This window comes from Paraburkholderia sp. NPDC080076 (genome assembly GCF_050281145.1).
GTDB lineage: Bacteria > Pseudomonadota > Gammaproteobacteria > Burkholderiales > Burkholderiaceae > Paraburkholderia.
Genome location: NZ_JBNNWQ010000001.1, coordinates 1,426,738 through 1,484,198, shown reverse-complemented (window position 1 = coordinate 1,484,198; position 57,461 = coordinate 1,426,738). Strand labels below are relative to the sequence as shown.

Annotated in this window: 46 protein-coding genes, 2 pseudogenes and 2 riboswitches (2 of these 50 only partly in view); of the genes and pseudogenes, 19 read left to right on the top strand and 29 right to left on the bottom strand. The window is 63.8% G+C overall.

Annotation, left to right across the window (positions count from 1 at the left end; genetic code table 11):
• Positions 1-779, bottom strand: the 5' portion of a protein-coding gene (locus ACQKRQ_RS06640; protein WP_427475835.1) for an alpha/beta fold hydrolase. Its footprint begins 103 nt before the window's first position; only the first 779 of its 882 coding nucleotides appear in the window; it begins with the start codon at positions 777-779; its stop codon lies off the left edge, out of view.
• 351 nt (positions 780-1,130) lie between these two features.
• Positions 1,131-1,676: an ABC transporter ATP-binding protein gene (locus ACQKRQ_RS06635; protein ID WP_427476101.1), complete on the bottom strand. Its 546-nt coding sequence runs from the start codon at positions 1,674-1,676 to the stop codon at positions 1,131-1,133.
• A 130-nt stretch (positions 1,677-1,806) separates the two neighbouring features.
• Here ACQKRQ_RS06635 and ACQKRQ_RS06630 point away from each other — a divergent pair.
• Positions 1,807-2,210: pseudogene (locus ACQKRQ_RS06630) on the top strand (acyl-CoA dehydrogenase); the annotation flags it as partial.
• Positions 2,211-2,478: 268 nt separating this feature from the next.
• Here the strand turns inward: ACQKRQ_RS06630 and ACQKRQ_RS06625 are convergent.
• The 3 genes from ACQKRQ_RS06625 to ACQKRQ_RS06615 all read right to left on the bottom strand — a co-directional run bounded on the left by ACQKRQ_RS06625 (position 2,479) and on the right by ACQKRQ_RS06615 (position 5,021).
• A complete protein-coding gene (locus tag ACQKRQ_RS06625) occupies positions 2,479-3,852 on the bottom strand; it encodes an alkaline phosphatase family protein (RefSeq protein WP_427475833.1) in 1,374 nt (457 codons plus the stop codon).
• 318 nt (positions 3,853-4,170) lie between these two features.
• Positions 4,171-4,623: a hypothetical protein gene (locus ACQKRQ_RS06620; RefSeq protein ID WP_427475831.1), complete on the bottom strand. Its 453-nt coding sequence runs from the start codon at positions 4,621-4,623 to the stop codon at positions 4,171-4,173.
• Positions 4,620-5,021: a hypothetical protein gene (locus tag ACQKRQ_RS06615; RefSeq protein ID WP_408181399.1), complete on the bottom strand. Its 402-nt coding sequence runs from the start codon at positions 5,019-5,021 to the stop codon at positions 4,620-4,622. Before ACQKRQ_RS06615 ends, ACQKRQ_RS06620 begins: the two co-directional genes overlap by 4 nt.
• Before the next feature lie 479 nt (positions 5,022-5,500).
• Here ACQKRQ_RS06615 and ACQKRQ_RS06610 point away from each other — a divergent pair, with 479 nt between their 5' ends.
• Entirely contained in the window at positions 5,501-6,226 is a 726-nt protein-coding gene (locus ACQKRQ_RS06610; RefSeq protein ID WP_132377199.1) for a DeoR/GlpR family DNA-binding transcription regulator, read from the top strand.
• Positions 6,227-6,281: 55 nt separating this feature from the next.
• On the opposite strand, the gene ACQKRQ_RS06605 is transcribed toward ACQKRQ_RS06610, so the two are convergent.
• From ACQKRQ_RS06605 to deoC, 7 genes are all read right to left on the bottom strand, one after another.
• Positions 6,282-7,340, bottom strand: coding sequence for an ABC transporter permease (locus ACQKRQ_RS06605; RefSeq protein ID WP_132377200.1), 1,059 nt, complete (start codon positions 7,338-7,340; stop codon positions 6,282-6,284).
• 15 nt (positions 7,341-7,355) lie between these two features.
• Positions 7,356-8,915 carry a sugar ABC transporter ATP-binding protein gene (locus ACQKRQ_RS06600; protein ID WP_132377201.1) on the bottom strand — a complete coding sequence of 520 codons (1,560 nt, stop codon included), beginning with the start codon at positions 8,913-8,915 and terminating at the stop codon, positions 7,356-7,358.
• 79 nt (positions 8,916-8,994) lie between these two features.
• Positions 8,995-9,999 carry an autoinducer 2 ABC transporter substrate-binding protein gene (locus ACQKRQ_RS06595; RefSeq protein ID WP_132377202.1) on the bottom strand — a complete coding sequence of 335 codons (1,005 nt, stop codon included), beginning with the start codon at positions 9,997-9,999 and terminating at the stop codon, positions 8,995-8,997.
• Between the two features lie 95 nt (positions 10,000-10,094).
• Entirely contained in the window at positions 10,095-11,141 is a 1,047-nt protein-coding gene (locus ACQKRQ_RS06590) for an ABC transporter permease (protein ID WP_132377203.1), read from the bottom strand.
• A gap of 34 nt (positions 11,142-11,175) precedes the next feature.
• Positions 11,176-12,138, bottom strand: a complete 963-nt coding sequence (gene rbsK, locus ACQKRQ_RS06585; protein ID WP_427475827.1) for a ribokinase — start codon at positions 12,136-12,138, stop codon at positions 11,176-11,178.
• 181 nt (positions 12,139-12,319) lie between these two features.
• Complete coding sequence (locus ACQKRQ_RS06580) at positions 12,320-14,707, bottom strand: aldehyde dehydrogenase family protein (protein ID WP_427475825.1); 2,388 nt, start codon at positions 14,705-14,707, stop codon at positions 12,320-12,322.
• 16 nt (positions 14,708-14,723) lie between these two features.
• A complete protein-coding gene (gene deoC, locus ACQKRQ_RS06575; RefSeq protein ID WP_408181406.1) occupies positions 14,724-15,734 on the bottom strand; it encodes a deoxyribose-phosphate aldolase in 1,011 nt (336 codons plus the stop codon).
• 251 nt (positions 15,735-15,985) lie between these two features.
• Here deoC and ACQKRQ_RS06570 point away from each other — a divergent pair, with 251 nt between their 5' ends.
• From ACQKRQ_RS06570 to ACQKRQ_RS06555, 4 genes are all read left to right on the top strand, one after another.
• Positions 15,986-17,602: a sugar ABC transporter ATP-binding protein gene (locus ACQKRQ_RS06570; RefSeq protein WP_427475823.1), complete on the top strand. Its 1,617-nt coding sequence runs from the start codon at positions 15,986-15,988 to the stop codon at positions 17,600-17,602.
• Complete coding sequence (locus ACQKRQ_RS06565; protein WP_106308951.1) at positions 17,599-18,600, top strand: ABC transporter permease; 1,002 nt, start codon at positions 17,599-17,601, stop codon at positions 18,598-18,600. The genes ACQKRQ_RS06570 and ACQKRQ_RS06565 overlap by 4 nt, the downstream gene beginning before the upstream one ends.
• Positions 18,601-18,667: 67 nt before the next feature.
• On the top strand, positions 18,668-19,813 hold the full coding sequence (locus ACQKRQ_RS06560) for a substrate-binding domain-containing protein (protein ID WP_427475820.1): 1,146 nt from the start codon (positions 18,668-18,670) through the stop codon (positions 19,811-19,813).
• Between the two features lie 130 nt (positions 19,814-19,943).
• Positions 19,944-20,114 carry a hypothetical protein gene (locus ACQKRQ_RS06555; RefSeq protein ID WP_165923918.1) on the top strand — a complete coding sequence of 57 codons (171 nt, stop codon included), beginning with the start codon at positions 19,944-19,946 and terminating at the stop codon, positions 20,112-20,114.
• A 42-nt stretch (positions 20,115-20,156) separates the two neighbouring features.
• Here ACQKRQ_RS06555 and ACQKRQ_RS06550 read toward each other — a convergent pair whose 3' ends face one another.
• A complete protein-coding gene (locus ACQKRQ_RS06550; protein ID WP_132377209.1) occupies positions 20,157-20,444 on the bottom strand; it encodes a DUF4148 domain-containing protein in 288 nt (95 codons plus the stop codon).
• Positions 20,445-20,747: 303 nt separating this feature from the next.
• Between ACQKRQ_RS06550 and ACQKRQ_RS06545 the strand changes: the two genes are divergently transcribed.
• The 3 genes from ACQKRQ_RS06545 to ACQKRQ_RS06535 are packed head-to-tail and all read left to right on the top strand — an operon-like array spanning position 20,748 to position 26,852.
• Entirely contained in the window at positions 20,748-23,996 is a 3,249-nt protein-coding gene (locus ACQKRQ_RS06545; RefSeq protein ID WP_427475818.1) for an efflux RND transporter permease subunit, read from the top strand.
• A 19-nt stretch (positions 23,997-24,015) separates the two neighbouring features.
• Positions 24,016-25,332: an efflux RND transporter periplasmic adaptor subunit gene (locus ACQKRQ_RS06540; RefSeq protein WP_427475816.1), complete on the top strand. Its 1,317-nt coding sequence runs from the start codon at positions 24,016-24,018 to the stop codon at positions 25,330-25,332.
• Positions 25,333-25,364: 32 nt separating this feature from the next.
• Positions 25,365-26,852 (top strand): efflux transporter outer membrane subunit, encoded by a 1,488-nt coding sequence (locus tag ACQKRQ_RS06535; RefSeq protein ID WP_427475814.1) that lies wholly within the window; start codon positions 25,365-25,367, stop codon positions 26,850-26,852.
• A 14-nt stretch (positions 26,853-26,866) separates the two neighbouring features.
• On the opposite strand, the gene ACQKRQ_RS06530 is transcribed toward ACQKRQ_RS06535, so the two are convergent.
• From ACQKRQ_RS06530 to ACQKRQ_RS06485, 10 genes are all read right to left on the bottom strand, one after another.
• Positions 26,867-28,327, bottom strand: coding sequence for a heavy metal sensor histidine kinase (locus tag ACQKRQ_RS06530; RefSeq protein WP_427475812.1), 1,461 nt, complete (start codon positions 28,325-28,327; stop codon positions 26,867-26,869).
• Positions 28,327-29,004, bottom strand: coding sequence for a heavy metal response regulator transcription factor (locus ACQKRQ_RS06525; protein WP_132377213.1), 678 nt, complete (start codon positions 29,002-29,004; stop codon positions 28,327-28,329). The genes ACQKRQ_RS06530 and ACQKRQ_RS06525 overlap by 1 nt, the downstream gene beginning before the upstream one ends.
• Positions 29,005-29,271: 267 nt before the next feature.
• A complete protein-coding gene (locus ACQKRQ_RS06520) occupies positions 29,272-30,186 on the bottom strand; it encodes an ABC transporter ATP-binding protein (RefSeq protein ID WP_342960411.1) in 915 nt (304 codons plus the stop codon).
• A 59-nt stretch (positions 30,187-30,245) separates the two neighbouring features.
• Positions 30,246-31,217: an ABC transporter permease gene (locus ACQKRQ_RS06515; RefSeq protein ID WP_132377215.1), complete on the bottom strand. Its 972-nt coding sequence runs from the start codon at positions 31,215-31,217 to the stop codon at positions 30,246-30,248.
• Positions 31,204-32,703 carry an allophanate hydrolase gene (gene atzF, locus ACQKRQ_RS06510; protein WP_427475809.1) on the bottom strand — a complete coding sequence of 500 codons (1,500 nt, stop codon included), beginning with the start codon at positions 32,701-32,703 and terminating at the stop codon, positions 31,204-31,206. Before atzF (ACQKRQ_RS06510) ends, ACQKRQ_RS06515 begins: the two co-directional genes overlap by 14 nt.
• Positions 32,700-36,293, bottom strand: a complete 3,594-nt coding sequence (uca, locus tag ACQKRQ_RS06505) for an urea carboxylase (RefSeq protein ID WP_427475807.1) — start codon at positions 36,291-36,293, stop codon at positions 32,700-32,702. Before uca ends, atzF (ACQKRQ_RS06510) begins: the two co-directional genes overlap by 4 nt.
• Positions 36,290-36,946: an urea amidolyase associated protein UAAP2 gene (locus ACQKRQ_RS06500; RefSeq protein WP_408285837.1), complete on the bottom strand. Its 657-nt coding sequence runs from the start codon at positions 36,944-36,946 to the stop codon at positions 36,290-36,292. Before ACQKRQ_RS06500 ends, uca begins: the two co-directional genes overlap by 4 nt.
• Positions 36,947-36,957: 11 nt before the next feature.
• Positions 36,958-37,713, bottom strand: coding sequence for an urea amidolyase associated protein UAAP1 (locus tag ACQKRQ_RS06495; protein WP_427475805.1), 756 nt, complete (start codon positions 37,711-37,713; stop codon positions 36,958-36,960).
• Between the two features lie 57 nt (positions 37,714-37,770).
• Positions 37,771-37,902, bottom strand: a riboswitch (guanidine-I (ykkC/yxkD leader).
• Between the two features lie 413 nt (positions 37,903-38,315).
• Positions 38,316-39,377: an isopenicillin N synthase family dioxygenase gene (locus tag ACQKRQ_RS06490; RefSeq protein WP_427475803.1), complete on the bottom strand. Its 1,062-nt coding sequence runs from the start codon at positions 39,375-39,377 to the stop codon at positions 38,316-38,318.
• A gap of 9 nt (positions 39,378-39,386) precedes the next feature.
• Complete coding sequence (locus tag ACQKRQ_RS06485; RefSeq protein WP_427475801.1) at positions 39,387-40,277, bottom strand: sugar phosphate isomerase/epimerase family protein; 891 nt, start codon at positions 40,275-40,277, stop codon at positions 39,387-39,389.
• Positions 40,278-40,433: 156 nt separating this feature from the next.
• Between ACQKRQ_RS06485 and ACQKRQ_RS06480 the strand changes: the two genes are divergently transcribed.
• From ACQKRQ_RS06480 to ACQKRQ_RS06470, 3 genes are all read left to right on the top strand, one after another.
• Entirely contained in the window at positions 40,434-40,802 is a 369-nt protein-coding gene (locus ACQKRQ_RS06480; protein WP_132377224.1) for a MarR family transcriptional regulator, read from the top strand.
• Between the two features lie 108 nt (positions 40,803-40,910).
• A riboswitch (guanidine-I (ykkC/yxkD leader) is annotated at positions 40,911-41,048 on the top strand.
• 166 nt (positions 41,049-41,214) lie between these two features.
• On the top strand, positions 41,215-42,279 hold the full coding sequence (locus ACQKRQ_RS06475; RefSeq protein WP_427475799.1) for an ABC transporter substrate-binding protein: 1,065 nt from the start codon (positions 41,215-41,217) through the stop codon (positions 42,277-42,279).
• Positions 42,280-42,438: 159 nt separating this feature from the next.
• Positions 42,439-43,482: a rod shape-determining protein gene (locus ACQKRQ_RS06470; RefSeq protein ID WP_007177320.1), complete on the top strand. Its 1,044-nt coding sequence runs from the start codon at positions 42,439-42,441 to the stop codon at positions 43,480-43,482.
• Positions 43,483-43,521: 39 nt separating this feature from the next.
• Here the strand turns inward: ACQKRQ_RS06470 and ACQKRQ_RS06465 are convergent, their stop codons facing one another.
• The 3 genes and pseudogenes from ACQKRQ_RS06465 to atzF (ACQKRQ_RS06455) all read right to left on the bottom strand — a co-directional run bounded on the left by ACQKRQ_RS06465 (position 43,522) and on the right by atzF (ACQKRQ_RS06455) (position 46,417).
• Complete coding sequence (locus tag ACQKRQ_RS06465) at positions 43,522-44,253, bottom strand: GntR family transcriptional regulator (RefSeq protein WP_427475797.1); 732 nt, start codon at positions 44,251-44,253, stop codon at positions 43,522-43,524.
• A gap of 64 nt (positions 44,254-44,317) precedes the next feature.
• A pseudogene (locus ACQKRQ_RS06460) lies at positions 44,318-44,548 on the bottom strand (BMP family ABC transporter substrate-binding protein); the annotation flags it as partial.
• A 66-nt stretch (positions 44,549-44,614) separates the two neighbouring features.
• Positions 44,615-46,417: an allophanate hydrolase gene (gene atzF / locus ACQKRQ_RS06455; protein WP_427476099.1), complete on the bottom strand. Its 1,803-nt coding sequence runs from the start codon at positions 46,415-46,417 to the stop codon at positions 44,615-44,617.
• A gap of 552 nt (positions 46,418-46,969) precedes the next feature.
• Between atzF (ACQKRQ_RS06455) and ACQKRQ_RS06450 the strand changes: the two genes are divergently transcribed.
• A complete protein-coding gene (locus ACQKRQ_RS06450) occupies positions 46,970-48,556 on the top strand; it encodes a gamma-glutamyltransferase family protein (RefSeq protein WP_427475795.1) in 1,587 nt (528 codons plus the stop codon).
• A gap of 19 nt (positions 48,557-48,575) precedes the next feature.
• Here ACQKRQ_RS06450 and ACQKRQ_RS06445 read toward each other — a convergent pair whose 3' ends face one another.
• From ACQKRQ_RS06445 to ACQKRQ_RS06435, 3 genes are read right to left on the bottom strand one after another with little or no spacing between them, the layout of a single operon-like run.
• Positions 48,576-49,166, bottom strand: coding sequence for a flavin reductase family protein (locus ACQKRQ_RS06445; protein WP_408180139.1), 591 nt, complete (start codon positions 49,164-49,166; stop codon positions 48,576-48,578).
• 9 nt (positions 49,167-49,175) lie between these two features.
• Entirely contained in the window at positions 49,176-49,910 is a 735-nt protein-coding gene (locus ACQKRQ_RS06440) for a GntR family transcriptional regulator (RefSeq protein WP_427475793.1), read from the bottom strand.
• Positions 49,907-50,872 carry a polysaccharide deacetylase family protein gene (locus ACQKRQ_RS06435; protein ID WP_408432898.1) on the bottom strand — a complete coding sequence of 322 codons (966 nt, stop codon included), beginning with the start codon at positions 50,870-50,872 and terminating at the stop codon, positions 49,907-49,909. Before ACQKRQ_RS06435 ends, ACQKRQ_RS06440 begins: the two co-directional genes overlap by 4 nt.
• A gap of 338 nt (positions 50,873-51,210) precedes the next feature.
• On the opposite strand from ACQKRQ_RS06435, the gene ACQKRQ_RS06430 reads away from it, so the two are divergent.
• From ACQKRQ_RS06430 to ACQKRQ_RS06405, 6 genes are all read left to right on the top strand, one after another.
• The gene (locus tag ACQKRQ_RS06430) at positions 51,211-52,269 is read left to right on the top strand and encodes an ABC transporter ATP-binding protein (RefSeq protein WP_427475791.1); all 1,059 of its coding nucleotides are present in this window, start codon (positions 51,211-51,213) and stop codon (positions 52,267-52,269) included.
• Between the two features lie 89 nt (positions 52,270-52,358).
• Positions 52,359-53,654: an ABC transporter substrate-binding protein gene (locus ACQKRQ_RS06425; RefSeq protein ID WP_427475789.1), complete on the top strand. Its 1,296-nt coding sequence runs from the start codon at positions 52,359-52,361 to the stop codon at positions 53,652-53,654.
• Positions 53,655-53,749: 95 nt separating this feature from the next.
• A complete protein-coding gene (locus ACQKRQ_RS06420) occupies positions 53,750-54,664 on the top strand; it encodes an ABC transporter permease (protein WP_427475787.1) in 915 nt (304 codons plus the stop codon).
• A gap of 2 nt (positions 54,665-54,666) precedes the next feature.
• Complete coding sequence (locus ACQKRQ_RS06415) at positions 54,667-55,572, top strand: ABC transporter permease (protein WP_408285814.1); 906 nt, start codon at positions 54,667-54,669, stop codon at positions 55,570-55,572.
• Positions 55,573-55,714: 142 nt separating this feature from the next.
• Complete coding sequence (locus tag ACQKRQ_RS06410) at positions 55,715-56,992, top strand: acyl-CoA dehydrogenase family protein (RefSeq protein ID WP_427475785.1); 1,278 nt, start codon at positions 55,715-55,717, stop codon at positions 56,990-56,992.
• Positions 56,993-57,097: 105 nt separating this feature from the next.
• Positions 57,098-57,461, top strand: partial view of an SLATT domain-containing protein gene (locus ACQKRQ_RS06405; RefSeq protein ID WP_132377235.1) — the 5' portion only. The gene runs 155 nt beyond the window's last position; the window shows 364 of its 519 coding nt (coding positions 1-364); the start codon lies at positions 57,098-57,100; its stop codon lies off the right edge, out of view.

The window sequence follows — 57,461 nt, the reverse complement described above, 5'->3', positions numbered from 1 at the left end:
TTATCGGCGACAGACCGTATCACCGTGCCGATCATAGGACCGAATGTAGCTTCGCCACCCAAGGCCAGGACCGGCATCTGAAGCTTGCCCTGAGCGAGGAACGTCCTGTTGTCGATCGCATCCTGGCTGAACGCCAGGAACTGGGCAAAGCCCGCTCGCATTGCACCGGGTTGCGCATAGAGCGCCGCATAATGCTGGCGCTTCGCTTCATCAAACCGCCTCGGGTCCCGGGAAAGTTCGTTCCAGAAACGGTCGAGATAGATGCGCTCGCGGCCGGCGACCAGGCGCTCCATGTCTTGACCACCGAAGCCGAAGTGCCACATCGCCGGATCCTGTTTGATCTGATCCCAGGGTCCGACGCCGGGCAGCGGCGCATCGATCGCCACCCATCGGCTCACACGCTCGGGGTGGGTGGCGGCAACTGCGAAGCCGACCATGATGCCGATGTCGTGCGTCACCAGTTCGGCCGTACGCACACCCAGGGCGTCCAGGACGCCCACCACGTCCGCCGCCTGATTTTTCTTGTCATAGCCGCCGTCAGGCTTCGACGAGAGGCCCAGCCCACGTAGGTCGGGCACGACAATCATGTGGTCTTCGATGAGTGCGCTCGCCAGATGACCCCACATGTCGCCCGTTGTACCGAAGCCGTGCAGCATGACCACTGCCGGGCCATGACCGCCGACCCGCACATGGATGGATGCACCGTTGGTTTCGATCGTCCGCGTCTGCATCTCAGCCGGGAAGGGATAAACCCCGTCTACGTGGGCATGCTCGCTCATCTGTGTACTCCAGGATTGCTTCTCGTTGACGGGATTGGCGGCTCGTTGTGCGGTGGCGAATCGCCCGGTTAGTCATGCTAACAACGTAGAAGTGCGCTTTGACGTCGGCGATCAAGTCACGGCTAGTTTTGTCGCTTTAGTGGTATTGCTGTTTGCGGCACGCTGCCGGCGATGCTGATTAAGGTACCGCTGCGCGCTTAACACTTGCACGTACGCTCGAAAGCGGTGCGAGTTGGGTTCAGGCGGTCATCCTATCCGGGCGGCTTGACGGCGACAAGTGAACAGGTTGCTCATTCTTTTTCCACCTGCGCAACAATGTTGATACATCTCTGGCTGGCCCTCTTGTTGACGTCAGCGAGAAAAATACAGGTCGTGGAACTGCGTCAAGTTCACTTCGGCGGCGGGCTTCGATAATGTCACTTCGCCGCCTTGCATCAGATACACATGATCGGCGACATCGAGCGCTATATGCGTGTTCTGCTCGACCAGCAAGATCGTGCGGCCTTCTGACTTCAGCCGTTTCAGAATATCGAACACCTCTCGCACCATAACGGGCGAAAGTCCGAGCGAGGGCTCGTCGATCAGCAGCACCTTGGGGTCCGAAATGAATCCGCGCCCCATCGCCAGCATCTGCGCCTGACCGCCCGAGAGGGTGCCTGCCTGATGAGGGCTGCGTTCGCGCAGCAGCGGAAACAGCTCATAATCGCGTTCGAGGTGGGTTCGAACCGCATGGCGGCATGGCTTCGCGAATGCCCCCATCATGAGATTCTCTTCGATGGTCATGTCGCGGAAAATCATGCGGCCTTCCGGAAGCAGTGCCACGCCCTTTGCGGCCATGTTCCAGCTTGGTTCGCTCGACGTGTCCCTACCAGCTTGCGTGATATGACCACGCGACACCGGAATCGGACCCAGGATCGTGCGCAGCAGCGTGGTTTCCCGCGCCGTTGGGGCCCGACGATCGTTGTCATCGCGTCGACTACGACGGCCAAGGCCTACCCAAGCTGATCGCCACGCCGTGCGTCGCACCGAAGTGCAAAAACAAACTTATGTGCCGAAGCTGATTTTTCCGGCGAGTGAACCGGCACGATGAACCTGACCGAGCGGCAGGCCGGTTCCGATCTCGCGCTGGTGCGCACGCGTGCCGAGCCGCAAAGCGACGGTTCGTTCAAGCTGTTCGGCACGAAGATTTTCATCATGCGGGGCGAGCACGCCGGATGCGCCGGGAGGTGTGAAGGGCATTTCGCTCTTCATCGTGCGGACGTTTCTCGTCAATGAAGACGGTTCGCTCGGCGAGCGCAACGACGTGCATTGCGTGTCGATCGAACACACGCTCGGCATCCAGGTGAGCCCGGCCGCGGTGCTGCAATTCGGCGACCATACATGTTCATCATGATGAATGCGGCGCGTTTTGCTATCGGCAGGCAAGACGTCTGTTCTTTGATTTGACATAATATAAATTATCAATATTTCGAATGTAGCGGCTTCATGTAAATGTCGTGTTCTAGCCAGATAGAAATGTCGTGTTTTTGAACGCTGGCATGCTGGTCGGTCCGTTGCGAGATTTCGGAGTCGGCCATGTGTCCAGCCACACTGGTGACACTGAACATGCGCGAACTCAACCGTTTGAAAGTGATTCAGGCGATTGCGGAGTCGGGTCTCGAGCCCACCAGCCCCATCTCCCAACACATGCCTCCATTCCTCAATGCTTCCCATACGTCGCCAGATACTCCGCCAGCCCCGTCCACTGCGGAGAGCTCAGCAATTGCGGATGATCTCTTGCCACCTGAAGCGCGACATTATGAAAACCCTGCGTCGTATCCGACACGCCCGCTTGCACGACTCCATTGGATGCAGTCGCGGCGGCATGTATCGGCGCACCCGTTAACGCTGGCGCAGGTTGAGCCACAGGCTGACCGTTAAGAGCACTTGCCAGCCGGTCAAGTTGCGCATTGCGAGTCGTGACAGCATCGGAATACTTCTTCTGCGCGTCGAACTTCTCCGCAAGCATCTGAAGCACCGCAGTATGGTCGAGTCTCCCCGAGAAGACGCTCCCCGGAGTGACAAACGGCGACACCAGAAAAGCCGGCACCCGCAGCCCACTAGTCTTGAACGAAAACCCCGCGATATCGACCGCAATGTCCAACGGCGCCACATGATCGAAGAACCCGCCGTGCTCGTCATACGTCACGATCAGCAGCGTCTCTTTCCACCTGGCCGGATTCGAAATCAAGGTCCGGTAAATATCGGCGATGAACGCTTGCCCACCAGCCATCCCCGTTGGGCAGTGATCGTCGTTGGCGGTGTTGTGAGGGCCGTCCGTGTATTCCGGTTCGATGAAAATCACTTTCGGGAGAATGCCGTTGCCCTGCCAGTCATGGGCAAACCTCGAATACCGCCGGAAGTTTCCGCCGGCGTCGTTGAGCGGCAAGGTCAAGGACAGCAGGATCTCCGGGAGCCATTCCTTCATCATGCTGAAGAACGGAAAGAAGCTCCCTGACTGATAGACACACCAAGGTATGCCGCGCTGGCGCAGCCAATCATAGGCAAGTGGCTGATCCGGCAGAAAGCTCAGCCCTTGCACGTTATCGTTGATCAGGCTAGTCCCCGCCATCGCCATCAGGCGATTCGCCTGAGTCCCTGACGGCAACGGAGCAAACCAGTTGTCGCACACGGTGAAGTGTTTCGCGAGAAAGTCGAAAGTGGGTACAGTGCGCGCGTCGTAATAACCCATCACGTCGGCCAGATTCGACGGTGCCGGCTTGCGGGTTGCATAGCTTTGCACGAATCCACCGAGTTCCGGGCATCCTCCCGGCACACACGGAGTGTCGATCTGCGTGGCGATCGGGCCGCGGTCGTGAGGCGGGTCCGATATGGCAGGTCCATTCGGACTCAATGCATGAATGGGATATTGCTTGCCGTTGTATACGTTGATGAAGTTCGCCTGCCACGCCCGATCCGCGGAAAGGCCGTTAACCTGGCTGCCGTTCAAGCTTAAATAACCGAGTGCGTGATCGAAGGAACGGTTTTCCATCATGGCGATCACGACGGTGTCAATCTGGTCCAGAGCAGTCATCAAAGCTCCTTGAGCACCTGGCATTCAGCGTAAACCGACTCAGTATCGGAAAAGGTAGACGAAAACCATTGTTTTCGCGTCTCAGGTAATTCCCTGAGGTCATGACACGAAGTGCCTGATGTAATCGACTTCCCTCCCCTCTGGTGTTCCGCAGAGCGACGGGAACGACGCCCGGCCGATATCTCGCGGCGGACGAGCAAGAGTCGCGCGCTGCGCTTGCGTGGCCTTCAAAAGCGACTTGAGCGAGATGATCGTCGATCAGCTCGCTCAACTTGATGGCACACAGCGCGAACCCACAGCGCGAACCTTCAGGCTCTTTCAAGGCGTGCAGTTCGAGCCTAGTTTCACCTTGCGCTTGTCCAGTTGCAGACGATTGCCGCTCAGTTTGACCTTGCCGGAAAACGAAGCGCTCTTCCACTGGATCTTGCAGGTCGCTGAATCGATCGCGTAAACCACCTGCTCGCTGCCGGAATACGTGGAGACGAGAAGCTGCTTGCCGTTCGTATAAAGCGGCCGCTCGACGATGCTGACGTCAGGATCCACGGAGCACGATGCCCCGCCCGCACGGCTCAGCGTGACCGGACCGAGCCAGGCAGTCGGACTATTCGTGCCGTCGCTCTGACCCAGATCGATCGACAGATCGCCGACGCTGACCTTGCCCGTGCCGGGATTCACTTCGCTGTAGTGACACGATTGCGCGAGGGCAACCGGACCCGCGATCAACAGACCGGCAACGGTCACGACCGCACGCGTGATAAGACTCTGCTTCATGGTTTGATGGCGTAATACTGGACATTCGCGAGATCCGCATGCGTCCAGGAAAAGTTAATGGCGGTGTTTTTCCGTCCGACGCCGCCATATCGGCCCCAATACGCAAGCGGATAAGGTTTCGATTGACCCGGCATGATAATCACGACATGGCCGTGATGCGTCGCCTTCAATCCGGCAACCACCAGATAGCCGAGTCCGGCATAAGCGACGGCCTTATCGGCATCCGAACCGAGTTGAGTCCACGGTGCGCGGCCAATGGCGTCGATAATGCTGTTCGCATCACCCGTCAGCGTAATATCGAGGTCTGCGGCGACTGCCTTCAGGAAGCCGCTGCAATCGGCTTTCCATTGCGTCCAGTGGTTCTCACACAGGGTTTTGATATTTTTTCCGCCAGCCATTATCGTTATCCGTTTCGCATGTGATGTTGTCGGTTTTTCTCCGGCCGCAAAAAGCCGCGACGTAAGCGCTCGGATTATAACGGGGCTTACAGAAATGTAAATAAATGAATGGCGTGGCGTGCTGCGAATTAAAAAATCATGCGTCCATGCTGAATGCAATCGTGTTCCGCCCCATGTCTTTCTCCGCGATAATCGCGCATTCCGCCCTGCCCGCCGCCGATCAAATAGACGCCTCGCTTCATTTAACAAATCGACGCAATAAAATCCAACGCCCTGCTCGCTTCAGCCGCATTCGCATTGAGCATCGCCAGCACTGCTGCGTTTGCCAACTGCGGCATCGGAGGAAACCAGGAAACGCGTGCCGCCGGTCCTCTCAATCGACCGATATCTCGCTCGCCGTGCGCACCGCCTCTTGTTATAATTCTTTCACCAAATCGAACAAAACATAACGCCCTCCCACACTGCGCGACAGGAGCTCCATGCTGAAACCCGACCGCCTCCGCGCCCTTGCCGATGCGCTGGCCAGGCAAAACGTGATGCGCCTGCGCGACGCCGCCGGCCTGCTGGGCGTTTCGGAAATGACTGTCCGGCGCGACATTGCCGGCAGTCCCGAGCGATTCACGTATCTCGGCGGCTATATCGTCAGCGCGACCGACGTGCCGAATAACGCCGGCTATTCACTCGAAGAAGAGAAAGACCACTTCGCGCAGGCCAAAGCCGAGGCGTCGGCGATCGCGGCGGGACTCATCGGCAACAACGAAACGCTGTTCATCGACTGCGGCACGACCCTCACTACGCTGGCCCGGCTGATTCCGGTCGAGCGGCATGTCACGGTGGTGTGCTATTCGCTGAACGTCGCGGAAATTTTGCGGCGCAAACCCAATGTGCGGATGATTCTGCTGGGCGGCGTCTATGTACCTTCGTCAGATTCGTTCGCAGGTGAAGAAAGTCTGGAGATGCTGCGCCGCATGGGCATCAACAAGGCATTCATTTCCGCCGGCGGCGTGGACGCGGCGCGCGGAGTGACGTGCTGGAATTTTCACGAGGTCGCCCTCAAGCAGGCGGCTATGGCGAGCGCAGTCGAGCGGCATCTGGTGGTGGATCAGAGCAAGTTCGGCGTCGTCAAAGCGGTGCGTTTCTCGCAAGTCGACGACTTCGATTCCATCATCACCGAGAAAGGCCAGGAACTCCGCAAGCGCCGGTAAGCGCGTATGCGTGCCTCTGCATCGCGGCGTTAGCAATGCAAAGGCCGCAACTCTTCTAGTTCTTACGCTGCAACGCGAACAGCGTCCCGGCGATCAGAATAAACGCGCCGATAATCACCTTCTGCCAGGTGCTCGGCACGCCCACCAGAATCAGCACGCTATTGATCAGCGTGACCAGCACCACGCCGAGCAACGTGCCGGCTACCGTGCCCGTGCCGCCCGTAATGCGCGCGCCGCCCAGAATCACCGCCGCGATCACATCGAGTTCCGAGCCCACCAGATCGAACGGATTCGCAAGCCGGTTGTTCGACACATGCAGAATGCCCGCGATGCCGGCGAGCATGCCGGTATAGCCGAACACGAACAGATGGATCGCGCGCAGGTTGTAGCCGAGCCGCTCGGCAATCGCGAGGCTGCCGCCCATCGCATAGACGCCGCGTCCCATCATCGTGCGATTCAGGAGCCACCAAGTGACCACCGCGGCCGCCACCAGCGCTATCACAGACACCGGCAACACGGCGCGCAAGCCATCAGCCGTGTGATAGAAAAACAGCGGAATGCGGCCGAAATGATCCATGCTGTGCGGAATGTTCATAAAGAACGTCGTGCCGATGAACGTCAGCAACAGCCCGCGATACAGATACTGCGTGCCGATCGTGACGATCAGCGAAGGCGCTTTTAGCCGATGCACCAGCACCCCGTTGACAACGCCAAGCACGATGCCGCCGAGCGCGCCCGTAATCAGGATCAGCGCAAACGGCGCGTCCGGCCACCACGCGAACACGGCCTTGGTGATGCCGTACATCGTCAGCGCGGCAATGGCGGTGAACGACACGTCGATCCCGCCGGACGCCAGCACCACCAGCGTGCCTAACGCGAACAGCGACATCGTGGTCGCCGAATGCAACAGGTCGAACAGCGTCGCCAACTGGAAGAAACGCGGATTGATCGCACCGACAATCAGGCACGTCACCGCGATCAATGCCAGGGTGAACCATTCGGGATTGCGCGCGAGCTTGGCCCGCAAGCTCGGCGGCTTGACCTCGGGGGCGACTTCGACAACGGTCGGGGTGGTCATGGTCTGGTTCAGGCGCGAATCGAGGCGCGAGTTCATGAGTAGAGACGTCCTTTATGCGGCTTCCGAAAGCAGCGCGTGATACAGATCGGCTTCGCTCAGCGTGTCGGCCTGGTATTCGCTGGCGACACGCCCTTTCTTCATCATCAGGATGCGGTCGCAGTTCTGCAGCAGTTCCGGCAAGTCGTCGCTGATCAGGATGATGCCGATGCCGCGTTGCGACAGGCGCTGCATGATGCGGTAAATGATGTCCTTCGAGCCGACGTCGACACCGACTGTCGGTCCATGCAGGATCAGCACGCGCGGGTCGATGGCGAGCCAGCGGCCGATCAGCACGCGCTGCTGGTTGCCGCCCGACAGCGATTGCACGGGTTTGTCGACACCCGGCGTGGCGATCTGCAGATCCTTCACCGTCTGTTCCGCGAGCGCCTGCGCGCGAGTGCGGTCGATCTGGCCGAAACGGTCACGCAAGCTGGAGATCATCGCGGTGATCACGTTGTCGCGGATCGGTTTGTCGAGAAAGAGCCCTTCGTTCAGGCGGTCTTCCGGCACATAGCCGATGCGATGCTCCTTGGCGTCCGAGGGCGTGCGCAGCGAGACGGCCTTGCCGTCGAGCATCACGTGCCCGGATTGCGCCGGCGCGACGCCCGCGAGCGCGCGTGCAAGTTCATTGCGCCCCGAGTCGAGCAGACCCGTAATGCCGAGAATCTCGCCGCCGTGCAGCGCGAACGACACATCGCTGAATTGGCCGGCGCGCGTATAACCGCGCACATCGAGCACGACGTTGGGCTCGCAGGCGCCTTCACGATAACGCTCATTAGACAGATGACGCCCCGTCATCAACTCGCTGATCTGCGCCTTGGTGAATTGCGCGATCGGTCCTTGCGCCATTTTCTGACCGTCGCGCAGCACGATCACTTCGCCGCCGATCGCATAGCACTCGTCGAGCTTGTGGCTCACGAACAGCACGGTGACGCCCTGCGCGCGTAAATTAGCGAGCACGGCGATCAGATTGTCGACTTCCTTCTGCGTGAGCGACGTGGTGGGCTCGTCCATGATGACGAACTTCGCCTCGCTGGCGATCGCGCGGGCAATCGCCACGAGTTGCCGCGTGGCGAGCGGCAATTGCTCGATCAGCGTTGCCTGAAACTCCGCGTTGCCGGGCAGCCCGACCGCTTCGAGCGCGCGCGCCGCCGTGCGGGCCAGTTCGCGCCGGTCGAAGGTGCGGGCCAGCTTGCCCGCGTGCGTGGCCAACTCGGACGTGAGCGCGACGTTTTCCGCCACGTTCATATTGGGCAGCAACGACAAATCCTGGTAAACGGTTTCGATACCGGCCGCGAGCGATTCGAGCGCGGAGAGCCGCGCATGCCGCACGCCTTCGATCACGAGTTCGCCTTCATCGGGTGGCTGCGCACCGGAAATGATCTTGATGAGCGTGCTCTTGCCGCAACCGTTTTCGCCGAGCAGGTGATAGATCTGGCCGCGCTCGAACGACAGGCTCACGCCGCGTAACGCATGCACGCCGGTGAAGCGCTTGTGCACGCCGACCACCTCCAGGAATGGCTGCGAAACGTCGGACTGTGGTGACTTCGGTGAGGTTGCGTCTTGATTCATTGTGGCGAGTCGCAGGTTGGGGCGTCCCCTTTCGGGGACGCCGTGACACATGAAACAAAAGTCAAAGCCGCCAGAAAGCTCAGAACGGATACTGCTTGTAGTTCGTCTTGTCGACGTTCACCCAGCCCTGGCCGCGCACGATGATGCCCTTGCCCGGTCCCTTCGCGACCGTGACCTTCGTGTAGCCAGGAATGCCGAGGTCGGCGCCGTTCTCGACCGTCTTGCCGTCCACCAGCATCTGCGCGACCTTGTTCATCGCGATGCCCGCGAGCTTCGGATCCCAGAACGCGATGCCGTTGATGGCGCCGCTTTCGAGGAACTTGCCGGCTTCGGTCGGCAGGCCCGTTCCGTAGACGCAGATCTTGCCCTGCATGCCGGCCTCTTCCACCGCGCGGCCGATGCCGATCACGTCGAGCGACGACGAACCCTGGAAGCCTTTCAGGTCCGGATGCTTGCGCAGCACTTCCTTGGCGACTTCATAGGCGCGCTCACCGTCGTTATTGGTTTCGAGCTTGGGCTCGACCAGGTTCATCTTCGGATACTTGGCCTTGGCGTTGCCGATGCCGCCGTCCGCCCATTGCACCTGCGAGCGGCTGCCGAGCGAACCCACCAGCACGGCCCACTTGCCGTCGTCGTGCATGCACGAGGCGAGACGCTCGTTCAGGCCGGCGCCGTAGGCGGTGTTGTCGAACGCCTCGATGTCGACCATCGTGTTCTTGGCATTGTCGGCTTCATGCGTGACCACCTTGATGCCGCGATCCATCGCCTTCTTCAGCGCCGGTTCGAGCGTCGGCGGATCGTAGGGCACCACGGCAATGGCGGTGACCTTCTTGGCGATCAGATCTTCGATGATCTTCAGTTGCTGCGCCGCATCCGCGCGGCCGGGCCCGGTCTGATACGCGTTTATGTTGGGATTGTCCTTGGCGAACTGCTTGACGCCGTCGTCCATCCGGTTGAACCAGTTGATGCCGGTCACCTTGACGACCGTGACGATCGTTTCGTTCGTGGCAGCCTGCGCGGCAGCGATCACACCTACCGTCAGCGCGGCCGCTGCGAGCGCGGCACCCAGTCGAGTCAATTTCATGCAAAGTCTCCTTTATCGTTCGATGTCGCCCACTTGATCGTCGCGGACAGCCAGGGCTCGTTGTCCGCCGCGTACTGAAACCTTGTCGCGCGCCACTAACGCTTAGGCGCTGCACTTGAAGCGCCGGCATTGCTTGCGCCGCCGAAACCAAAGATCGCGCGCACCCGTTCGCCGCCCGCAAACGCCAGCGACAGCAGCAACAGAAACCCCCACGCGCAATCGCCGAAGAACTGCGACACGCCCATCAGGTTGAACAGGCTGGAAAGAAACTGCAGCACCGTCGCGGCGAAGAACACGCAGATGATGCGGCCATGCCCGCCCGCGGGATTCACGCCGCCCATCACCGCGATCAGGATCGCGATCAGCAGATAGGAATTGCCGTAGTCCCATTTCGCGCTGGACGTATGCGTCGCGCTGATCAACCCGGCCAGCGACGCGAGCACGCCACACATCGCATACGTCGTGATCAGCATGCGCGCGCGCGGAATGCCGGCGTAGAACGCCGCCTTGGGATTGGTGCCCATCAGATAGAGACGCAGGCCGAATGGACTACGCTTGAGCAGCCACCCCAGCACGATCACCGCGGCGATAAAAATGCAGAACGCGATCGGCACCTGAAACACCGTGCCGTTGCCGATATTCGACAACGGGTCCACGTAGTCGACATGCACCGAGGCGCCGTTGCTGAGCACCACCGCGAAGCCGGTGAACAGCAGCTGCGTGCCGAGCGTGCAGAGAATCGGCGTGAGTCTGAGGCGCGCGATCACCACGCCGTTCAGCAGTCCGCCAAGCAAACCCATCACCACCACGATCACGCAGAACAGCGACGTGTAGAGCGCGGGCGAATCGTCGCCGTTGACGAAGCGCGGCACGATCAACGCGGCGACCATGCCCGACAGGTTGGCGAGCCCGACGCCGGACAGGTCGATGCCGCCGTTGCCCGACACCATCGAGAGCATGATGCCGAGCGCGAGCAGGCCGAGCTCGGGCAACTGGCCGCCCATCGACTGCAGATTGTCGATATCGACGAATTGGCCGCGCGAGAGCCACGTCGCGACCAGCACGACGAGCACGTTGACGATCAGCAGGAAATTCAGTTGCCGGTCGCCGAACAGTTTTCCAGCGGTGAACGAAGACTTCATGGTGACGACACGCTCCTTCAGGCTTCGCAAACGGTCAGGATGACTGGGACACGCCGGCCGGCTGGCTCAGCACTTGATTCACTTCGTCGAGTGTCGGCATGGAAGGCGCCGTGCCCGGACGCGTCACGGAAATACCCGCGAGCGCGCAACCGAAACGCAATGCCGTAATGGCGTCGTCGCCGCGTGCGAGCGCTGCCGCGAAGCCGCCCGTGAAGCCGTCGCCGGCGCCGGCGGTTTCCACCACGCGGCCGCAGTGGTAGGCGGGAACAAGGATCGATTGCTCCGCCGAATGCAGCAGCGCGCCGCCCTCGCCCAGCGTGACGATGACCGTGCCGACGCCCTTGGCGAGCAGTACGTCGGCGGCGCGGCGGGCGTCGTCGGCATTCGCAATCGGCACGCCGGTGAGCGCGGCCGCTTCGGTTTCGTTCGGGGTGATGTAGTCGCACAGCGGGAAGATGGCGTCGTCGAGCGGCATGGCGGGCGCCGGATTGAACACGGTGATGACACCATGCTTACGCGCCACTTCCAGTCCGCGCCGTGCGGCTTCGAGCGGCTGCTCGAGTTGCGTGACGAACACGCGGGCGGCGGCGATATCGGCTTCGATTGCGTCGACGTCGGCGGCCTCCATCGTGCCGGCCGCGCCGGATGCGACGATGATCGCGTTCATGCCGGTGTTGTCGTCCACGAAAATGTGCGCCGCGCCGGTCGAGACGCCGTCGATCACCGACGCGCGCGCCGTGATGCCTTCAGCGGCCCACGTGGCGCGTGCGATAGAGCCGAACGCGTCGTTGCCGATGCGCGTGCAGAACACCACTTCCGCGCCGACACGCGCGGCCGCGACCGCCTGATTCGAGCCCTTGCCGCCCGGCCCCATCGCGAACGCCGTGCCCGCGATGGTCTCGCCGATCTGCGGCATACGTCCGGCGCGAAACGTCAGATCGGTGACGTAGATGCCGAGAATGACGACGCGACCGTTTGGTTGCGAAGACGTGTTCATGCGCGTTGCCCCTGTTCCTGAACAGCCGGGTTAAAGGGAACGTCCTTCGATGCCTGAAATGCGCGCGGCACTTCGGCATGCAACAGCGGATCCAGATTCTTCAGCACGTTGTCTCCTCCATTTTCTGGTTGGCGTGCGTGTCTTTACTTTAAGACGTTTGGTACGGCTGCCGGCTTGGCGGTCAATCTCCGTACGGTATCCAGATGTTCTTGACCTGCACGGCCTGACGCAGGAACGGCCGGCCTTCGCTCGAACGGCTGTACCAGTCGAACTGGCGGCCGTGATCGACGAACGTGCGTTTCAGATTGCCGACCGATTCACGCTCGACCAGCGTCGAATCCGCCGCGCTGCCGAAGCACCAGACCGCATCGACGTCGTCGTGTTTGACGAGCGCGGGCAGCAATGCGTCCCGTTCGCCCGTGACGATGTTCAGCACGCCGCCGGGCACGTCGGACGTCTCGGCCACCTGATAGAAGTCGGTGACCGTGAGCGGCGACGCCTCGCTCGGCAACACCACCACGCGATTGCCCATCGCCAGCGCGGGCGCCGCCAGCGAAACGAAGCCGAGCAGCGGCGCTTCGTCCGGGCAGGCAATGCCGATCACGCCGAGCGGCTCATGCATGGCCAGCGCGACACCACGCAACGGCGGCGTATGCACCGCGCCGTCGAACTTGTCGGCCCAAGCCGCGTAAGTGAAAAGACGCTGCACCGAGGCGTCCACTTCGGCACGCGCCGAGGCTTCCGTCGCCCCGTTTCGCACCACGAGCTGGCGCACGAATTCGTCCGCGCGCACGGCCAGGTTTTCCGCCAGATAGAACAGCACTTGCGCGCGGTTATGCGTGCTCGCCTGCGACCACTTCTGCGCCGCGCGCGCCGCTTCGACCGCGTTACGGATGTCCTTGCGATTGCCCGCGGCCACTTCGCCGACGGGCGTGCCGTCCGGCGCATGCACCGGCAGCGAATAGCCGCTATCAGGACGCGCCTGCTTGCCGCCGATAAAGAGTTTCGCGGTGCGATCGATCGACGTCACGTTCGACAACGGATCGAGCGTGGCCGCGCTCTCCACGAGACGCGTCTTGCGACGCTCCGCAAGATTGAGCCAGGCTCGCGGTTTCAGATATTCGTAGATGCCCTCACGTCCGCCTTCACGGCCATAACCCGATTCGCGATAGCCGCCGAAGCCGACCGCCGCGTCGAACAGATTCGTCGCGTTGATCCAGACGACGCCGCTTGCGAGCCGCGGCGCGACATCGAGCGCGCGGCCGATGGTTTCGCTCCACACGCTCGCGGCGAGTCCATAACGCGAGTTGTTGGCGAGCGCGATCGCTTCATCGGGCGTGCGAAAGCTCATGGTCACCAGCACCGGACCGAAGATTTCTTCCTGTGCCAGCGTGGAAGCCGGCGCCACGCCGGTGACGAGCGTCGGCGGATAAAAACAGCCGTTAGCAGGCATCGTCGTGTCAGGCGACTGCCACACCGAGCAGCCTTCACGGCGGCCGGTTTCCACCAGCGACTGAATGCGCTCGAGTTGCACCGGATCGACGATCGCGCCGAGGTCGATGCTCTTGTCGAGTGACGTGCCCACGCGCAGCGTCTCCATGCGCCGTTTCAGTTTGGCGATGAAACGCGCTTCGATGCCTTCCTGCACGAGCAGCCGCGAGCCCGCGCAACAGACCTGCCCCTGGTTGAACCAGATCGCGTCGACGACGCCTTCGACCGCGCCGTCCAGGTCCGCATCGTCGAAGACGATGAAGGGCGACTTGCCGCCCAGTTCGAGCGTCAGTGATTTGCCCGAACCGGCTGTGGACGAACGGATCAGCCGGCCCACTTCGGTGGAGCCGGTAAAGGCGATCTTGTCGACCTGCGGATGCTCGACCAACGCCGCGCCCGTGCGTCCGTCGCCCGTGACGACGTTCAGCACGCCGGCGGGCAAGCCCGCGCGATGCGCGAGTTCGGCGAACAGCAACGCGGTGAGCGGCGTGTATTCAGCAGGCTTCAACACGACGCAGTTGCCCGTGGCGATGGCCGGCGCGATCTTCCACGCGAGCATCAGCAGCGGGAAATTCCACGGCACGATCTGACCGACCACGCCGAGCGGCGCGTAGTCGGCGAACTCGCTCTCCTGCAACTGCGCCCACCCCGCGTGATGCAGGAAGTGGCGCGCGACGAGCGGCACGTCGATGTCGCGCGTTTCGCGGATCGGCTTGCCGTTGTCGAGCGCTTCGAGCACGGCGAAGAGCCGGCTATGACGCTGCACCATGCGCGCGAGCGCATACAGATGCCGCGCTCGTCCCGCGCCACCTAGCGCGAGCCAGCCCGGCTGCGCGGCGCGCGCGGCGGCCACCGCTGCGTCGATGTCGGCCGCGTCGCCCTGGGCGATCTCCGCGAGTTGCTCGCCCGTTGCGGGCGCGTGCGAGGCGAAGCGCTCACCGGCCGCAGGCGCATGCCACACACCGCCGATGAAATGCCCGAAGCTGCCCTCATGCTGCGCCAGCCAGGCGCGTGCGGGTTGATCGTCCTCGGGTGCGGGACCGTACTCCATCGATGAAAAATACTCGGCTACGCTCATGGGATCGGTCTTCTGTTCAGGCTACTGGGTGACGGTTGAAAGCGGAGTAACGGCCGCTCACGTAATGTTCGAGCTGGCGTTCAATATCGGCCAGCAGGCTCGATGCGCCAATGCGGAAGAGCTCCGGTTCGAGCCACGCGCGGCCGAGTTCTTCTTTCATCAGGATCTGATACGACAGCACCGACTTCGCAGTCGATACGCCGCCCGCCGGCTTGAAGCCGATCAGCACGCCGGTGCGCTCCTGGTATTCGCGGATCATGCGCACCATCACGAGCGACACGTCCAGCGTCGCGTTGACGCCTTCCTTGCCGGTGGATGTCTTGATGAAGTCGGCGCCGGCCATCATGCAGACCATCGACGCGCGCGCCACGTTCGACAGCGTGCGGATGTCGCCGGTGGCGAGAATGGTCTTCAGATGCGCCGCGCCGCAAGCCGCGCGGAAGTCGCGTACTTCGTCGTAGAGCGCCTGCCAGTTGCCGGTGAGCACATATTCACGCGTGACGACGATGTCGATTTCCTGCGCGCCGTCCGCGACCGACGCTTCGATCTCTTTCAGCTTCAACGGATGCGGGATCAGGCCGGCGGGAAAACCCGTCGATACCGCCGCGACCGGAATGCCGCTGCCGTGCAGCGCGTCGACCGCCGCCGCGACGAACCGGTGATACACGCACACCGCGCCCGTCGTGATGCCTTGCGGTGCGATGCCGAGCGCTTCGAGCAGATCGGCGCGCACTGGTTGGCGCGCTTTTGCGCAGAGCCGGCGCACGCGGCCTTCGGTGTCGTCGCCGTTGAGCGTGGTGAGGTCGATGCAGGTGACGGCTTTGAGCAGCCAGGCAGCCTGCGCGTCTTTCTTCACGCTGCGGCGCGTGCCGAGCGTGGCGGTGCGCCGTTCCACCGCCGACTGATTGACGCGCAGGCCGTCGAGCCAGGACGCGTCGAACGGCATACCCGGATTGCGCTCGGGATGGACGATCGGTGTGCCGCGCAGCGCGACGACCGAGGAAGACTGCAATGGGGCTTCTGGCATAAGACATCCGAAAATATGATGCGACGCACAACAGCCGCCGACAATTTGTTCGCACTTATGCTACAACGATTGATAGAATCATAACAAGCTTTGCGAGCAATCGTTACACGAACAAGCGCTGAAGCCCGGCGAAGGCCCGTGAATGTTATTGACGCACCATATTCATGATGCGAAGATCACAACACGGTTTCGACCGGATAGCGTGATACAAAGAAAAGAATTTCGTCGCGTGGACGAAGGAGACATGCCAGATGAGTGAGCCGGTTGCGGTCGCGGCCGCGTCATCGCCTCAGGTTCCATTGATCCGTGTTGCGGGCGTCACCAAGCGATTTGGCGGCGTGCAAGCGCTGCGCGGCGTCGACCTCGAAGTGTTGCCCGGCGAAGTCCACGCCCTGCTGGGCGAAAACGGCGCGGGCAAATCCACGCTGATCAAGATCCTCAGCGGCGTGCATGCGTACGACGACGGCGTCATCGAAATCGCCGGCCAGACAGTGGCGTTCGACTCGCCGGCGCAATCGCGTGATGCGGGTGTCGCCGTGGTCTACCAGGATTTGAGTCTCGTCGAATCGCTGTCGGTCGGCGCCAATCTCATGTTGGGCCGCGAGCCGCGCACGCGTCTGGGCTTCGTGAAGAACCGCCAGCTCATGGCCACGGTCGGCGAGTTTTTGCGCTCGCATGGCATTCCGCTCGATCCGAAAGTGCCGGTCGGCTCGCTGCCCTTCGCCTACCGGCAAATGACCGAGATCTGCAAGGCCCTGATGGGCGAAGTGCGCGTGCTGATTCTCGACGAACCCACTTCCGCGCTGACCGGCGGCGAAGAGCAGATTCTGTTCGACGCGATCCGCGCGGTCACGGCTCGCGGCGTCGGCGTGATCTATGTGACGCATCGGTTGAACGAGGTGTTCCGGATTTCGCAGCGCGTCACCGTGTTTCGTGACGGCGCGAATGCCGGCACGTTCACGACGGCGCAAACGGATATGAAGCAACTGGTGGCGGCCATCGTCGGTCCCGCTCATGCCGCGTTGCAGGCACGGCAGAAAACAGCGGTGGGCGATGGAGCGGTTGCCGCAACCGCAAGCACTGCGGCGACCTCCGAAGAAGCGTCCAATGCCGGCGCTGCGCCCGTGCTCAAGTTATCGAACGTCAGCAACGACCGCCTGCATCACATCGACCTGGTGCTTCGCCGCGGCGAAGTCCACGGACTCGCGGGATTGATCGGCAGCGGCCGCACCGAGATTCTGCAAACCATCTTCGGCCTGCGCTCCGTCGACGCCGGCGCCATCGAGATCGAAGGCCGAACGCGTGCCCGCATCACGCCCGCCGAGGCTATTCAACTCGGCGTGGCGCTGGTGCCCGAAGACCGTCATCTCGAAGGCCTCGTGCTCGACCATTCGATCGAACGCAATCTGACGCTGCCGCGCTTGCCGCATTTTTCCCGCTGGGGATGGCTGCGCAGCCAGGCCGCCGTTCAGCAGGCGAAGCGCTCCATGAAAGAGCTGGCCGTCAAGGCGCCCAACTCCTCCACCGCGGTCAAGTTTTTATCCGGCGGCAATCAGCAGAAAGTGGTCTTCGCGAAGTGGAACCATCCGCGCCCCAAGCTGCTCATGCTCGACGAGCCGACCGTCGGCGTGGATGTCGGCGCGCGCGAGGAAATCTACGGCGTGGTGAACGACGCCGCGCAGGCGGGCACCGGCGTGCTCATCGTGTCGTCGGACCTCGACGAACTCCTGCGCCTGTGCGACCGGATTTCGATTGTCGCGGACGGCTGCATCGTCAACACCGTCGAGCGTGCCGAACTCGCCAACGCCGAAGCGCTGCATCACCTGATCCAACTTTCCCGTTCTTCCCTCGAGGCGCCCGCAACATGAATGAATCTGTCTCGCCGCTGACGGCCGAACGGCAGGCATCGCCGCCGCAGAAAAGCCGTATGCGGCGCATCGCGCAAGCCCTGCTGCAAGGCGACCGGCCCTATGCGCTGTATGCCGCGTTCGCGATTCTGCTGGTGGTGTTCAGCTTCGCGTCGCCGTGGTTCTTATCCATCGACAACTTCCTGAATATCGGCCGGCAAACCGCGCTGGTCTCGATCATCGCGATCGGCATGACCTTCGTGATCATTGCGCGACAGATCGATCTGTCGGTCGGCTCGACGCTGGCGCTCTCGGGCATGTCCGCGGCGCTCGCCATGGCGTATGTGGGCAATAACTGGGTCATCGGCGCGATTGCCGGCATCGGCACCGGCGCGATCGTCGGCGCGATCAATGGGATCGTGACCACGCGCGTCAACATTCCTTCGTTTCTCGTCACGCTCGGCACCCTGAGCGCCGCGCGCGGACTCGCGCTGATGGTCACGACCACCAAGCCCGTGATCATCGACAACGACTCGTTCATCTCGATCTTCGGCGAGGGCGATATTTTCGGCGTGCCGGTGCCGATCATCTGGACGCTGCTCGCCGTGATCGCCGGCATTCTGCTGCTGCACTACAGCGTGTTCGGCCGGCAGATCTACGCGGCGGGCGGCAATCCGACGGCGGCGCTCTATTCGGGCATCAACACGCGGCGCGTGACCACCCTCGCCTTCATTCTCACCGGCATGCTGGCCGGACTCGCCGCGCTCGTGCTCTCGGCGCGCTCGCACGCGGCGCGGCCCGATGTCGTGCAAGGCATGGAGCTGGATGTGATCGCCTCCGTCACGCTCGGCGGCTGCAGTCTGTTCGGCGGCCGCGGCTTCGTGCTGGGGACGCTGCTCGGCAGTCTGATCATCGGCACGCTCAATAACGGGCTGGTGCTGCTCGGCGTGAGTTCGTCGCTGCAACTGGTGATCAAAGGCGTGATCATCGTCGCGGCGGTTGCCTTCACCAGGAAGTAGGCAAGAATCAGAGTAGTTCGGACGTGAAGACGCGAAGCACAGACATGAAGACCAACGGAGGAGAAACATGAAACAACGTCGTGGCTCAAGAATAGCGTTAGCCAGTGTCGTGGCGGCGGCCGCCGCCACTTGTCTGGCTTCCTCGGGCGCTTACGCGCAATGCGTAACCAGCCTGCCTGCGGGATCGATCGGACCGAAGACGATTGTCGGGCAAGGACCGAACGGCGAAAAAGCCGCCTCGGTGGATGCCGTGAAGCTGACCGACGCCGACATCGCCAAGATCAAAGCCGGCAAGTTCAAGGTCGGCATTTCGATGCAGACCATGAATCTCGACTGGTCGCAACTGCAGGTGGCGGGCATCACCGATACGCTGAAGAAGTACGGCGTGGAAGTGATCGGCACGGCGTCGGCCGAATATCAGGTGGACAAGCAGATCGCCGATATCGAGAACACGATCCAGCGCCACCCGAACGGCATCATCTCGATTCCGGTCGACGGCACGGCGACGGCCGCCACCTACAAGAAAGTGTCCGCGGCCGGCATCAAGCTCGTGTTCATGGACAACGTGCCGACCGGCCTGAAGCATCCGGAGGAATACTCGGCGATGATCTCGGCGGACAGCGAAGGCAACGGCCAGATCGCGGCCAAAGTGCTCGCCTCGTGCGTGCCGCAAGGCGCGACGGTCGGGCTCGTGAATTTCGGCGTGGATTACTTCAGCACGACGGAACGCACCAAGGCCGTCAACGACTGGCTGAAGAAAAACCGTCCGGACATCAAGATCAAGCAGGTCGCTTTCACGGACCCGTCCAAAGTCGGGCAGATCGCGGGCGACTTCCTCACCGGCAATCCTGACGTCAAGGGTCTGTTCGCCGTCTGGGATCAGCCGGCGCTGGACACGCTCACGTCGATGCGCGCGCAAGGCGTGAATATCCCCATGACGACGGTCGATCTGGGACTTCAATCCGCGATCGAAATCGCCAAGGGCGGACCGTTGAAGGCCACCGGCTCGCAGCGTCCGTACGATCAAGGCGTCGCCGAGGCGATGGCGATGATGAAGGCGCTGATCGGCCAGACGCCGCCGGCATGGATCGGCGTGCAATCGTTGCCGGTGATTCAGTCGAACGTGCTCGAGTCTTATAAGACCGTGTTCAAGAAAGATCCGCCGCCGCAACTGGCCGAGGCGTGCAAGAAGGCCGCGCCGGCTTGCGGTTGAGGCGGGCGAGCCGCACTTCGTCATCGCGCTGTTCTCCTTCAGCCTCCGAACGCCGGCGCGACCAGCCGGCGTCGGGCGCGAATCCTGCTACTCGATAGACCTACTACGTCGACTCGAACTAGGAGAAAAGATGACCCTGCTCATATATCTGGTTGGCTGGATCATTCTGATCGGCGGCGTGTCCTGGGGATTGATGGCCATGCACGTCGCTCAACATACGATTGCCATCGTGGCGGTCATTCTGCTCGGCGTCGCGGTCATTACCGGCGCAACGCGGGCGCGCAACCGCGACCGTTCGTAGCGTCAGCAACCGGTCGCCGGCGGGGAACCGGACCGTCCCACCTCAATTCGAAGCCGGTTCCCCCTGCGTTGCCGGCATCTGCGCCGTGCGCGCCGCAGCGGCGTCATCCGTGCCGTGCCGAATCGCATAGATCTCCCGATTTCGCGCCACCTCGGTGGCCGACGGCGGATAGTCGTTTTTGCTTGACGGCACCAAACCTTCAGCCTGTGCCTGCTGCAACTGCGCCATCACATCGGCGCGCGTCAGCCCAGATGGACTCGTTTGCGCAAAGGCATTCGCGCCGAACACCAGGCTAAGTGCGGTGACGGCAACAGCGGTAAGCAATTTCATGATGTCTCTCCGGGTTAGGGGCAAGCAATGCGTGGCCTGAACCACGCTTGCCATTCTTGTCATTTCCCCTGTCGAAGCACTGACCTCCCGATTACCGTTTTGTTATCTACGCGCGCCTGAAGACGCGCGACGCCACGTCCCGGCGCATTCGCATCAGCGCCTACATAACAGAACGGTAATCTAGCCGACGGCAGCCCGTCAGCGCCGCCACGCCACACTCCTGAATCACGAAGCCCGCGTCACGCGCCCCCCGCAGCACTGCATCGACGCGTGCCTCCATCGGCCTTTTTTCAGGAATCCGTCATGTGGATAGTCAGGCTCGCGCTGCGCCGCCCTTATACCTTCGTGGTCCTCGCCGTGCTGATCTTTATCGTCGGCCCGCTGGCGATACTGCGCACGCCAACCGATATCTTTCCGAACATCGATATTCCGGTGGTCAGCATCGTCTGGAGCTTTAACGGTTTCTCCGCCCAGGACATGGCGAACCGCATCACGTCGAACTACGAGCGCGCGCTCACCTCGGACGTCGACGATATCGAGCACATCGAGTCGCAATCGCTGAACGGCGTCTCCGTGGTGAAGATCTTTTTTCATCCGGGCGCGGACATCAATCGTGCGATTGCCGAGGCGGCTTCCAATTCGGCGTCGATCCTGCGCGTGCTGCCGCCGGGCACATTGCCGCCGAACATCATCACGTATAACGCGTCGACGGTGCCGATCCTGCAACTCGGCCTGTCCAGCAACACGCTCTCCGAACAGCAACTCTACGATCTCGGCAATAGCCAGATCCGCACGCAACTGGCGACGGTGCAAGGCGCGTCGGTGCCGTTGCCGTTCGGCGGCAAGGTGCGGCAGATCATGGTGGATATCGATCCGCGCGCGCTGCAGGCCAAGGGACTCGCGCCGCTCGACGTGGTCAACGCGGTCAACGCGCAGAACCTGATCCTGCCGGGCGGCACGGCGAAGATCGGCACGAAGGAATACAACGTGCAGATGAACGGCAGCACCGACACGGTGGCCGCGCTCAACGATCTGCCGATCAAGACGGTCGCCGGCGGCGTGGTGTACGTGCGCGACGTCGCCCACGTGCGCGACGGCTACGCGCCGCAAACCAACATCGTGCGCAGCGACGGCAAACGCGCGGCGCTCCTGACCATCGAAAAATCCGGCAGCACCTCGACCCTCACGATCATCCAGCAGGTCAAGGCAATGCTGCCGCATATCGCCGCCGGCCTGCCGAGCGCGCTGCACATCACCGCGCTGTCCGATCAATCCGTGTTCGTGAAGTCGGCCGTGGTGGGCGTGGCGCGCGAGGCGCTGATCGCCGCCGCCCTCACCGCCTTGATGATCCTGCTCTTTCTCGGCAGTTGGCGCGCCACGCTGATCATCGCGGTATCGATTCCGCTCGCCGTGCTGACCTCGCTGATCGCGCTGTCCGCGCTCGGCCAGACCATCAACATCATGACGCTCGGCGGCCTTGCGCTCGCCGTGGGGATTCTCGTCGACGACGCCACGGTCGCCATCGAAAACATCACGCATCATCTGGAGAACGGCGAGCCGTTGCACGACGCGATCCTGAACGGCTCCGGCGAAATCGCCGTGCCGACTTTCGTCTCGACGCTGTCGATCTGCATCGTATTCGTGCCGATGTTCCTGCTCTCCGGCGTGGCCCGCTATCTGTTCGTGCCGCTCGCCGAAGCGGTGGTTTTCGCGATGATCGCGTCGTACTTTTTCTCGCGCACGCTGGTGCCGACCCTCGCGATGTATCTGATGCGCGCGCGCAGCAACGCGCCGGTCACCGGCAACGGTCCGATTGCGTGCCTGATCCGCTTTCAGACCGGCTTCGAGAAGCGCTTCGAGCGGCTGCGTGAACGCTATCGCGGCGTGCTAGGCGCGGCGATAGCGAGTCCGCGCCGCTTCATCGCGATTTTTCTGCTGCTTTGCATCGGCTCGCTTGCGCTGGTGCCGTTCACCGGGCGCGACTTTTTCCCGGCGGTGGATACCGGCGAAATCCGCCTGCATCTGCGCGCGCCGACCGGCACGCGGATCGAGGACACCGCGAGCATTACCGACCAGGTCGAAGCCCGCGTGCGCGACGTGATCCCGAAGCAGGAACTATCGGCGATGCTGGACAACATCGGCGTGCCGGTGAGCGGCATCAATCTGACTTACGACTCGTCGGACCCGATCGGCTCCGAAGATGCCGACGTGATGATCACGCTCGCGCCGAAACACAAGCCGACCGCGCAATACGTGGCGACGCTGCGCACCACGCTGACGAAAGACTTCCCCGGCGTCACGTTTGCCTTCCTGCCGGCCGACATCGTCAGCCAGATTCTCAACTTCGGCCTGCCCGCGCCGATCGACATCCAGATCGTCGGCAACAAGCTCGATGCCAACCGCGTGGTGGCGAACCGCCTGCTCGCGCAACTGCGCGGTGTGCGCGGCCTCGTCGATGCGCGCATTCAACAGCCCGGCGACGCGCCCGCGATCAACGTCAATGTCGACCGCACCCGGGCGATTCAGGCCGGCCTTCTGCAACGCGACGTGTCGCAGAATCTGCTGATCGCGCTCTCCGGCAGCTCGCAGACTTCGCCGAATTTCTGGCTCGATCCGCGCAACGGCGTGAGCTATCCGCTGATGGCGATGATGCCGCAGTACGACGTCAACTCGCTGCAGGCGCTCGCCAATATTCCGGTCGCGCAGAGCGGCGGCAGCTCCGGCGCGACGACGGCAGCGGCCTCGGCCTCGGCGGCCGGCGCCGGTCCCGCGCCGCAGAACCTGCTCGGCGCGTTGAGCACGCTGACACGCGGCACGCAGCAAGCCGTCGTCTCGCACTACAACGTGCAGCCGGTGCTCGATATCTTCGCGTCGGCGCAAGGGCGCGATCTCGGCGGCGTGGCGGCGGACGTGAACCGGCTCGTCGATCAGATCCGGCCGCAATTGCCGCCGGGCGCGTCCATCGTCGTACGCGGCCAGGTGCAGGCCATGCACGATTCGTTCAGCGGCCTCGCGAGCGGCCTCGTGTTCGCCATCGGCCTCGTCTATCTGCTGATGGTGGTCAATTTCCAGTCGTGGCTCGACCCGTTCATCATCATCAGCGGCTTGCCGGGCTCGCTCGCGGGCATCGCGTGGATGCTGTTCAGCACCGGCACCCGCCTGAGCGTGCCGGCGCTCACCGGCACCATTCTGTGCATCGGCATTGCCACGGCCAACAGCATTCTCGTCATCAACACCGCGCGCGAATTCCACCACGGCGGCCAGCCGCCGCTCGCGGCCGCGCTCGAAGCCGGCTTCAGCCGCTTCCGTCCGGTGCTGATGACGGCGCTCGCCATGCTGATCGGCATGCTGCCGATGGCGCTCGGCCTCGGCGACGGCGGCGAACAGAACGCGCCGCTCGGCCGCGCCGTGATCGGCGGCCTCGCGCTCGGCACGGTGTCGACCTTGCTGTTCGTCCCCGTCGTCTACGGGATGGTGCATGCGTGGCTCGACAAACGCCGCGCGGCTCGCAGCGAAAAACACGAATCCGCCGTCCCGGCCCGCACTCTTTGATTTCGACGAGACCTATCCCATGAACGATTCATCACTTCCGCCGGAGTCGGGTAAGCAGGCAACCACGGGCGTGGCAACCGCCGGCACCGCTCACACCGCTGGCGCTGCGCAAGCCGGCGCGGCCGCTCAGCCTGCAAGCGGCAACGAAAGCATGCACGCCGCCGACCCCACGTCCCACCGCGACCCCACCGTCAAACCGCGCCGCCGTCTCTGGCCGTTCGCGCTGAGCGGTCTTGCAGTGGCCTTGCTGATCGTCGGCATCGTGCCGCGTCTGCATGCAAGCGCCGCGCTCACGCAGCAAACACGGGCGCAAAGCATGCTCAGCGTGTCGGTGGTCGCACCGCGCGCCGCGCCGGCCGTCAACGAACTGCTGCTGCCGGGCGCCGTCACGCCATTTGCCGAAGCCTCGATCTACGCGCGCACGAGCGGCTACCTCGCGCACTGGAACACCGACATCGGCGCGCAGGTGAAAAGCGGCCAGACCCTCGCGACGATCGAAGCCCCGGATCTGGACGCGCAACTGCGCCAGGCCCGCGCCGACGAAGCCACCGCGCAGGCTAATTTCGACTTCGCGAAGACCACCGCGCAGCGCTGGCAGGAGATGTTGAAGACTCAATCGGTCGCGCAACAGGACACGGACATGAAGGTCAGCGACATGCAAGCGCGCCGCGCGATGCTGGCGTCGGCGCAGGCCAATGTCGCGCATCTCGCCGAGCTGGTTTCGTACGAGAAGATCACCGCGCCGTTCGACGGCGTGATCACCGCGCGCAACGTCGACGTCGGCGCGCTGGTGACGGCGGGCGGCACGCCCGGCACCGCGGGCATGTCGGGCGAACTGTTCCATATCCAGCAGAACGGCGTGCTGCGCGTGTTCGTCGACGTGCCGCAGAACGACGCGCCGTACGTCACGCCGGCCACCGGCGCGTATCTGACCGCCCAGCAGTATCCGGGCCGTCGCATCGCGGCGAAGGTGGCGCGCAGCACCGGCTCGATCGATCCGACGAGCCGCACGCTGCGCGTCGAGGTCGACGTCGACAACAAGGACGGCGCGCTGATGCCCGGCGCTTACACGCAGGTGCATCTGCAGTTGCAATCGACCACACCGGCGCTCGATCTGCCCGTCAGCGCCCTGCTGTTCCGGCCGGACGGCGTGACGGTCGCCGTGGTCGACAGCAACGGGCGGGCGCTGCTCAAGACCGTGCACATCGGCCGCGATTTCGGCACGCACGTGGAAATCACGACGGGACTCGCCGCCACCGATCGCGTGATCGACAACCCCGGCGATTCGCTCGCCACCGGCCAGATGGTGCAGATCATGCCGGCCATGCACAGCTGAGTGCCTCGTCACGTCACAGAAAGGATTTGCCGATGTTTTCCCTGTCTCTTTCAAGGCCGCTGCCGCGCCGCGCGCTGGCGGCCACGCTGATCGGCGCGCTGCTCAGCGCGTGCTCGACCTTGCCGCCCTACCAGCGCCCGAGCGCCGACATTCCGGCGCACTACGCGGGCGCCGTGCATACGGGCGCCGTGCATACGGGCGCCGCACCCGGCTGGGCGCAGGCCGCGCCGGCCGACGCCGCACCGCGCGGCCCCTGGTGGACGCTCTTCAACGATCCCGTGCTGAACCAGCTCGAGGCGCGCATCGACGTGTCGAACCAGACCGTGCGCAAGGCCGTCGCGCAGGTTCAGCAGGCGCGCTCGATGGTGGACTATCAGCGTGCCGGATTCTTCCCGACCATCACCGCCGGTGTCGCGCAGGAGCGCTTCCGGACCTCGCAGAACGTCGAAGGGCGATCGCTCGCGGGCAAGACCGTGCCGGACTATTCGGCGGGCGTGGCCGCGAGTTGGGAGCCGGATCTGTTCGGACGGGTACGCGACAGCGTCAACGGCGCGCAGGCCGACGCGCAGGCGAGCGAAGCGGACCTCGAAGGCGTGCGCCTGTCGATGAGCGCCGATCTGGCCATCGACTATTTCTCACTACGCTCGCTCGATACGCAGAAGAAGCTGCTCGACGACAGCGTGAGCGCCTACGCCGCCGCGTTGAAGCTGTTGCAGCAGCAGCTGAAAGACGGCGCGATCGACGCCTCCGCCGTCGCCCAGGCCACGACGCAGCTCGAAGCGACGCGCACACAAGACACCGACATCGACGTGACGCGCGCGCAGATGCAGCACGCGATCGCCACGCTGATCGGCGAGCCGGCATCGACCTTTACGCTGCCGCCGAACGGTTCGGCCGCGACGCCACCCGCGATTCCACCTGGTGTGCCGTCGCAACTGCTGGAACGGCGTCCCGATATCGCCGCCGCCGAACGGCGCGTGGCGTCCGCGAATGCGCAGATCGGCGTGGCGCATGCGGCGTTTTTTCCGGATCTCGTGCTGTCCGCGAGCGCCGGTCTCGAAAGCACGTTTTTCGCGCCGTGGCTGAGCGCGCCGAGTCTGTTCTGGTCGCTCGGTCCGCAACTGGCCGGCACGCTGTTCGACGGCGGCAAGCGCAAGGCCAGCCTGCACGGCGCCACGGCGCAATACGACGGCGCGGTCGCGGACTATCGTCAGTCGGTGCTGGTGGCGTTCCAGCAGGTCGAGGACAACCTGTCCGCCTTGCATGCGCTCACCGACGAAGCCGCCAGCCAGCAGCGCGCCACCACGGCCGCGGACCTGTCGCTGCGGCTCACGACGAACCGCTTCAACGCGGGCGCGGTCAGCTATCTCGACGTGGTGACCGCGCAGACGATTGCGCTGACGAACCAGCGCATTGCGGATCAGATTGCCGAGCGGCAGTTGGAGTCGAGTGTGTTGTTGCTGAAGGCGTTAGGCGGGACGTGGGGTGGCGAAAGCCAGAGCGCGGCGGGGACTGTGTAACCCGTTGTACGCCCTCACCTGGCGCGCGGAAACCTCAGCACGAACCGCGTACTGCGCGCATCGCTCTCCGCATGCACCGAGCCGCCGTGCAGTTCCATGATGGTGCGCACGATGGCAAGTCCAAGCCCCGTCGACCCCGTGGACCCTTGCGACAACCCCGCCGACGGCAGCGAACTGCGCGACGGATCGACCCGATAGAAGCGGTCGAAAATCCGTTCGAGATGCTCGGCGGGAATCGGCTGTCCCTGGTTCTCCACGGTCACGCGCACCGCGTCGGCCGACGCGCTCGCGGCCAGCACGATCTCGCCGCCCTGCGGCGTATAGCGAATGGCGTTGGCGAGCAGATTGCTCACGGCGCGGCGGAACAGTTCGAGATCCGCCGTCACGCTGGCCGCGCCGTTCACGCGCACGCGCACATTCGCCTCTTCGGCAATGCCTTCGAAGTAGTCGGCGATATGCGTCAACTCCTGCCCCGCGTCGAATTCGCGCAGTTGTTTGACGAACTGCGGATGCTCGGCGCGCGCCAGGAACAGCACGCTCTCGATCATTCGCGAGAGCCGGTCGCACTCTTCCAGATTCGAGGCGAGTAGCGACTCGTATTCATCGACGGAGCGCGGCCGGGCGAGCGCGACTTCAGCGGCGCCGCGCATGTTGCTGAGCGGCGTGCGCATGTCGTGCGCGAGGTCGGCGGTGAAACGCGACAGACGCTGAAAACCATGCTCGACGCGCTCGAGCATCGCGTTCAGCGAGGCCACCAGCGTCTCGAGTTCTCTCGGCACGCGCGCCACCGCGATCCGCGTATCGAGGCGATTCACCGTGACGAGGCTCGCGCTCGCCGCGATATCGCGCAACGGCCGCAGCGCCGCACGAATCAGCAGGTAGCCGAGCAGCATGGCCAGCGCCACGCCCGCCACGCCCGCCATGTTGAGCTTGTCGCGGTAACGGTCCAGCAGGAGCCAGCGGTCGCTCATGTTGCGCGCCACCAGCACGCTCGCCGTGTCGCCGTTACGCAGCCGCGCGTCCGTGAGAATGCCGCGGATCGGCGCGCCGCCGCGGCCGGTCCAGTCGCCGATATCCGTCTCGGTGATGCGCGCCGTCGCGGCAACCCGCGCGAGCGGCGGCAATGCCGCAATGGTCGCGGCGCCGCTTGCCGCATCCGGCACGGCGAGCGCGCCGGCGATGTTGTGTTCGATCGCCCGCGTGCCGTCGGGATCGAACACTTCCATCGACATGGCTTCGTTGCCGAGCACGATGCTGGTCAAGCGCTCGCTGTGCTCGCGAATGCCCTGCGCGGAATCCAGTTCTTCGGCGAGCCGCCGCGCGTGGCGCGCGGCGAGCACGATGTCGAGATTGTCCTGCGCCTTGATCTGCTTTTCGAGCGCGACATACAGAAAGCTGCCGACGAGCACGAAAACCGCCAGCGTCGTCGCGCCGAACGCCAGCGCAAGCGCCGCGGCAAGCGAACGGCCGCGCATCAAGCGATGTCCTTCAGTTCGAGCACATAGCCCACGCCGCGCACGGTGTGGATCAGCTTGACGGGAAAGTTGTCGTCGATCTTGGTGCGCAGGCGGCGGATCGCCACTTCGACCACATTGGTGTCGCTGTCGAAATTCATGTCCCACACATACGACGCGATCTGCGTGCGGCTCAGTACTTCACCCTGACGGCGCGCGAGCAGTTGCAGCAGCGAGAATTCGCGCGGCGTGAGATCGATGCGCATGCCGCCACGCTTTACGCGCCGGCGGTTCACATCCATTTCCAGATCGCCCACCTTGATCAGTTCGCTTTCGCGTGGCGGGCCGCGGCGCGCCAACGTGCGCACGCGCGCCAGCAATTCGACGAAGGCAAAGGGTTTGACGAGGTAATCGTCCGCGCCGAGTTCGAGGCCGCGCACGCGGTCGTCGACGTCGTCGCGCGCGGTGAGGAACAGCACGGGCGTGGTGCGCGTGGCGCGCAAGGTCTTGACGATGGTCCAGCCGTCCATGCCGGGCAGCATCACGTCGAGCACGATCACGTCGTACTCTTCTTCCTGGGCGAGGATCAGCCCTTGCGGGCCGTCGTTCGCCACGTCGACCGCATAGCCGGATTCTTCCAGGCCTTTCTTGAGGTAGGCCGCTGTTTTCAGCTCGTCCTCGATCACCAGGATTCGCATCGGTTGCTCCGCGTGGGCGTTGACGGTGAAATCATACCGTCAAGCACTCCGGCGGGTGATTACGATCCGGTAATGTTCACGCGCTCACCCCGGATGCGCGCCGGCCGTTTGCGACGAACCCTGCATGGTCGGCGCCAGAGCCCAGCCTGTTTCCCCGCATGCGGCGCCGCAGCACCGGCATACCGTAGTTTCTTCACCCGGCCGAACAGGCCGCGCACCGCCCGCTGCAACGCGGTGTAACGGCGGTACCGCCGCGAGGGTTGCAACCTATTCGACGTTGTCCGCGACATCGGTCATACGGATCATGTGCGGTTTGACGACGTCGTCCTCGTCGTCATGGGTGTCCGTGGGCGGATGGATCAAGGCCTCGAGCCGCGCCTTGGTCGCCAGAAACTCGGGCGACGTGACCTGCGAATAATCGCGCGGCCGCGACACCGGCACTTCGATCAGCTCCTGCACCTCGCCGGGATTCGCCTTCAGGACCAGGATACGGTCGGCGAGAAAAATCGCCTCGTCCAGATCGTGCGTGATGAACAGCACGGTCACGTCGATGTTGCGCCAGATATCGAGCAGGTGCGTCTGCATCTTCGCGCGCGTTTGCGCGTCGAGCGCGCCGAAGGGTTCGTCCATCAGCAGAATGCGCGGCCGGTTGGCGAGCGCGCGGGCAATCGCCACGCGCTGCTTCATGCCGCCCGACAACTGATGCGGATAGGCATTGGCGAATTTCGTCAGGCCGACCAGATCGAGCCATTGCAGCGCTTCGCGTTCCGCATGCAGGGTGCTGTGGCCGTTCATCTTCAGACCGAACATGACGTTCTTCTTGACCGTCAGCCACGGAAACAGCGTGTAGCCCTGAAACACCATGCCGCGGTCGGCACCCGGCCCCTGCACGGGCTTGTCGTCGAGCAGCACGCTGCCGCTCGTCTGCCGCTCCAGCCCGGCGAGAATGCGGATCAGCGTGGACTTGCCGCAGCCCGACGGTCCGATCACGCAGACGAACTCGCGCCGGTGCGTCTTGAAGCTGATGCCGTCGAGCGCCGTGCACTCGCCTTGAGGCGTCTCGAAGCGCTTGCCGAGATCGCGCACCTCCAGAATCACCTCGCGCGATTTCAGGCGGTCGAAACGCTCGCGTACCGCTTCGGACTGGATCAGGTACGACGGAATCGGTTGCGGATTTAACATGATGGAATCCTTTGAATGCGGTGCTGTGCTTGCGATAGGCCGTGTCACGAAGCCGTCCACTACGCCTTGAGCGTACGGTCCCACGGGAACAGCTTGCGGCCGAGCAAGGCCAGCACGAGATCGGTGCCGAGCCCGATGATGCCGATCATCATGATCGCCGCGTAGACGTTGTCGAAGTGCTCGTAGCGCGCCTGCTGCGTGATGTACCAGGTGATGCCGGAACTGGTGCCGACCAGTTCCGCCACGATCAGGTAGGTCCACGCCCAGCCGAGCAGAATGCGCTGGTCGCGGTACAGGTCGGGCAGAATGCCGGGAATCACCACATGGGTGAGCAGCTTGAGCTTCTTCGTGCCGAGCGTCATGGCGGCTTCGAACAGGCCGTACTCGAGCTTGCGGGTAGTGTTGGCCACGATCAGCACCTGCTGGAACAACGTGCCGATCACGATGATCGCGATCTTCGGGCCGTCGTAAATGCCGAGGATCGCCACCATCAAGGCGCCGAACGCGGGCGCCGGCAAGTAGCGGAAGAACTCGAAGAACGGCTCCTGCAGGCGGGCGATCGCGCTGTACGTGCCGCACACGATGCCGATCGGCACGCCGATCACCGACGACAGCACGAAGCCCCAGAAAATCACCTGAATGCTGTGCCACAGGCTCTGATGCAGCCACACGCCATCGCGCGATGCGGGCGGCGTGGTAAACGCGGTGTAGAACGCGCGCAGCACTTCATGCGGCGCGGGCAGATACACCGGGTTGACCGGCTCGCCTGCCGGCAACGCCGTATGGGCCTCGCGCGCGTGGGCGAGTTCGTCGGCGAACACCTCCTTGTCGACGCGCATGCCCGGCTGGAAATAGTCGACGCTGCCCGGGCTGTCGATCAGCACCTGCGGATGCCAGATGATCGGCACGTAGCTGACCAGACACCAGACGAGAAGCGGCAGCAGGAACGAGCCCGCCCCCAGCAGCCATTTGCCGCGCACGGAGAGTTCGCGGCGCACCGCGAACCATTCGGTTCTGTCAATGACGGCCATGTGATTCTCCGGGGCGGACTGCGGTTGCGTCGTGGGCTGACGTCGGGACCGCGGCCCTTTCGTCGATTTTGTCGATTTTGTCGATTTCGTCGCTCTCGTTGCTTTCGTCGAGCCACGCACGCGCCAGATCGAGCAGCATGGCGTCCTCGTGCGCGCGCGCGACGAAGGTCACGCCGAACGGCAGGCCCGCGTGTTTGCCGACCGTGCAGACGCCGGCCGGCACCGCCAGCGCGGACAGGTCGAGCAGGTTGACGAAGTTCGTGTAGTAGCCGAAGCGCGAATTCACGCGGATCGGGTCCGCTTCCAGTTCCTCGACGGTGGCGGTCGTCGCCGAGGTCGGCGTGACGATGGCGTCGATCCGCTGCCAGACGTCGGCGGCCTGCATGCGCAGGAACGCGAGGCGGTCGAAGGCGGCGAACGCATCGGCCGCGCTCCAGCGCGCCGCGCCGCCGATAATCTCGCGGATCACCGGATGCAGCGCGTCGGGCTGCGTGTCGACGAACTCGCGGATCGCCGCGAGCCGCTCCGCCACCCACGGCCCTTCGTAGAGCAGCCGCGCGGTGGCGAGGAACGGCTCGAAGTCGATTTCGATCAGTTCGGCGCCGGCCGCACGCAAGCACGTCAGCGCGGCGTCGAAAGCGTGCGCGTACGAGGCGTCGCCGAAAAATTCGAGCTGGCTCGCGCGCGGCACGCCGAAGCGCACACCGCGCAGCGACGCTTGCGTGGCAAGCGGTGCGGATGTCTGCGGCGGCTGGAATTCGCGCGCATAGGGGTCCTCCGCCGTCACGCCGCGCGCGGCGTCGAACACGCACTGCGCGTCGCTCGCCGAGCGCGCGAAGATCGACACGCAGTCGAGCGATTTGCACGCCGGCACCACGCCGAGCGTGCTCAACACGCCCTTGGTCGGCTTCAGCCCGATCAGGCCGTGAAATGCGGCGGGCACGCGTCCCGATCCGGCCGTGTCGGTGCCCAGCGAAAACGCCGCCAGCCCGAGCGCGACCGATACCGCCGAGCCGGAACTCGAACCGCCCGACGCGTAACGCCGATCGAGCGCGTTGCGGCACGCGCCGTGCGGCGAGCGCTGGCCGGACAAGCCGGTGGCGAACTGGTCGAGATTGGTCTTGCCGATCGGAATCGCGCCGGCGGCGATCAGGCGCGCGACCACCGCAGCGCTGGCCGTGGGCGTGTACGCATAGGCGGGACACGCGGCGGTGGTCGGAATCCCCGCCAGATCGATGTTGTCCTTGATGGCGAACGGCACGCCGTAGAGCGGCAGCGTGTCCATGTCACGGCCTTCGAGCGCATCGGCGTAATGCATCATCTCAGCGCGGCTCAACGGGCGGATCCACGCGTGATGCGGGTCGTCGCCCGAGGTGCGGGCCGCAATCGCGTCCACCAGTTGCGCGGGCGTGAGACTGCCGGCGCGGTAGCGCGCCCGCAGCCCGGCGATCGACATGGACGGGAGCAGATCGTCGTGTGATTTCATTTGCACATAGCCTCCTCGGCGGCGTCGGCTGCAATGCCGGCGCGCATCACCATCAAGCGTTGACCCGCGACGACCGCCGCGCCCTCCGCGCAGTCGATCGTTTCGATCACGCCGTCGCCGATCGCGGTGACGGAGATTTCCATCTTCATCGACTCGACGATCGCCACCACTTGCCCGTCGCTCACCCGTTCGCCTTGGCCGACCAGCAGCTTCCAGACGCTGCCCGACACGTCGGCGACGATGCCTTGCTGGCCGGCCGCAAGCGCGTTGTTCGCCGGGTTGCCGGCGGCGGCATCGCCATCCGTTTCGCCGACGTACTCGGCATGTCCCGCCGCGTTCCAGCGCTCGCGTTCCGCGTCGAAGGCGGCTTGCTGCGCGCCTTTGAAGGTTGCGATGGACTCGGCTTCGTCCTTCAGGAAGCGGTTGTACGCGCCGAGGTCGAACACGGACTCCTCGATCTTCAGGCTCGCGCGGCCCGCGATGAAATCCGTGCGCAGCTCCGCCAGTTCGGCCTCGCTGACTTCGTAAAAACGGATCTCATCGAAGAAGCGCAGCAGCCATGGCTTGCCCGCCTCGAACTCGCGCGTCGTGCGATAGCGGTTCCACATCTGCACGGTGCGGCCGACGAACTGATAGCCGCCCGGCCCTTCCATGCCGTACACGCACAGATACGCACCGCCGATGCCCACCGCGTTCTCCGGCGTCCAGGTGCGCGCCGGGTTGTATTTGGTGGTGACGAGCCGGTGGCGCGGATCGAGCGGCGTGGCGACCGGCGCGCCGAGATACACGTCGCCCAGACCCATGACCAGGTAGCGCGCGTCGAACACGATGCGCTTCACGTCGTCGATGCTATTGAGCCCGTTGATGCGGCGAATGAACTCGATATTGCTCGGGCACCACGGCGCGTCGGGACGCACCGATTGCATGTAGCGTTCGATCGCGATCCGCGTCGACGGGTCGTCCCAGGAGAGCGGCAGATGCACGATGCGGTTCGGCACGCGCATCGCATCCACCGCGGGCAGCTCGCGCTCGGCCTGCTGCAGATGCGCGAGCAACGCGTCATGCGAAAGCACGCGCGGGTCGAAATGCACCTGCAGCGAACGGATGCCCGGCGTCAGATCGACGATGCCCGGCAAGCGGTGCGCGTCGAGCCAGTTCATCAACGCATGCACGCGAAAGCGCAGGTTCAGGTCGAGCACGAGCGGACCGTATTCGATCAACACGTTCTGATCACCGGAGCGGCGATAGACCACGCCCGTGCCCTCGCCTGCGGCGGGATCGCGATAGAGGATGCAATCGTGGGCCGGCTCGCTCGTCTGCGTCACGCGTTCCGCCGCCAGGACCGGCACCCGTTCGAAGCGCACCGTATCGCCGGGGCGCAGTTGACCGAGCTTCCACAACTCCTCGCGCACCACGGTGACCGGACAGACAAAGCCGCCGAGGCTCGGGCCGTCAGGGCCGAGAATCACGGGCATGTCGCCGGTGAAATCCACCGCGCCGACCGCATACGCGTTGTCGTGAATATTCGACGGATGCAGCCCCGCCTCGCCGCCGTCCGTGCGCGCCCATTGCGGCTTCGGGCCGATCAGGCGCACACCTGTGCGGCTGGAGTTGTAGTGCACGGTCCAGCGCGTGCCGTAGAGCATCGCGATGTCGTCGGGCGTGAAGAAATCGGGCGCGCCGTGCGGGCCGTCGAGCACGCCGAGCGTCCAGTCGTGCGTCAGCACCGGCACCCGCGCCGGATCCAGTTGCGCGCCCGCTTCGCCGCAGCCCGCGCCGTCGGCGAGATGCAGCACGTCGCCCTTGCGCAGCGCGCGCCCCGCGTGGCCGCCGAACTGGCCGAGCGTGAAGGTCGCCTTGCTGCCCAGATAGTCCGGCACTTGCAGACCGCCCTTGAGCGCGAGACACGCGCGCATGCCCGCGCCCGTCACGCCGCCGAGCTTGAGCACCGAACCCGCCGGCGCGCGTGTGACCTGCCAGAGTACGACCGCTTCGCCGTCGAGCGTGGCGGCAAGCGGCGCGCCACCCAGCACGAAGAGCGTCGCGGTGTTAAAGCGCAGCGTGGCGCCCACCATCGCGCATTCGAGCCCCGCGGCGTCGGCGGGATTGCCGAGCAGTTCGTTGGCGAGGCGGAACGACAGATCGTCCATCGGACCCGACGGCGGCACGCCGATGTCCCAGTAGCCGGTGCGCCCCGGTGTCTGCTGCACCGTGGTCTGCACGCCGCCGTCGAGCACGTCGATCGTATGCGGCGCGAACATGAAGCGCGACAGGAACGCGGTGGTCTGCTCACCACGCGCAAACGTCGCCGAGCCGGCTATGGCGCGCAGATAGTCGAGATTCGTCTCGATACCGTAGAGCTGCGTTTGGTCGAGCGCGGCACGCAACGCGGCAAGCGCGGCCTCGCGCGTCTCGCCTTTGACGATCAGCTTCGCGAGCAACGGATCGTAGAACGCGCTGATTTCCGTGCCGGAATCGACCCAGGTGTCGACCCGCGCGTCGGCGGCGAACGCGACATGCGTCAGCACGCCCGCACTCGGTTGAAACTGCTTGTGCGGGTCTTCCGCATACAGGCGCACCTGGATGCTCGCGCCCTGCGGCGCCGGCGCCAGCGTGTCGAGCGGCGCGAGTTCACCTGCGGCTTCGCGAATCATCCACTCGACCAGATCGATACCCGTGACTTCCTCCGTCACGCAGTGCTCGACCTGCAATCGCGTGTTCACTTCGAGGAAATAGAAACGGCGCGTGTCGGCATCGAAAACGAACTCCACGGTGCCCGCGGATTTGTACTTCACCGCCTGGGCGAGCCGCACGGCGCTCGCATGCAGCGCGCTTCGTTCCGCGTCTGTGAGTCCAGGCGCGGGGGTCTCCTCGATCACCTTCTGGTTGCGCCTCTGTACCGAGCAATCGCGTTCGCCGAGCGATATCACGCCGCCACGGCCATCGCCGAAAATCTGCACTTCGACGTGGCGCGCGTTTTCCACGAACTTTTCGAGGTACACGCCCGCGTTGGCAAAGTTCGCCTCGCCGAGCCGCGCGACCGACGCAAACACGCTCTCCAGTTGCACCGCGTCGCGGCACAGCGACATGCCGATCCCGCCGCCGCCCGCGGTGCTTTTCAACATTACCGGATAACCGATCGACTCCGCCTCGCGCAACGCAGTGCCCACGTCGGGCAGGAGCGCGGTGCCGGGCAGCAAGGCGACGTCGTTGGCTCGCGCAAGTTCGCGCGCCGTGTGCTTCAGGCCGAATTCGCGCATCTGCGCGGGCGTTGGGCCGATGAAGCGAATCCCGACGTCGTCGCACGCTTGCGCGAAGGCCGCATTCTCGGACAGAAAACCGTAGCCGGGATGCACGGCGTCGGCGCCGCACGCGCGCGCCGCTTCGAGAATCGCCGCGCTGTTCAGATAGCTCTGTGCCGCGAGCGCCGGACCGATGCACACGGCTTCGTCGGCGAGCATCACATGCATGGCGTGGCGGTCGGCTTCGGAATACACCGCGACCGACGCGATGCCAAGCCGCTTGAGCGTGCGTATCACTCGACAGGCAATCTCGCCGCGATTGGCGATCAGGACTTTGCGGAAGCTCATTGGGCGTCCCATATCGTCAGTCGCACGGGCGTCGGGTTATAGCCGTTGCACGGATTGTTCAACTGCGGGCAGTTCGAAATCAGCACGGTGACATCCATCTCGGCGCGCATCTCGACGTATTTGCCCGGCGCGGAAATGCCGTCCTCGAAAGTCAGTTTGCCGAGCGGCGTCACCGGCACGTTCATGAAGAAGTTGATGTTGCTGACGATGTCGCGCTTGTTGAGCCGCGTCCCCACGCCGCATGTGCAATGCGTGATCGCATGCAGGAAGCTGTCGCGGCAGCTATGCATGTAGCGCTTGTCGAGCGTGTAGCGCACCGTGTTGCTTTCGGCCGCGCAAGCGCCGCCGAGCGTGTCGTGGCGGCCGCACGTGTCGGCCACGATGCTCAGCATCGGCTTGCCGAGGTTCGACACCAGTACGCTGCCGGCGGACAGATAAAGATTGCGTTGCGCGCGGATCGTGTCCTGCGCGCTATAGCGTTCGAGCGGATCGGCGCTGTTATAGAACAGCGTGTCGACCGCCTGATTGCCTTCCAGGTCGAGAATGCGGAACACCTGTCCGCGCTTGACTTCGTGCAGCCACGGTTCGCCGGAAGGCAGTGTGAGGTCGTAGACCGCATGACGGAGTTCGAGCTTACTTTCGATGATAGGCATCGCGGGTCTCCTTAAACGAACAGACGGTCGGTGTTGACGAAGCCGCGCCCGTTCTCGGGGCACGCCGAGCGGCAGGGATCGTCGGCCGGTACGCAGGCGTCGGCCGCATACGCGCGGTACGCGATCAGCTTGACGGGCCTCGGTTCGTATTCGGATGAAGGGTCGAGCGGATGCGGCGCGCTCGAAAACACCGCGAGCGTATCCATTTCGAAGCGCAGGTCGAACGCGGCGCCGGCCGGCGAATGGCCCGCCACGAAGTCGAGCGCGCCGTCCTCGCCGATCGCGAGTTTGCTGAAGAAGTTGATGTTGGCGACGAGGTCGCGTGTGCCGAGCCCATGCTTCGCCAGTTCGAGCAGCAGGCTGTCGCGGCCGTTGCGGATCATCGCATTGCGATGCTGCTGATAGCGGGCCACGCCGTATTTAGCGGCGAACAGTTCCGCGTCGCCGACGCCGCCGAGCGGGTCGTGCCAGCCGAGCGTGTCGGCGGTAATCGAGGCCAGCACCCGGCCCATGTCCGAATAGAGCACGTGGCCGCGCGTCAGATGCGCGGTGTGCTGCGCCTTCAGCGTATCGGCCATGTTGTAGCGTTCGAGCGGTTCGTCGTGCCGGTAGAACACGGCGGCCAGGTTCGCGCCGCCTTTGGTATCGACCACGCGCAACGCCATGCCACGGCGCAGCACGCCGGACCAGTGCGTGCCGGCGGGAATCACCGTTTCCCACGCCACATGCGGGATCGGTGCGAGTTCGACAGGGGATTGCGTCGACATGGAGGCTCCAGGTATCGGTTGGGAATAAGCGTGAGAGGGCGATTGACCGACATCGCGACCTCCCGGGCTTTTATCCCTCCGTGGAGCCTCGCCGGCACCTTGAAAGAAGGTGAACGGCAAGACCGGATTGCTCTCGGACCAGGCATCGTGCGCATGAAGCGTTCGACCGGAACCCTAGCGATCCTGAAGATGATGCAAATTACTTCGCACCTCTCGCTGCGTAGCTAAGCGAGTTGTGTGCCAGGCTCATGTCGAGCATGCGGCAAGCGCGGCGTGGCAAGGGATTCGATGTGATGAGCGATTCAGTTTGCTAGGTGAGGGTCGACGGCACGCGCACCAGCGTCGTTTGTGAATCCGCACCAGTTGAATGCGCCGGGCACCACGATTGGGCTCGATATGAGCGCGTGCGACACTGGCCATGACTCTAGCCGATGGCATGGTGTGTGCGTATGAATGCACCACGTCCACCACCTTCATCACACGACCATGCCGACGCTTGCCGCCATTCGACGCGCGCTGTACACCCTGATGTCGGCACGTTTCATCGAACTGCAAAAGCAGCAGCGCCGCTCGTAGCCGGAGCGGCGCTGTTGTCGTGACACTCAACCTTGGGCATCCAGTTCCGGGCTCGCATAGCGCGCCTGCTGGCCGAAGCTCGCCAAGGCCTTCGAACCGTCGGGCAACACCAACTCCCCTCGTTCGAGACGTTCCTTCAGATAGGTAAAGCTCTGCGCCGTCTGCGCGAACAGATGGTCGCCTGCCGACACGGGCGGGTATTTCGCCACCGCTTCGGGCGTCGCGAACTGGGGCAGCGGTGCGACGATCGTGTGATAGTCGCAGGCAAAAAAGAGCGGGAACGAGTAGCGCTCCTCCCTCACTTTGCGCACGCGATGCGACGTCGCGACATAGGTCCCGCCTGTCCACACTTCCAGCATGTCGCCGATGTTCACGACGAACGCGTTCTCGACCGGCGGCGCATCGATCCACTCGCCCTCGCCGTTCATCACTTCAAGTCCGGGCGCGGTCGGCAGCAGGATTGTGAAGCATTCGTAGTCGGTATGCGCGCCGATGCCGGGGCGGTCTTCCGCGGATGGATCGAGCGGATAGTGGATCAGGCGCAACTGGCTCGGCGGCTTGCGCAGATACTGGTCGAAGTGCTGTTCGGGCAAGCCGAGCGCAAGCGAGAAGCCGCGAAACAGGGCGCGGCCGAGTTCGAATGCCGCTTCGTAATAGCCGCCCACCGCCTCGCGAAAACCCGCTTGTTCGGGCCAGCTATTCGGGCCGAGCATCGGAGTGCCGGCGCGTACGTCGGGGTCGTCGGCGGGCAGTTCGCGGCCGGTGTCGAAGGCTTCCTTCCTGTCGCGCTTGCCGCCCGCGAAAACTTCCTCGCCTTCGGGCACGTAGCCGCGATGCGCCGCCGACTTGCCGATGTAGTAGCGCATCTTCCAGTCATGTTCGGCGGCGAAGAAGCGCTTGGCCTGCTCGATCAGCGCGCGCTGCTGTTCGCGTGATACCTGGTGGCCGGTGACATAGAAGAAGCCGGCCTCGCGTGCCGCGCGATCGAGTTCGCGCGCGGTCGCGAGGCGCCGGTTCTGGTCGTCGCTGAAAAGGCCGCTGACGTCGACGATGGGTAACTGCTGAAAACGGGTGTGGGTTTGGCTCATGAGAGGCGCCTAGGCAAGCTGCGGGTTAGTGTGCGTTTGCCGTCCGCCGCGAACCTCACGGGCGGCGAGAAATGCAGCCAGATGGCGCCGTTCCTCGCGGCCCATCCATGTGTTGATCTCCCACAGATCGGCCACCGGCGCGTTCGTAAACGGCAGCGTGTGCAGATAGCCGTCAGGGCCGAACTCCGGCGTCATCGTCGTGACGGTATAGCCCTGCTCGATCTGCGCGGTCCACAGCGCTTCCCAGATGCGCTGATGCGAGGCGAGGCAATCCGCGTACTCGGGCGCCGCCGGGTGCGGCACCTGCGGACCTTGCGGATAACCGACACGCCCATGCAGATGATGCGCATGCGGCGCCAGTTCGAGGATCGTGTCCCACTCGCTGTCGAGCAGCCGCTCGCACACCGACACCCAATGGCTGAAGTCGCAGGTCAGCTTGAGCGCGGGCACGGCGCGCGCGACGTCGCGAGTGATCCACGGGTTGTAAAACGAGCGCCCGCGATGCGTTTCGAAGCTGCAGATCACGTCGTGCTGCGCGGCGATCTCCACGGCGCGCGAAAAAAAGTCCACCTGTACCGACGCCGGCCACGCGTCACAACCGGCCATCACGTTGAAGAAGCGCGGTTCGAGCGGCTTGCCCCAGACTATCTTCTCCTCGAAGTCGCGCAGATGATCGGCCGGCGTCGCCGAACGCTCCGGCACATAGCTGCCGGCCGTCGTAATCTCCGCGATGAAGCCGAGGCCTTCGTCCGCGATGGCCTGCGCAAACGCGTCGCGCGCCGCGCCGCCGGCCGGCACCGGCGCTTCGATGCCGTCGAAGCCGGCTGCCCGCACGAGCGGAGCGGCATCGCGAGGACCGCCGTCGAATCCCCAGAACGTTTTGAACAATTCGAATTTCATCGCCTCTCCATTTGCATGCAAAATTGCATGCAATAGTACACATGAAAAGCACGAATCAATAAACTATCGGAGCGTGGCCGCACATTATTTCCGCGCGCCCGATTTCCGGCTCAATTAGCACTTAAACTGTGCAGCCCTCCTCCTCGTGGTGAATCGATGAAGAAGAAAATTGCGCGTACCAAGGGGCAAGCCGTCGCGCGCGCCATTCTCGACATGGACTGGCAGTGGTCGGCGCATTTCGGCGATCTTGGCCTGAACGACCTGAACTACAGCGATCTGTTCTGCCGCATGTGGGTGGATCAGGACGACTACTTCGCCAAGACCGCGCTCTACGAATTCATGCCGGGCGTGAGCCGCCGCACCGCCGTGCGCTACGTGCAGGAGTTGATCGACAGCGGCTGGCTGCTGGAGACGAGTTCCGCCGCGGATCGCCGCATCAAGCAGGTGAGCCTCGCGGCCTCGATCGAGGAACGTCTGGAGCAGTTTCTTGCCTATGTGCATCAACGGTTTGCGGCGCTGGATTGACAGTGCCTACGCGGGACGTGGGGGTGAAGCGTCCGCATACCCTCCGTCGCAAATCCCGCTGGCATATTTCTCGCTAGATGCTTGACCGAGAGGTGCGGCAGCGTCGCATCTTAGGGATGCTAGGGTTCCGGTTCGCGAGAATGTCTGGTCCGAGAGCAGCCCGGTGCGCCGACTGGTTCGATGCAGGCTTCATTGCAAGCACGAACCGACGGCCGCACTACACGGCGGGACAAAAGCCCGGGAGATTGGCGATAGCAATGTCTATCGTGCCTCTCCGTGGCCGGTGTGTGTCTCCCGCAGTTTCCGCGCTTGATCGTAGCTTGCTCGCGGGAACCGGTCATGTTGTTTCATCGCGCAGTCGCCGCGCGGTCCAACTCAACAATCGCAATTGACCGGTCTCCTGGAGAAAACGATGAAACGCTTCGAATCCGTCCGCACTTCCCGTGCTTCACTCGCCTTGTCTGCCCGCTTCGCCTCGGCCCTTCGCGTGCGTGGCGCCCTCGCCGCGGCCGCCGCCACACTCGCTCTCGGTCTTACCGCGGGTCTTGCCGCCACGCCGGCGCAAGCGGCCGCGCCGCTCGCCATCGGCTATAGCGACTGGCCCGGCTTCGTCGCCTTCCAGGTCGCCATCGAAAAAGGCTGGTTCAAGGAAGCCGGCGTGGACGTCAATTTCCAGTGGTTCGATTACTCGGCGTCGCTCGATGCGTTCTCCGCCGGCAAGCTCGACGCGGTCGGCGCGACCAACGGCGACGCGCTCGTGACCGGTGCAAGCGGCGCGAAGAACGTGATGATCCTGCTGACCGACTATTCGAGCGGCAACGACATGATCGTCGCCAAGCCGCCGGTGCGCACAGTGGAAGGACTGAAGGGCAAGAAGGTCGGCGTCGAAATGGGCCTCGTCGATCACCTGCTGCTCGACACGGCGCTCGAAAAACACGCACTGAAGGAATCGGACCTGACGCTCGTCAATGCGAAGACCAACGAACTGCCGCAGGTGCTCGCCTCGTCCGGCGACGTCGCCGCGGTCGGCGCCTGGCAGCCGAACGCGGGCGAAGCGCTCAAACGCGTACCGGGCTCGCGGCCGATCTTCACCTCCGCCGACGCCCCCGGCCTGATCTACGACGCGATCACGGTCAATCCCGTCAGCCTGCAATCGCGCAAGGCCGACTGGGCCAAGGTGATCAAGGTCTGGTACCGCTGCGTGGCCTATATCAACGATCCGAAGACACAGCCGGACGCGGTCAAGATCATGTCCGCGCGGGTCGGTCTCACGCCGGCGCAGTATCTGCCCTTGCTGAAAGGCACGCATCTGCTCGACTCCGCCGCGGCCAGGAAAGCCTTCACCAAGGGCGACGGGCTCGACTCCGTGTACGGTTCGAGCGTGAACGCCGACAAGTTCAACGTGCGCAACGCCGTGTACAAACAGTCGCAGAATGTGAGCGCCTATATCGATCCGGCACTCGCCAACGCGCAGTAAGCGACCCGCCAGGCACGGCATCCATAACCGCTGAAATAGCCCGCAGACCCGAAACTGTTATTCTTGCGTCTCTCCCGACCGTCAACTGGTCGCCTGCCGCCTTCGGGCGGCACTCCAAGCGGCGCTTTTGCGCCCGACTTCCGAGAGACAGGAATTTGCATGTTCGGTTTTCTGCGCGGCTATTTTTCCAACGACCTGGCAATCGACCTCGGCACGTCGAACACCCTGATTTACATGCGCGGCAAGGGCATCGTTCTCGATGAACCCTCGGTGGTCTCGATTCGTCAGGAAGGCGGTCCGAACGGCAAGAAGATCATTCTGGCCGTCGGCAAGGAAGCAAAACAGATGCTCGGCAAGGTGCCGGGCAATATCGAGGCGATCCGCCCGATGAAGGACGGCGTGATCGCCGACTTCAACATCACCCAGCAGATGATCAAGCGCTTCATCCAGATGGCGCACGAGTCGCGTATGTTCGCGCCGTCGCCGCGCATCATCATCTGCGTGCCGTGCGGGTCCACTCAGGTGGAGCGGCGCGCGATCAAGGAGGCGGCGCATAGCGCGGGCGCCTCGCAAGTTTATCTGATCGAGGAGCCGATGGCCGCGGCCACTGGCGCGGGCTTGCCGGTCTCGGAAGCGACCGGCTCGATGGTGGTCGATATCGGCGGCGGCACCACGGAAGTGGGCGTGATCTCGCTTGGCGGCATCGTCTATAAAGGCTCGGTGCGCGTGGGCGGCGACAAGTTCGACGACGCGATCGTCAACTACATTCGCCGCAACTACGGCATGCTGATCGGCGAGCAAACGGCCGAAGCGATCAAGAAGGAAATCGGCTCCGCGTTTCCGGGCTCCGAGGTCAAGGAGATGGAAGTCAAGGGCCGCAATATGTCCGAAGGGATTCCGCGCAGCTTCACGGTGTCCAGCAACGAGATTCTCGAAGCGCTGACCGATCCGCTCAACCAGATCGTCTCGGCCGTGAAGATCGCGCTGGAACAGACGCCGCCGGAACTCGGCGCGGACATCGCCGAGCGCGGCATCATGCTGGCGGGTGGCGGTGCGCTGCTGCGCGATCTCGACCGGTTGCTCGCCGAGGAAACCGGCTTGCCGGTGTTCGTCGCCGAAGCGCCGCTGACCTGCGTGGTGCGCGGCTCGGGTATGGCGCTCGAACGGATCGACAAGTTCGGCGGGGCGTTCTCTTACGAGTGAGCCTGGCGCGCAACAGGACGCTCAGGCCGTTCAGGACACTCACGACACGAACGGCAGCTTGCTATCGCGCGCCGCGGCGAGCATCGACAGTGTGATCTTGCGCACTTCCAGCTTGCTCTGCGTGATATGCGCGCGCAGCAGAATGATGGCTTCGGTCAGGCGGTTGCGTTCGATCAGGTTGAGCATGGTGGCATGCTCGTCGTAAGTGGCGCTGGTGCGGTGCGGCTTCAGAAAATCGAGCCGCCGCACGATGCGGATGCGCTCGGTCACTTCGTTATGCACGCGCAGCATTTCCGCATTGCCGGTGGCGGCGACCAGTTGACGGTGAAAGTTTTCGTCAATGCCGAACATTTTCACCGGATCGCTCTCACGCAATTCCGGCGCGACGCACCAGATCGCTTTCGATTCCTCGACGGCCGCATGCGCGATATCGCCGCCCGCGCCGACCCGCTCCACCGCCGCGACTTCCAGCACGATGCGCAGATCGTAGAGCTGATCGAGCTGATCGAAGTTGATCGGCGACACTTTCCAGCCGCGCCGGAAACCCACTTCCAGATAGCCTTCGCGTTGCAGACGGAACAGACCGTCGCGCATCGGCGTGCGTGATACGCCGTAGTGTTGCGCAATGCCGTTCTCCGAAAAACGGTCGCCGGGAAACAGGCGAAAGCTGAAGATGTCGTTTTTGAGCTGCTGATAAACCTGCTCGGCGAGCGGGTTGGCCGCGGCCGGCGCGGCGGGCGTCTCCAGCAGATTGGTCGGGTCGTCGTTCATGATGCCAGGGCCCCTTTTTTCTTGTTATCAGCGTTTCATGGCTTGGCGATGAAGCTCACGTGCGCGGGTTGCCCTGCTTCCACAAACCGCCGCAATGAGCGAATCGCACCTTCGGATACTTCGCGGCCATCTTCAGCACGTGCGGGTCGAAGTAGCCGAACGAAGTCGCGAAGATCAGCGTGGCGCCGTCCCGTTCGATCATCGCTTCCATCTTCTTCTGCGCGGCGATGGTCTCGGGCGCGTTCTCTTCTTCCACCACCTTCACGTCCGGCATCTTCTTGATCACCGCGGCGGCTGTTCATGGTGTCCAATTCCCGATTGAAGGTTAAAGAGCGCGGGTCCGGGGATCGGTTGACGTGTTTCACTTCAGGCTGGCGAGATACGCGAGCCAGCCGCCGAATGGCGTGATGTCGAGCGCGCCGCTGTCGTCATCCACGGCCGACGGCTCGCAGATGAAACCCTTCACGCTGTGGCCGTCGGCGAGTTGCAACGTGCCGATGCCGAGCGGCGCGGGCACGTCGGCGACGAATTGGCCGAAGCTGCGCAGCGGCACTTCCCATAGTTCAATGGCGATCGGCTGGCCTTGCTGCTGCGTCGCGCGCACGAGACCGGGTTTCGGCGGCTGCGTGTTGGCGAGCGCGTAGAGCTGGTAGCCGGGCGCGGTGTGAGTCGCCTTCACGAAACGCGCGCCGGCTTCCTGGAGCTGCCAGTTCAACGGCTGGCCGCGCAGATGCGCGCCGACCACCGCGAGGGTGATGGTGGGCTCCTGGAACGGCAACGGCGGGATGAGCGTGGGCGTTGCTGCTGACGCCTCGGCAGCATTCGCGAACAAGGCCTGAATCCGCGCGCCGAGTTCGGCGAGACGGCGGTCCGCGCCACTCGGTGCGATCAGCGTGACGCCGGCCGGCAAGCCGTCGCTGCGCCGCTGGCACGGCACCGCCAGCGCGCACAGATCGAGCAGGTTGACGAAGTTGGTGTAGTAGCCGAGCTGGCTGTTCAGTGCGACGGGATTGGCCTGCACGTCGGCGATCAGCGGATGCGTCGGCGTGGTGGGCACGATCAGGATATCGATCGTGTCGAAGAGCGCTTCGGCGTGCCGCTTGAGATCGGCCAGCGCGTACTGGCCATTGAAGGCATCGGCGGCGCTGAACTGCTCAGCCTTGCCGATCACTTTGGCCACGACCGCATCTATCGCTTCGTGATGGGTTTCAAAGAATGTGCCGAGCGCCGCGCGCCGTTCCGCGACCCACGGGCCATCGTAGAGCAACGCGGAAACGGCCTTGAGCGGTTCAAAGTCGATAGCTTGCGTCGGCAGATGGAGATGCGACGTGAGCGTGTCGAGTGCGGTTGAAAACGCCCGGCCCGCGATGGCGTCGCCGTAAAACTCCAATCGCTCCGGCACCCCGATGCGCGGCGCCGAACGCAGCAGGCCAAGGCTCGGCACCTTGCGCGAATAGCCGTCGAGCGAATCGAAGCAGGCGATTTCGCGGAGCACGCGCCAGGCATCGTCGACGTCGTGGGCGAACACGGAGATCGTGTCGAGGCTTCGACACGCGGGCACCACACCGCGTTTGCTGACCAGTCCCAGCGAAGGTTTCAGACCGACCAGACCGTTGAATCCCGCCGGCACACGACCCGAACCCGCGGTGTCGGTGCCGAGCGAAAACGCTACGCAACCCGCCGCTACCGCGACCGCGGAGCCCGCACTCGAACCACCCGACACGCGCAGGGGCGACTCAGTGTGCCGCACGGCGCCATACGGCGAACGCGTGCCGACCAGGCCGGTGGCGAACTGATCGAGATTGGTCTTGCCGATCAGGATGGCGCCGGCGTCGATGAGCCGCTGCACCGCGAAGGCCGATGTGTCCGGCGTATAGGCGAAGGAGTCGCAAGCGGCCGTGGTCGGCAGGCCGGTTACGTCGATGTTGTCCTTGACCGCGAACGGCACGCCGAACAGCGGCATCTGTTCGAACACGGCGCTGCCCTGCGCTTCGTATAACGCTTCGAGCGCTTTCGCGCGGGCCTGCACGTCGGCTGTCGGCACGCGCAGAATCCAGACTTCCGGCCGGTCGATGGCGTCGATCTGCGCTAGCGCCGAGGTCACGGCTTCGGTCGGCGTGAGGCTGCCCGCGGCGTATGCCGCGAGTAGACCTTTGACCGTCATGGGTGAGGAAATGGGCACCTGTTTTTCCTTGAGTTCAATCTTGAATACAAGTTTGGAGTCAAATGAGCAGGAGCTATGCCAGTTGCTTACTTCATCGCGGAAAGTCGGTTCAAAGCCAAGCCGGACGGCGCTTCGCTACGTCAGTCAAAGTAGCCGGGCCGCGCCTGAAACGACGCCGCGCCGCGCTGCCGATGGTGCAGCGCTCACCAACTCGGGGCTCACGCGCCCTGGATTCGCGCCGACGCGTGCATCGGGAACGCCGGCTGCGACGCGACGGCCATGATGAACGCACGCACCTTTTCGCGCGCCTCGGTTCGTGATCTTGCCGCTTACGCGTTTGACCGAAGCATTCGCGGCACGCGAGCGCAACGAACCCGACGAATCAACGCGGTTCGCCGCGCGGGTCGAATCGCCAGGCGCGCAGACATCGCGCGTATGCGTAGCGTTTGCGAAGCGCGCTGGCCCACGTGCGATTCGCGGCTCACATCATCTAACAATTGGCGGTCTATACTCGCGGGCACCTTCCGGCGAACCTTCAGTAGCGGAGCTTCGATGCACAATCCAAATCCCGCCGGCACCCACGGCGGCATGGTCACCAGTCCTCATGCGTTAGCCAGCGAGGCCGGCCGCGATGTCTTGCGCGCGGGCGGCAATGCCATCGAAGCCGCCATCGCGATCGGCGCGGCGCTGTGCGTGACGTACCCGCACTTCACGGGCCTTGGCGGCGACGCCTTCTGGGTGATCGGCGACCGGCAAGGCACGTTGCGCACGTTATCGGGCATCGGCCAGGCCGCGGCGCAACTGCCGGCGTTCAACGGTGCGATCCCGTTGCGCGGTCCCGCGTCCGCGATCACCACCGCCGCGACCGTCGATACATGGAATCAGGCTTACGAAATCAGCCAAAGCGTTTGGGGCGGCATGCAGTCGTGGTCGTCGCTGTTCGACCGAGCGCACGAGCTTGCCGCTGACGGCTTCCCCGTCACGCCGTCACAGCATTTCTGGCAAACCATGCGTGCCGGCGAATTGCAGGCGTTGCCCGGTTTCGCGGCAACTTTCGCGCCGCATGGCCCTATTCCCGCGATCGACGAGCGCTTCGTGCAACCGGCGCTGGCGAAAAGCATCGAGCGGATTGCGCGTTTCGGCGCGCGCGAATTCTATGAAGGCGACCTCGCTGAGCGAATTGCCGATGGTCTCCGGCAAGCCGGTTCGCCACTCACTGCCAGCGACCTCGCCCGCACGCATGCGCGCAACGAAGCGCCGCTGCGTGTCGCTTATCGCGGCGGCGAACTGGTGAGCCTGCAGCCGCCCACGCAAGGCGTGACGACCTTGCAGATCATGGGCACGCTGGAGCGCTTCGATCTTGGATCGATTCCGGAAGGCAGCGCCGATTACTATCACCTGCTGGTGGAAGCCGTTAAATGCGCGTTCGTGGATCGTGACCGCTTCGTCTGCGATCCCGAGTTCAACATCGTGCCGGTCGAAGAGATGCTCTCGCCCGCCACGCTCGACGCCCATGCCCGCTCGATTCATCAACGCAAAGCACGCGCATGGCCGCATGTGTTCTGTCCGGGCGATACGGTATTCATCGGTGCGACGGATCGCGAAGGCCGCAGCGTTAGCGTGCTGCAAACGGTTTACTTCGACTGGGGCAGCGGCGTGGTGGCGGGCGACACCGGTATTCTGTGGCACAACCGCGGAGCGTCGTTCAGCACGAACCCCGCGCATCACAACGCCGTGCAGCCAGGCAAGCGGCCTTTCCATACGCTCAACCCCGGCATGTATGCCAAGAACGGCCGTCCGCAACTGCTGTTCGGCACGCAAGGCGCGGACGGTCAGCCGCAAACGCTGGCCGCGATTCTCACGCGGCTGATCGACTACGGCATGGACCCGCTGAGCGCCCTCGCGCGCCCGCGTTTCCTGCTCGGCAAGACCTTCTCCGACACGCGCGATGCATTGAAACTCGAAGCGGACGCCGGCGCTGACGTCTTCGCTGCGCTCGCCGCACGCGGACATGAAGTGAGCGCGATCGATGCGCAAAGTCCGTTGGCGGGGCATCCCGGCGTGATTCGCATCGAGGCGGACGGGTCCGTGACGGGCGCGCACGATCCTCGCAGCGATGGCCGGGCGCTCGCTGTTTGACGCGATGGGCGGCAACGCGTCACTCCAACGTGAAGCGATCCCGCGTCGTCACATAGTCGCTCGCGCCGAAACGGCCCACCGGGAAATAGTGTTGCAAGCGCACGCGCCACGTTTGCGTGTCGATCAACTCGTCGCGCGCGTGCAGCCGGTGCACGCGTCCGATGAAAATCTGCCGGCTCGTCGTCTCCAGCGTCTCCCATGTCGTGCACTCGAACGCGACCGGCGCTTCGGCGATGCGCGGCGGCTTGACATGCGAGCTCGGCACCGGTGTCAAGCCGACCTCGGCAAGCTCGCTCACATTCGGCGGCAACCGTTCTCCGCAGCGGTGCATTTTCCCGGCAATGGCTTCGTCCGCGAGATGCACCACGAACTCGCCGGTGCGCACGATATTTACCGCCGTGTCCTTCAGCGTGCCGTCGGCCACGCGGTTGACGCTGATCATCACGATCGGCGGCTCCTCGCCGAGCATATTGAACATCGAGAACGGCGCGGCGTTGATCGTGCCGTCCGCGCCGAGCGTGGTGACGAGTGCGATCGGACGCGGCACGATCAGGCTCGCCATCAGCTTGTAACGTTGATATTCGGTGATCGCTTCGAAGTCGATTTCCATATCCGCCGCCTAGTTGGGAGTCACTGATGCGGTAATGCCGAGCAACTGGCCGAGGCTTTTTTCGCCCCGCATCCGCGAGGTTTCGATGCGTTCTTCGAGGTCGCGCAGATGCGCTTCCATATGCGCGATCGCGCCCGCTGCATCGCGCGCCTCGATGCAATCGACGATTGCCGCATGCTCCGCGTGTTCGCACGGCGCATGCCCCGGCGGTTCATACACGCCGACGATCAGCGAGCAGCGCGAGACCAGTTCCTTCAGATAGTTTTGCAGAATCGAGTTGCGCGCCAGCGCGGCGATGCGCATATGAAAACCGCTGGCGAGCGTCGCCCACGAAGGCTGGTCGAAGCGATGCATCGCTTCATGTTCGCTCGCGAGCTGTTGACGCAATGCCTTGATGTCTTTGGCGTTCGCGCGCTGCACGGCCAGCTCGACCAGCATCCGTTCGACGGAGCGCCTTGCTTCGAAGATCTCGCGCGTTTCCTCGGGCGTGGGTTCGGCGATCACTGCGCCCTTGTTCGGGCGCAACACGACGATGCCGTCATACGCGAGCTTTTCCAGCACGCGCCGCACCACCGCGCGGCCCACGCCGAACAACTGGCACAACTCGGGCTCCGGCAGCTTCGTGCCCGGCGTCAGACGATGATTCAGCACGCCGTCGAAAATCGACTGGTAGATGCGTGCGTCTTGATCCGCGTCGTCTTTCACGACTTTCTTTGCGGTGGCCACGCCGGCTTTCGCGCTCACGCAATGGCCGGGCGCACGATACCGTCCCGCTCCAGCACGTCCATATAATTCGCAATCGCGCCCGGCGTGGTGATCCACGCGTCGCCTCGGGCGCGTGCCGCGGCGATATGTTCGAGCGCGCGGCGCAGATGCCGCAAGCGATACGGCTGCCCGACCAGATACGGGTGCAGTGCGATACCCATCACGAGTGCCTGCGGCTGCGCGCCGCGATTGGCCTGTTCGAGCATCTCGTCGAACTGGTCGATGATCATATCGGCGAAGGCACGGCCATCCATATGGCGGCCCACCATCATCGGCAGATCGTTGAGTTCCTGCGGATATGGGATCGACCACAGCGGTGCACCGCGCGTGGCCATTCGCACGGGACGATCGTCGTGACACCAGTTCAGCGTATAGCGGTAGCCGGTCTCGGCGAGCAGATCAGGCGTCAAGTGCGACTCCGAAATCCACGGCGAAAGCCAGCCGTGCGGCGCTGTGCCGGACACTTCCGCGATCCGTTCGCGGCAATGCAGAAGCAGCTCGCGCTCGCTGGTTTCGTCGAGATCGCTCTGGCGATGCGCGTTCGTGTGGCCATGCCCGATCAGTTCGTCGCCGCGCGCCGCGCAGGCCGCGATCAACTCCGGGCAATGATCGTAGAGCGCGGTGTTGATGAGCGTGCCCGCGGGCAACTCAAGTTGATCGAACAGTTCGATGCAGCGCCACGCACCGACGCGATTGCCGTACTCGCGCCAGCTATGGTTCAGCACATCCGGCTGCGGCGAGACCGGACCGAGCGCGGCGCCGAGCCCTTCCCCAAAGGCAAAGTGCTCGATGTTGAAGCCCAGATAAACCGCGAGGCCGCTGCCGCCAGGCCAGCGGTACGCGTCGCTGTCGGTGATCGGGCGGTACGCGAAGCGGCCATGCGTGGCGAGCAATTGACGCGCGCGGTTCTCTGCAGCGGGCATGTTCCGTGTGTCGTTCATTTGAAGAAGCCGTGGGTGAGGAAAAGCGCCGGGTCGCGGCAGCGCATGAACCGGAATGGTCAGTTCATGCCCCGCGACGGACGCGGCACGCACCGTGATCGCGCAAAAAGAATCGTTGAAATCGCTAACGATCGACGCTGCGGATCGTTTGCAATATGTGAGCCAACTCGTAGACGTTAAGCACACCGGCGCGTCGGCAATTCGTCAACCTCGCGATGCGAACGATGGCACATGTCTTGCGTTTGCTTGGCGTCGATCAGGCGCGGCATTGGTTTTCGTGCGCCTTGCTCTGCGTCGCTTCTTCGCCGCTTTTTCGTCGTTCACGAGGACACCTCTTCATGATTCAGCCTGCTCCAACGGTGCTCGAAACCAAAGCCGCCGACATCGAACTGGTGCACGTGTCGAAGCAATATGGCGACTCGCTCGCCGTCGACGCGATCGATCTGCGCATCGCCGGCGGCCAGTACTGCTGCCTGCTCGGGCCGTCGGGATGCGGCAAGACCTCGACCTTGCGCATGATCGCCGGGCATGAATCGGTCACCGAAGGTGACATTCTGATTGCCGGCCGCAACGTCACGCGCGCCGAGCCCGCTGCTCGCGGCACGGCCATGGTGTTCCAGAACTACGCGCTGTTTCCGCATCTGAGCGCGCTCGACAACGTCGCGTTCAGCCTGAAGATGCGCGGCATCGCCAAAGACGTACGGCGCAAGCGCGCCGCTGAGTTGCTCGAACTGGTCGCCATGTCGGCGTATGGCGAACGCAAACCGGCGCAGCTATCCGGCGGCCAGCAGCAACGTGTCGCGCTCGCCCGCGCGCTGCTGAATCAGCCGGGCTGCCTGTTGCTCGACGAACCGCTCTCCGCGCTCGACCCGTTCCTGCGCGTGCAGATGCGTGCCGAACTCAAGCGCTGGCAGAAGGAACTCGGCATTACCTTCGTGCACGTCACGCATTCGCAGGAAGAAGCGATGGCGCTGGCCGATCTCGTCGTGGTGATGAGCCATGGCCGTATCGAGCAGAGCGGCACACCGCACGAAGTGTTCAATCGTCCGCGCACCGAATTCGTCGCGCGCTTTCTCGGCGGCCACAACGTCTTCAATACCAACGGCCGGTCGTTTACCGTGCGCGCCGATCATCTGCGCATCGTGCCGCATGGCATTACGCCGGTGCAGACCGCGAGCGGCGACAACGGCTTGACGCGCATCGGCGGTGTGCCTTGCACAGTGCGTGAAGCCGAATATCAGGGCACGCATCTACGCGTGACGCTCGGTCCGCTCGACGGCTCGCCCGAACTGGTCTCGCTCGTGAGCGACGGCGATTACGACCCGGCGCGGCTTGGTCCCGACGCGCGCGTGGTGGTCTGGTGGGAGGAGCGGGACGCGCATCCGCTCGCAGCCTGAGTATTGAATTTCGCGCATCAGCCAGGCGATAAGCGAACATCAACGAACGTCAAACGAACGTCAAACGAACGTCAACTGAGGAGAAAGCAATGAGTGAAGCGAACGAAAGCCCGGCAGCGGCCGCAACGGATGGGAAGGAAAAAGGCCTGTCGCGCCGCACGTTCATCAAGGGCGCGGTCGCGGCGGCCGGCATTGCCGGTTTTCCGTACGTGCACGCGCAGGAAAAAATCACGTTGCGCTACCTCGGCACGGCGGTCAACCAGAGCGCCGACATCGCGAAGAAATTCAAGGAAGACACCGGCATCGAGATTCAATACGTGCCGGTAACCACCGACGACGTCGCCAAACGCATCATCACCCAGCCGAACTCGTTCGACATCGTCGACACCGAATACTTCGCGCTCAAGAAGCTGATTCCGGCGGGCACGCTGGCCGGCATGGACGCAAAGCGCATCAAGCTCGCCGACAAGATCACGCCAGTGCTCACGCGCGGCGAAGTCAACGGCAAAAAGATCGGCGATCAAGGCACGGCGCCGAAGAAGGTCATGTTTCTCACCGGCGCGCGTTCCACGGAATTCTCCGCCACGCCCACGGAATGGATGACGCTGATTCCCACGACATACAACGCGGATACGCTCGGCATCCGGCCCGACCTGATCAAACGGCCCGTCGACAGTTGGGCGGAGCTGCTCAATCCTCAGTTCAAGGGCAAGGCCGCACTGTTGAACATCCCCGCGATCGGCATCATGGACTCGGCCATGGCGATCGAGGCGATGGGTCACATGAAATACGGCGACAAAGGCAACATGACCAAGGCCGAGATCGACCAGACCATCAAGATCCTGATCGAAGCGAAGCGCGCCGGCCAGTTCCGCGCATTCTGGAAAGACTTCAACGAGAGCGTGAACCTGATGGCCTCGGGCGAAGTGGTGATCCAGTCGATGTGGTCGCCTGCCGTGACGAAAGTCCGCACCATGGGTGTCGCCTGTAAATTCCAGCCGCTCAAGGAAGGTTATCGCTCGTGGGCGTCGGGCTTCGGTTTCCCGCGCTCGTTGCAAGGCAAGAAGCTCGACGCCGCCTATGAGTTCGTCAACTGGTTCCAGGACGGCTGGGCGGGTGCGTACCTGATGCGTCAGGGCTACTACTCGGGCGTGCTGGAGACCGCGAAGACGCACATGCAGCCCTACGAGTGGGACTACTGGATCGAGGGCAAACCGGCCGCGCAGGACATCAAGGCGCCGGACGGCCAGCTGCTCGAAAAGACCGGCACCGTGCGTGACGGCGGTTCGTACAACCAGCGCATGGGCGCGATTGCCTGCTGGAACGCGGTGATGGACGAGAACATCTACATGGTCCAGAAGTGGAACGAGTTCATCGCGGCTTGATCGGCGCCGTGGTTCGATATGAGAGCCGGCACGCGACACGCCGGCTGTCACCAGCTGTCCGAATCAACGCATAGTCATTCTTTAGAAACACGCCCATGGCAACGATCGACCTTCCCTCGCACGCGCAGGACGAGCCCGTCAAACATCGCCGAGCGCCGGCGTGGTTACAGGCGACGCCGCTCTCGCTGACCTTCCTGCTGTTTTTCATCGTGCCGCTGGCCATCACGCTGATCGTCAGTTTCTGGGACTTCAACGAATACCAGATTATCCCTGCGTTCACGTTGAAGAACTACGCGGCAATCTTCAACGGCTGCTCGTCGCTGACGGATGTCTGCGTCACCTTCAAGACGTACTGGTCGACGCTCAAGTTCTGCGCGATCGTGTGGGCGGTGACCTTGCTGCTGGGGTTTTCGATCGCCTACTTCCTCGCGTTCCATGTGCGCACCACGAGCATGCAGACCGTGCTGTTCCTCGTCTGCACGATTCCGTTCTGGACTTCGAACGTGATCCGCATGATTTCGTGGATGCCGCTGCTCGGGCGCAACGGTCTCGTGAATCAGGCCCTGCTCGGCACGCACGTGATCGATCAGCCGCTGGAATGGCTGCTGTACTCGAACTTTTCCGTGGTGCTCGCTTTCGTTCACCTCTACACGTTCTTCATGATCGTGCCGATCTTCAACGCGATGATGCGTATCGACCGCTCGCTTCTCGAAGCCGCGCGCGATGCCGGCGCGAGCGGCTGGCAAGTGGTGCGCGACGTGGTCCTGCCGCTGTCGAAAACCGGCATCGTGATCGGTTCGATCTTCGTCATCACGATCGTGATGGGCGATTTCCTGACCGTCGGCGTGATGGGCGGCCAGCAGATCGCGTCGGTGGGCAAGATCATTCAGGTGCAAACCGGCTACCTGCAATTTCCCGCAGCAGCCGCCAACGCGATCATGCTGCTCGCCGTGGTGCTGATGATCGTGTGGGGTTTGACGCGGGTCGTCGACATTCGCAAGGAGCTGTGAAGATGCAGGCCATTCGCGTCAAACATCGGGAGCGCCGTCCGGCGAGTTTCTACTGGCTCGCGCTGCTGTTCGGCCTGTTCGTGCTGTTTCTCTACGGACCGGTGATCACCATTTTCATTCTGTCGTTTCAGGGCCCCGAAGGCGGCCTCACGTTTCCGATGCGAGGTGTGTCGCTGCACTGGTTCGCGATGCTGCGCGACGGTGTGGGCGATGTCGACATCTGGGGCGCGTTCGGGCGCTCCGTGCGGCTCGCGTTGGCGGTCACGGTGCTGACGGTGCTGTTTTCCGTCGCGGCGGGCCTCGCGTTTCGCCGAAAGTTTCGCGGCGATACAGCAGTGTTTTATGTCTCCGTGGCCAGTCTGATCATGCCGTCCATTATCGTTTCGCTCGGCATCGGCCTGACGTTCCGTCTGCTGGATAACGGCGTAAAGTACTTCGCCTCCGCGTGGGGCTATCAGTCTTTCGCCGACAGCTATACCACTTCGATGGGCCTCTTCACGTCCGCACTCGGCGCACATCTGACATGGACGCTGCCGTTCGGTTTGCTCGTCATGTTCGCGGTGTTCAACCGCTTCAATCCGGCTTACGAAGAAGCGTCGCGCGATCTGGGCGCAACGCCGTGGCAGAGTTTCCGGCACGTGGTGCTGCCTATCATCGGTCCGTCGGTGGTGGGCGTCGCCATGTTCGGCTTCACGCTCTCATGGGACGAGATTGCCCGCACTTCCCAGGCGATCGGCGATCAGAACACTTTGCCGCTGGAGTTGCAGGGCCTCACCACGTCGGTGACTACACCGGTGATCTACGCGCTGGGCACCATGACGACGGTGTTATCGTTGACCGTGATGGGCGTGTGTCTGCTTGCCGTGCGATTGCTGGCGCGCAGGCGCGCAGTGGCAGGATTGAAATAAGCCGCGCGCCTTGCCGTGGCAAGCGCCTGGACCATTTCACTCCTGCTGCTAAGAATCGGCCAAATACTTGGTTGCTAGCACCCTGCCGCGTCCCTTACCGTTCTCTGATTGCGCCTCACGCGCACCCCGTTTCGGAGAACCCATGTCCGCAGTTCAATCAACGAATCCCGATCACAGCATCGCCGACGCCGCGCAACTTTTCGGCGACGACCCGCTGACCCGTCGCTTCGCGCCGGTTTTCGCGCGTATCGCCGAGGGCGCGGTCGAACGCGAGCAGCATCGCGAACTCGCTTATGCGCCCGTCGAGTGGCTGCGCGAAGCGGGCTACACCAAACTGCGCGTGCCGAGGCAGTACGGCGGTGAAGGCATCTCGCTCGCGCAGTTCTTCGCGCTGGTGACGCGCCTGGGCGAGGCGGATTCGAATCTGCCGCAAATCCTGCGCGTGCATGGTGGCTTTATCGAGTCGCTGCTGGAACAAGACGACGAATCGCCGCGCGACCGCTGGCTCACGCGGATTGCGCAAGGTCAGATCGTCGGTGGCGCGGTGTCCGAGCGCACCAGCGTCACCAACAACAGCGTGCGTCTCACGCAAACCAACGGCGCATGGCATCTGGATGGCGAGAAGTACTACACCACGGGCACGCTCTACGCGGACTGGGTGGACGTCACCGCGCACGACGGCCAGAGCGACGTGCGCGTGCTCGTCAAAGCCGACGCGCCGGGCCTCGAACGCATCGACGATTGGGATGGTTTCGGGCAACGGCTCACGGGCAGCGGCACCGCGCGCTTCACACATGTGCCGGTTTCGCACGACAACCTCTACCGTCGCTATAACGCATCCGAGCCGCGTCGCAACAGCCTGCTCACGGCTTACTACCAGGCGCTGCATGTCGCGAATCTCGCGGGGATCAGCCGCGCGGCGTTGCGCGATGCGGTCGCGTTCACACAAGCCAGGACCCGCACGTTCGGTGTGCCGGGCGAATCGAGTCCGCGTGACAATCCGCTCGTGCATCGCGTGGTCGGCCGCCTCGCGAGCCTGGCTTACTCGACGCAGAGCATCAGCGCGTCGCTTGCGCGCGCCATCGACGATGTCTCGGTCGCCCGGCATGAAGGCCGCACCAGCGAACAGACATACATCAACCTGGACATCCAGACCTTCCAGGCGCAACAGATCGCCATCGAGCAGACGCTGCAAGCCGCAACGCTACTGTTCGAAGTGGGCGGGGCGTCGGCGACCAGCGAGGCGCGCCGCTTCGATCGCTACTGGCGCAATGCTCGCGTGCTGGCGTCGCACAATCCCGCGATCATTCGCGAGGCCGCGATCGGTGATTTTTACCTGAACGGCAAGGCGCATAGCGAGCGCTTCGGTGTGGCGCGGCAAGCGGCATCGGCGACGGAACGGGCAGCCGCACCGGCATAAAGACCATCATCGCGCGACCGGAACGCGGGTCGCCGGCTTCATGTGGCACAGTATCGTCAGACGCATGCGCTAAGCTTGCGCAACCGAACAGCCCTGACGAGCAACATGAAGAATCTGCCTGCCTACGAGCCGCCGGTCGACGAGAACCAGCTTCTGCTGAAATGGATCCGGCGCGCGCGCGAATCCCAGATGAGCCATTACGACATGGCCGACCTGCTGTCGGCGCGCGACCGCCAGGTCGGCTGGCTGGTGACCGCCCTCACCGCTTTCGTCGGCACGGCGGTGTTCGCATCGCTGAATTTGTCCGCGGTTTCGCCAGGACTCAGGATATTCATCGGCTTCGTGAGCGTGACGGCCGCGGTCTCGGCCGCGCTGCAAACCTTCCTGCGCTACGCCGAACGCGCCGAAAAGCATCGTGCGGCCGGCGCGCGCTATGGCGCGGTGCGCCGCAGGCTCGAAGCGATTTTCG

Coding starts and splice junctions, on each gene's coding strand:
- ACQKRQ_RS06445 (WP_408180139.1), bottom strand. CDS start 49,166: ATGGAAATCGACTTCGAAGCGATCACCGAATATCAACGTTACAAGCTG.
- deoC (WP_408181406.1), bottom strand. CDS start 15,734: ATGCCAGAAGCCCCATTGCAGTCTTCCTCGGTCGTCGCGCTGCGCGGC.
- ACQKRQ_RS06425 (WP_427475789.1), top strand. CDS start 52,359: ATGAGTGAAGCGAACGAAAGCCCGGCAGCGGCCGCAACGGATGGGAAG.
- ACQKRQ_RS06580 (WP_427475825.1), bottom strand. CDS start 14,707: ATGAGCGTAGCCGAGTATTTTTCATCGATGGAGTACGGTCCCGCACCC.
- ACQKRQ_RS06565 (WP_106308951.1), top strand. CDS start 17,599: ATGAATGAATCTGTCTCGCCGCTGACGGCCGAACGGCAGGCATCGCCG.
- ACQKRQ_RS06605 (WP_132377200.1), bottom strand. CDS start 7,340: ATGAACTCGCGCCTCGATTCGCGCCTGAACCAGACCATGACCACCCCG.
- ACQKRQ_RS06525 (WP_132377213.1), bottom strand. CDS start 29,004: ATGCGAATCCTGGTGATCGAGGACGAGCTGAAAACAGCGGCCTACCTC.
- ACQKRQ_RS06520 (WP_342960411.1), bottom strand. CDS start 30,186: ATGTTAAATCCGCAACCGATTCCGTCGTACCTGATCCAGTCCGAAGCG.
- ACQKRQ_RS06540 (WP_427475816.1), top strand. CDS start 24,016: ATGAACGATTCATCACTTCCGCCGGAGTCGGGTAAGCAGGCAACCACG.
- ACQKRQ_RS06485 (WP_427475801.1), bottom strand. CDS start 40,277: ATGAAATTCGAATTGTTCAAAACGTTCTGGGGATTCGACGGCGGTCCT.
- uca (WP_427475807.1), bottom strand. CDS start 36,293: ATGAGCTTCCGCAAAGTCCTGATCGCCAATCGCGGCGAGATTGCCTGT.
- ACQKRQ_RS06610 (WP_132377199.1), top strand. CDS start 5,501: ATGCTGAAACCCGACCGCCTCCGCGCCCTTGCCGATGCGCTGGCCAGG.
- ACQKRQ_RS06555 (WP_165923918.1), top strand. CDS start 19,944: ATGACCCTGCTCATATATCTGGTTGGCTGGATCATTCTGATCGGCGGC.
- ACQKRQ_RS06590 (WP_132377203.1), bottom strand. CDS start 11,141: ATGAAGTCTTCGTTCACCGCTGGAAAACTGTTCGGCGACCGGCAACTG.
- ACQKRQ_RS06490 (WP_427475803.1), bottom strand. CDS start 39,377: ATGAGCCAAACCCACACCCGTTTTCAGCAGTTACCCATCGTCGACGTC.
- ACQKRQ_RS06435 (WP_408432898.1), bottom strand. CDS start 50,872: ATGAACGACACACGGAACATGCCCGCTGCAGAGAACCGCGCGCGTCAA.
- ACQKRQ_RS06615 (WP_408181399.1), bottom strand. CDS start 5,021: ATGGCTGGCGGAAAAAATATCAAAACCCTGTGTGAGAACCACTGGACG.
- ACQKRQ_RS06450 (WP_427475795.1), top strand. CDS start 46,970: ATGCACAATCCAAATCCCGCCGGCACCCACGGCGGCATGGTCACCAGT.
- ACQKRQ_RS06465 (WP_427475797.1), bottom strand. CDS start 44,253: ATGAACGACGACCCGACCAATCTGCTGGAGACGCCCGCCGCGCCGGCC.
- ACQKRQ_RS06475 (WP_427475799.1), top strand. CDS start 41,215: ATGAAACGCTTCGAATCCGTCCGCACTTCCCGTGCTTCACTCGCCTTG.
- ACQKRQ_RS06410 (WP_427475785.1), top strand. CDS start 55,715: ATGTCCGCAGTTCAATCAACGAATCCCGATCACAGCATCGCCGACGCC.
- ACQKRQ_RS06535 (WP_427475814.1), top strand. CDS start 25,365: ATGTTTTCCCTGTCTCTTTCAAGGCCGCTGCCGCGCCGCGCGCTGGCG.
- ACQKRQ_RS06495 (WP_427475805.1), bottom strand. CDS start 37,713: ATGTCGACGCAATCCCCTGTCGAACTCGCACCGATCCCGCATGTGGCG.
- ACQKRQ_RS06620 (WP_427475831.1), bottom strand. CDS start 4,623: ATGAAGCAGAGTCTTATCACGCGTGCGGTCGTGACCGTTGCCGGTCTG.
- rbsK (WP_427475827.1), bottom strand. CDS start 12,138: ATGAACACGTCTTCGCAACCAAACGGTCGCGTCGTCATTCTCGGCATC.
- ACQKRQ_RS06420 (WP_427475787.1), top strand. CDS start 53,750: ATGGCAACGATCGACCTTCCCTCGCACGCGCAGGACGAGCCCGTCAAA.
- atzF (WP_427475809.1), bottom strand. CDS start 32,703: ATGAAATCACACGACGATCTGCTCCCGTCCATGTCGATCGCCGGGCTG.
- ACQKRQ_RS06480 (WP_132377224.1), top strand. CDS start 40,434: ATGAAGAAGAAAATTGCGCGTACCAAGGGGCAAGCCGTCGCGCGCGCC.
- ACQKRQ_RS06515 (WP_132377215.1), bottom strand. CDS start 31,217: ATGGCCGTCATTGACAGAACCGAATGGTTCGCGGTGCGCCGCGAACTC.
- ACQKRQ_RS06595 (WP_132377202.1), bottom strand. CDS start 9,999: ATGAAATTGACTCGACTGGGTGCCGCGCTCGCAGCGGCCGCGCTGACG.
- ACQKRQ_RS06500 (WP_408285837.1), bottom strand. CDS start 36,946: ATGCCTATCATCGAAAGTAAGCTCGAACTCCGTCATGCGGTCTACGAC.
- ACQKRQ_RS06570 (WP_427475823.1), top strand. CDS start 15,986: ATGAGTGAGCCGGTTGCGGTCGCGGCCGCGTCATCGCCTCAGGTTCCA.
- ACQKRQ_RS06625 (WP_427475833.1), bottom strand. CDS start 3,852: ATGACTGCTCTGGACCAGATTGACACCGTCGTGATCGCCATGATGGAA.
- ACQKRQ_RS06600 (WP_132377201.1), bottom strand. CDS start 8,915: ATGAATCAAGACGCAACCTCACCGAAGTCACCACAGTCCGACGTTTCG.
- ACQKRQ_RS06530 (WP_427475812.1), bottom strand. CDS start 28,327: ATGCGCGGCCGTTCGCTTGCCGCGGCGCTTGCGCTGGCGTTCGGCGCG.
- ACQKRQ_RS06545 (WP_427475818.1), top strand. CDS start 20,748: ATGTGGATAGTCAGGCTCGCGCTGCGCCGCCCTTATACCTTCGTGGTC.
- atzF (WP_427476099.1), bottom strand. CDS start 46,417: ATGACGGTCAAAGGTCTACTCGCGGCATACGCCGCGGGCAGCCTCACG.
- ACQKRQ_RS06430 (WP_427475791.1), top strand. CDS start 51,211: ATGATTCAGCCTGCTCCAACGGTGCTCGAAACCAAAGCCGCCGACATC.
- ACQKRQ_RS06550 (WP_132377209.1), bottom strand. CDS start 20,444: ATGAAATTGCTTACCGCTGTTGCCGTCACCGCACTTAGCCTGGTGTTC.
- ACQKRQ_RS06415 (WP_408285814.1), top strand. CDS start 54,667: ATGCAGGCCATTCGCGTCAAACATCGGGAGCGCCGTCCGGCGAGTTTC.
- ACQKRQ_RS06560 (WP_427475820.1), top strand. CDS start 18,668: ATGAAACAACGTCGTGGCTCAAGAATAGCGTTAGCCAGTGTCGTGGCG.
- ACQKRQ_RS06470 (WP_007177320.1), top strand. CDS start 42,439: ATGTTCGGTTTTCTGCGCGGCTATTTTTCCAACGACCTGGCAATCGAC.